A 57671-nucleotide genomic window follows, 5' to 3' on the forward strand; every position below is an offset into this window, starting at 1 on the left:
TCGCAGCGGCAATCGCCGCTCCGACATCAATCCCCCACGACATCCAATAGGAAACGCCAAATCGGAAACGGATTTGTTGGTTTTTCAGCGGACTGCTAGGATTGACCGGGTGCCGTGCGAAGCCGATGACTGTTGCCGGGCACTCACACGAAACGAACTTATTTGGAGCAGCACTTTGAACCGGATCGTTCTTGCCTTCGCTGCAACAATTTGCGTCGCCTCGATGAGCCACGCGCAATCCGGACAATCGAAGGGCACTGCGGCAATTTTGCCAGATGTTGCCATGCTCATTCATGGACCTGGCGGTGAATCCTCATACAGATTGACGAGTAGCTGACCAATCTCGGCATGTTGCGTGATGGCAGCTTCTGACCCACAGCCGACCTTGTCGCTCGAACTGTTCACGTCACAATCGAGGGGGTCGCAAGATCGTTGTAATCGATTACAATCGTGGCCTTCGCTTCGGGCTGGCAGCTTCGAAGATAGAGCCGCTGTCCCTCAACGTACCGTCGGTTCGATGGAGCCGCAGGGTCGGGCGACAAACCATCGCGCGAAGCGCACCGCGCAACGGATACAGTAAAGTCTGTTCGGAGGAAGATTGAAGCGTCCCAGCACGTGAGCAATTCGGGTCGATGCAGAAACATGCCATCTATCAGCAAAATGGAAGACGGCGGTGCCTCCAGATCATTGGCAGGTACAATGTCATCGGTCACATGATCGAAGATTGCTCGGCGATACCTGCGAGAACCGCCGGGACTTAACGGGTCCATCAGGTATTGCTTCAATGCCGAGTAATTGTACGAGTCCTCGAAAACGCCTTCCGGTGAATGACGTCCCCGCCGATATCTGACCGCCTTGGGATTATGAAATCCGTCTACCGATGCTCGAATAACGGGCCGCCCCTTAGTCGCAATGAGGCTTCCGAGTTCATCAGCGAATGTGGTCTTTCCTGCCCCGTCGATGCCGTCAATAGCGACGCGGGCCGTCTGATCTGGCGAGGTTACGACAAAGCGATCAGCCAAGTCGGATAGAAGTCTATTTCTCTTTTCCATCTGGATAGAAAATGCGCTGAGCGAAAGGCACTCAAACCTACAATGGAGCTGGTCACTTCCGCAATTGGCCCATCGCTTCCGTTGGCGCCTCACACGAGCTGTCCGATGCCGGAGGTAAACCGGAAGCGCCTCGGCGGTCGTCGAAACGGCGCTTTTCACCGTTGCGGAAATTCTGGAGTTGGCAGCCACTTAGTCCAAGGTGCCTGCATTTCTTCCAAGGCCTTGATTCTATTGCGTAGGTCGGGACAAACTTGGCCGCGCTTGGTCTCACGCGGCCGCTAGTGCTACCTTTGCTTCAATGGAGGAAAATTCCCTGAACTTCAGGGGGCTACAAAATGTCACTCGAAAGGCTCATCGGCCGCTTGCAAGCTGTTAATGGCCTGTCCCCAATGGAGCGCGACCAACTGTTGAGACTACCCGTTAAGTTGAAGCAGTTCGCTGACGGCGATTACATATTACGCGAGGGCGATACAGCGACTCACTGTGGCGCGGTCGTTAACGGGTATGTTTTTCGCCAAAAGATTGTTGGCAGCCGATCGCAAATTCTCGCATTGTACGTTCCAGGCGATATTCCCGATTTGCATACCCTGCATCTCCCGCGCATGGATCATGATCTTTGCAGCGTGGGTCCCTCGACAGTGGCGTTTATTCCGCACTCGCATCTGCAAAACTTACTGGCATCATCCGCGCCGCTAACTCATGTTTTTTGGCGCGAAACGTTGACCGATGGCGCTGTATTCCGGGAGTGGGTTGCAGCCCTTGGAGCGCGTTCAGCCTTGTCGAGGATCGCGCACCTTCTCTGTGAGCTTGCAGCCCGCCTCGAAGTCGTCGGGCTCATGCGCAACAACAGTTTCGAGTTCCCATTCACACAGCAGAACATGGCGGACGCCTGCGGCCTATCGGTTGTGCATGTCAACCGGATGATCCAGGAACTTCGATCTCGTGATTTGATCGAGTGGGAAAAGCGCGAGGTAATGCTTCTGAATCGTGGAGAACTCGAAGCCCTTGCCGAGTTCAATGCAGATTATTTGCACATCGATGATGGCAAACGCGGAATTTGATCCGTCTCTGGCAGGTACTAATTAGGCCCAGCCGTGGCGACTTCGCACAAAACATAGCGACCTCTAGCTCACTCGCATTGCCCGCCGAAGCGCGCGACGAGGCTAAGAGGCCGACGCGCCGCAAGGCCGACTTGATCACTGACCTCTTTGACGAGGCAGGAATGTCGCCTTCTGGCCCGCAGTGATCGAAGTCAATGTGCCGGATATAGTGACGGAACCATCATTCCAAGTCGGATGGCCCAGAGCAGCCCTTGATCAGATCCGCAGCGTGGAAAGGGCGGGGGCTCCGGATGGTGGAGAAAAGCCAAGTGCATACGTGCTGGTGACTAACCACTCGTTCTACAACAACCTGGACGCAATCGGCAGCAACACTCAGGTGATCGCAGCAGGTTGCCGCATTCCAGACTTTGGACCTGACGTCGGCTTCAACCGCTTAAAGGACGTTCTCGAGTCCCATGAAAGGCATAAGGAAATGCTCGCTCTTCTTGATTCGATGAAAGAGCATTACGAAATCCCTTCCACATTCAATTGCGAAAATCCGGAGTTCGCCTTCGCACCCGAAGATTCGCCGCCACGGCTGCGTTTCGGCGAAGTCTATTCAGTCCCAGATGCGAGAGGAAAAGAAGTCCCGGCTCGGCTCTATGAGGCGATCGTTTTGGAGCACGAGAAGGCTATCATGGGGTGCTATCAGTCTCTCGATGGGGGCCAGAACATTATGGTGCGCACGCCAATTACGGATGTAGAACTGGCTGCGTGGAAACGTCATCCCGACACTTTCTTTCGAGAGCGGCGACAGATTCCGAGGCAAGCGACAAACTGGTTAGAGCTGGCATTGTCCTTTTACGAGACCTACAAGTCCACGTCTCGCGAGAAGTTGCTTGAGTGGATGGTAACGGCCGACGACATCGATTATCTCAAGACTCTCTCACAAGCGGACCTTGCAATCCTCTACTGCGAACGCCTCGGCTGGGGGGCGGCAAATAAGCGGTAGACGTTCGGCGGGCCATCGAGTGATGTCATCGCTGCCGTTTTTTCGATCTGAGCTGAAGCAGGGTAACAGTCATCGTATCGTGTTTTGCCCGGTGTGTGGCGCGAGGTGCTGGCGCTGCACCTTGGCGCGACGCTACCAATGATGCCGGGGCCGATCACCTCGTGCTTGGCCAGCTCGCCGAACACTTCGCGAAGGCATCTCGCGCATCGGGAGCAACGCCAAGGCGTTCATCCCCAACGGGTCTCCAGCGTGAGTTATCACCGCGCGCCAGCTTCGCGACAGCTCGACGCAGCTTGATCTCGATGCACCGAGCGCAGATCAGCTCGCCGTCCCCGGCCGGTGGCGCAAGAACGGTCAGCTCTTCGGGCGCGAACTCTTCGTTGCAGTGATCGCATCGGGTGGCTTGGGGCATGCGTGCATTTGTTCATTCAGTTGTGGCGGAGTTCGGTCGGTTCTTACTCCCTGCGCTAAGGCGCGCGCCTCAGTTTGACGATGGTCTGGGCTTTGCATCAGTTCGTTCCAATACCGGAGCGCGGCGAAGCAAAAGTCTCGGGCGTTGCAGATTTACAACCCGCACAGACATTCCAGATACTAAACTCGTCCATTGATACGGCCGAAACATATTTCATGTTTACTTCATACGAACAGCGGGGGCGCAAAGTGTTTGATGTCTATCGCAATGGCAAGCGGGACTTACTCGTTCTAGGCACAGGAGCCGCGATACCCGGCGCTTACTCAGCAAATAGTTGGCGTAAGAGCAGGAAAAGAATTCGCAAAGTAAGCGACGAAATTAGGTCAGCCGTTCAGCGACAAGGATGTTATGTTCGTAGCTTCCGTGTCGCGAAGGAGGGCACGATTAAGTGAGCGCCGTCGGCGACGCTGATGAGCCCATTGCAATGCCTAGAAGATCAGCAGCCACTACCGTCCGCGTCGCCTTCCGCGCAGAGCCGCGAGCCTGGATTATTTGGCAACCCATTGTTCGCCGAATTTCGATACGTTCCCGACGCAACTTGCGTACTACAATACCGGTTGCTTGCAACCTGCTAACTCTTTTTCAACTGCTTTAACTTAAATTCTGTACACGGACAGTTTACAGCCCGGTCGGCGCTGCCATCTTTGCAATGGCAATGCTTGCCCGAGTGTCCCGTTGTACTCGCTTTTTTCATCATCGCTTTTTTGGTTCTTTCGGCACGACAGCGCCGAACCGCATTACAGAGAGATTTGCGACAGATGTCGTCAGTGCTGGAATTTCGACGGCCATACAAGAAAACTGCAACAAGCCCCTCGTGCTATGGACTGCCCGATGTTTTGAGGAACGTCGTCGCTTGGTTGGCGCAGGTTCAAGCTTTCGAAATTCAGACATTAGATGACGCTCGTCAGGCCATCTTCATTCTTGAACTCGCGAATGGCTGCATCCAGTTGATCGTCGGACAGACCCGACTGAATGAGACAACCAGAACGACTTTACTGGCTCAGTCGGCGCGGATCGATCTGCTGATTGCAGAGACGCGCAGAGAGGCAACCTGTTTATTTGAACCAACTGATTTAAAATCGTGGATTGCAGATGACAGAGAACAATCGAAAGGCGCACCGCGTTCGATTTGAACACAAGCACATCGTGAGCATCATGCGTGTTGATGGCACGTGGCGAAGAAGCTGCATTCTCATCGACGCCTCTGCAAGCGGTGCCAAGCTTGAGGTCGAGGGGTCAACGGACCCCCTGAAGGCACAGGAATTCTTCTTGGTTCTGTCGTCCACTGGACTGGCATTTCGGCGCTGCGAGCTGATTTGGGTGGACGGGTCTCACGTCGGAATTCAATTCGTCACAGCAAAGACAAAGGCCAAGGCAAGCCCACAGAAACGTCTTGTCGGCTCACAATGAGACGGGTTGGGATTTACCAAATGACCGCTGAGCAGGATAACAGGCTTGTTGTCGGCAGTCGTTTCAAGATGAGCGACCTGGGGATCGTTCAGTTCCCAAGCTTGGCCCACAAGACCGGCACCATTGTCGAAATAAGTATTCGCACCCCCGGCGTTACGGTGCTGTTCGACGGCGCGGTCAGACCGACCGTCTTAGACCGAAGCTACATATCTGCTCTCTCGAAGTGACGATCTTTATCGACCTATCATGAGCCTCACTGTCCTAATCGAGGTTGCGCTTTTCGCCTCGATCGGAATGTTCTAATAGACGCGCGCGGCGGTTTGGCCGGGAGGACGCCTCAATCCCGGCCAATATTTTCGCAACGTTCGCAACCACGAACTGCCGGTAAATGAGAAGACCCGCGCAGGTCGAGTACAGGATGCCGATAGTCGAGACCTCCGTTGCCGTCGCAACGCCCTCGACGACGGCAGTCCGGATAACGAACGGCAGCGCGATGGATGGCTGGCATCGGCCGCGGTGATGACCAGCACATCGGCATTCGCTAGACGCGGGATGAAGACCCCGGAATGACGGTCGCGGTGCGATTGAAATTAAGCGGATCGTCAAGCCGCTAAGCGATCAAATCCTGACTTTAGATCCCCGTGATAGTGCTCGGGCGACGTCGTATGCAGGATGGCGTTCGACAACGTGCCGACATCGCGCGTGAACAGTCGCTGCCGCCTGCCGTGACGTTCGTACCACGCCCCATCAGTGTCGGCCCAGAAACGCTCGCCCGTGAAGGGCTGGCTCATCAGCCCTAGCTCGGCCCGCCCGTTGACGGTCAGGCCAATCAGCGTGCCCCAAACAGGAAGGCCACAAATGAAGGGACGCGTCCCATCTACCGGATCCAACACCCAGCGGAAAGGACCCGTCCCGATTAGACCGGTTTCTTCACCTAAAATGGCGTGATCCGGATATTTTGCGCCAGTTGCGGCTCGAACGGCAATTTCAGCTTGCCGATCAGCCTCTGTCACCGGGTCGAACGTGTAACCCTCCTTGAACTTTGTATCGATAGCGAGTTCGGTTCGAAAGCGTGGCAGGGTTTCGCGATCGGCGACGTCTGCCAGATGGTGAAGGAAATCGGCACTCGGCAATTGCGGCACAGGATCTCTCCATATCGTGCATTAGTGCGCCCGGGCCACCCGAACGTCGCGATGACTTCTTTCGCTGAAATGCAGCAGAACGCCGGAGTGGCAACCTGACCGGATCAGTTACGGCGCAATGTCGTATCTCACCGGTTCGCCGAGCCAACCGGCAGCCCGCCTCGACCAGTAGGCCCTGTGGAGCTGAACCGTCTTCGGACCGGGTCGACCATCTCCAACAGTCCGTTCGCCGATGGACGTGATCGGGATAATCCCACCAGCGGTGCTGGTGAGGAAGATTTCATTTGATTGCAGGAGCTGCGTCTCGGAGATCGAACCAGCGGCGGCAGCGATTCCCATCTCCTCGCACAACTCCAACGTGGTCCGACGAGTCATGCCATCCAGCACGCCGGTCGATGGCGTCACGAGCCGGCCATCGATATCGGCGAATAAATTGAACCCCGGGCCCTCCGTGATCTTACCGTTCAGATCGACCAGAACGACAGTGTCAGCTCCGGCATCAAACCCGTCGAACAAGCTCATCTCGAAGTCGAGCCAGTGGTAGTGCTTGATGAATGGATCGACTGAGACGGAGGGAACACGCACACGTCTGCTGATGAACAGTGAAAGACCCTTCTGCTGCACTTCGGGCTTCGCAAGCCACATGTACGGTATGCAGAAGGCCTGAAAGCGGTTCTTGCACAGCCTGATATCGCGGCTACCTATCGGCGGCCGCCCGCGCGTCATGATAATCTGAACGTAGGCATCCGAATAGCCACAAATGGCTACGAGCCTGTGGGCGATTTCACGGATGCGTCCGATCGTCTCCGGCGATTCCATTCGCAGTCGCTTCAGAGAGCGCTCAAAACGATCGAGATGATCCTGCAGCCGGAAGAACTGGCCGTTCCACGTCGAGATGGTCTCCTGGCAAGCATCCGATCGCAGAAAGCCCCAGTCGAGCAGCGGCAACGTTGCTTCCTCGATCGGGCAGAACTCGCCGGCAACATAAGCCGCTCCCTTTTCAAAGCGGCTATCGATCGGCCGGCGGTTGGAATGCGGAAGCTGCGGCCAAACCAGCGTTCTCTGATTCGCTTCTTCGGTGGCCATTCACTGTCTCCCTCGGTTTGAATTCCATCGCTGCGAACTTCTTCGATCAGGCAAAGCGTGCCGGCGCATATGGCGTCGGATCGATCGCGGGCTTTTCGCCTGTCATGAGCTGCGCAAGCAGTCGCCCGCTCATGGGCGCACCGGTCAAACCCGAATGTCCGTGCCCGAAGCAAACGTGCAGTCCCTGCTGACCGGTGATCGGGCCGATCACCGGAAGACCGTCCGGCGTTGAGGGACGGTGCCCCATCCAATAGGCTGTCTCGTCATACGTCAGCTGCGGAAACAGGCGCGTGGCAAGCTTGATGAGATTTTCCGCCCGCGGCAACGATGGCGGCGCGTCCAATCCTCCGATCTCGACTGTTCCTGATACGCGCAGACCTTCCGACATCGAGCTGACGCCGAAATAGCTGGTCTTGTTGAGGATCGGCATCCCGAGGCGGACCGAGGGATTGCGCAGCATAACATGATAGCCACGCTCGCTCTCCAATGGAATTCTCACGCCAAGCGGTTCGAGCAATCGCGCGGACCAGGCGCCGGCCGCCACCACGACCAGATCCGCCTGATAGTTGTTGAGATTGGTCATGATGACCCAGCGGCCGGTCTCGTTGCGCCAAAGCTTGACGACGCGCTCCTGCACGAAGTCGCCGCCCTCACCGAGGAATTGGGTCGCCAGGGCACGGATGAGAGCTCCCGGATCCACCGTGTGACCGTTGCCCCGGATGAGCAATCCGTACGACACATCGGACGAGATTCCCGGAAAGAATTGCCGGATCTGATCGATTCCCAGTGTTTCTGCTTCGATTCCCAAATGGGATCGCACATCATCTTCAAGGCTGCGGGGAGGCGCCTCGGTCAGGCCTTCCCAAAGGTAGACTTGGCCATCGCGGCGCGTCAGGCGATTCATCGCATTCGCCCCGACGTTTTCCCGCCAACCCTCAAAAGTCGATTGATGAAGCGCGCGCAAAGCCATCGAAGCATGAAATACGTGGCTACGCGTGCCTGAGAGGAGGTAGCGCAATAGCCACGGCAGAGCCCTTGGGAAGTAGCGTGCCTTCACCGTCAACGGCCCCAGAGGATCGGCGAGCCACCCAGGCACCTTCCAGATCATCCCGGGCTGAGATGTCGGCATTGCGGTGTCGGCCACAAGCATGCCGGAATTCCCGTAAGATGCGCCGGCCGCGGGCTGCCCCTCCTCAACTACGGTGACGGCCAATCCACGTCGCCTGAGCTGAATGGCAGCACTTAACCCGACTGCTCCAGCTCCAATGACGAAAACCGTTCGTTCCGCATGTCGACTTTCTTGCACAGACATTGCTCTAAGCGCTGCGGGCGCGCGAGAGGCGCTCGGCTATCATGACGAATGCCGTGATCAGGACTAGAAGAACGACCGAAACGGCAGCGAGCGTGGGACTCACCTTCAGAAGGGCGTCGTCCCACATTTGCTTTGGAAGCGTTCCGAACAGACCGCCGGTGACGAAGAGAGCCACCGTCAATTCGTCGAAGGAGGTGACGAATGCAAAGAGATAAGCTGCGACCAGCCCATTCCGGATGAGAGGAAGCGTGACGCGGCGAAGCGTGGCGACCCGCCGAGCTCCCATCGTCGACGCAGCTTGCTCGAGGCGCCAGTCATGATGCCGGAGCACGGCCATCACGGTGATCGTCACATAGGGGACCGAGAGGACCGCGTGCCCAAGGATCAAGCCGAAGGTACTTCCGATGAGACCCAGCTGTGCGAAGAGATAGAAGAGCCCGACCGCGGTGACGATACGGGGCACAATCAACGGCGCCAAAATCATCGCGAGCACAGCTGACTTGCCCGGCAGATTGAAGCGATTGAGCGCGAACGCCGCAGGTGTCCCGATCAGGAGCGCCAGCAATGCAGACAGTCCCGCGACCAAAATGGACCGCGTTGCCGCCTGCAGCCATTGCGAAGACTCGGCGATGCCGGCGTACCATTGGAGCGAGAACAATGCCGGCGGCCATTCGATGAAAGCCCCCTTTGAGAATGACACCGGTATCAGAAAGAGTGCGGGTACTGAAAGAAACAGCAGAACAAGAACTCGCGTTCCCTGCCCCAGTGTGGCTGGTCCGCCCTTAATGCCGAGCGCGCCGAGCCATGAGGCCATACCGTCTGAGCAACGCCCAGCCAGCCCGAGGCAGACCTTGCTGATCTTGCTCGAGCCGGTCGAGGAGCGGGAGCTGTCATTCGATTCGCCCGCCAGCGTCGACATGCCGAGTAGGCGGTCATACAGCAAGAAGATTATCAGGGTGGCGATGATTAGCAGTGCCGAGATGGCGCCAGCAAAAGGCCAATTCATCATTTCCTGGATTTGCTGGATGATGAGTTGCCCGATCATCGTCTGCTTTGGCGACCCGAGCAGGGCAGGCGTGATGAAGAAGCCGAGGGCCGAGATAAAGACGAGCAGTCCCGCCGCGGCGACACCTGGGAAGGACAGCGGAAAGTAGATCCGCCAGAACGTCGCTCCTCCGCGCGCTCCCATGATCGAGGCCGCTCGCTCGAGGTCGCGGTTGATCTTCTCCATCACCGGGACGAGCGTCAGGATCGCAAGTGGCATCAAGGCGTGAACCATGCCGACCAGCACGCCCGCCATATTGTAGATCAGGTCCAACGGCGCTTGCGTCAGTCCGAGCCTCAGGAGCGTATCGTTGACCACGCCGGTTCGCCCCAGCAGTACAATCCATGCGAATGTGCGAACGAGGAAGCTGGTCCAAAACGGCAGCAGGACCCAAAGCATCAGACGCGCGCGACCTTGCCCGTCCGCTCGCGCGATCGCGTAGGCGACTGGATAACCCGCAATCAGCGAGACGACGGTCGTCCAGAACGCGATCTGCAGCGTCGTCCAGAGGACGGACACGTACACCGGGCTTCCGAACAGGCGGCTGTACTGGAGGAGAGTGAAGTGGCCTGAACCATCAAACAGGCTGAGTCCCAGGAGCCTGACGACCGGATAAAGGAAGAAACCGCCCAGCAGAACCGCAATTGGGATCAGAAGCACCCAACCGCCGGCGTTCTCGCGACGCGGCGAAATTGTAAGGGGCTCCGATGGGGTTGTTTCGGATAGAATGGTCACAGGCTTCCTCGACTCACGCAGCTTTTGGAAGCACAATTCCTGCGCCGGTTTCCCAGCCGACGCGCACCACTTCGCCCGGCTTGAGCCGGCTGTTCCCAGCCGTCAGGAGGAGAGCTGTCAATCGACCGCCATCTTCGGCGTCGATCGTGACGCGCGTCAGCGCGCCCAGCATCACGCTCTCGCGAATCTTGCCCGTCAACTCGTTGTCCGCGACTTCGGCGCTGGCGAGCAGCCTCAGCCGCTCCGGTCGAATCCCGAGAAGCGCCTCGCCCTGGACCGGACTTCCGTCGACTGCGCATCCATGGAAGGTCGTTCCGACCTTGCTCTTGAGTTCGCGCTCGTGGCCCGCGGAGCTCGTTATCGAGACCGGCAGCAGGTTGGACTCACCGATGAAGTTTGCCGCAAATGCCGTCTGCGGGCGGAAATACAACTCGTCAGGCGAACCGATTTGCTCGATCTGCGCATTGTTCATGAGGCAAATCCGGTCCGAAAGGCCCATGGCCTCATCCTGGTCGTGCGTCACATAAAGAACGGTGATGCCGAGCTCTCGGTGGAGACGACGAATCTCTTCCTGCATCTGCTCGCGCAGCTTCTTGTCGAGCGCACCCAAAGGCTCATCCATCAATATGATCGAGGGCCGATAGACCATCGCACGGGCGAGCGCCACGCGCTGTTGCTGGCCGCCGGACAGACGCGCTGGCAATCGGTCCGCGAGATGACCGAGGCGGACAAGGTCCAGCGTCGCGCGCACGCGTTCCTCGATCTCGGCCTTTCGCAGCTTTCTCATCTCGAGTGGAAACGCCACGTTCTCCGCAACAGACAGATGCGGAAACAGCGCGTAGCTCTGGAACACCATGCCGATGTCCCGATCGTAACTCGGCGCATTTGTGGCTGGCCGACCGTCGATCATCACCTGCCCCGAGGTTGGCATGACCAGCCCTGCTACGATCATGAGCAGGGTGGTCTTTCCCGAGCCGGACGGTCCCAGCAGCGTCAGGAACTCGCCTTCCGCTAGATCGAAAGACGCACCCTGGAGCGCAACGACTGAACCATACGTTTTGCCGACATTGCGCGTCGCGAGCTTGATAGATTTCGCCAAATTGGCTCCCCTCATCCCAGCAGCCAGGCGTTGAAGCGCTCTTGAACCGCGCTTTGCACTCCAGCCCAATACTTCGTGTTGATCTGGACGGCTGTCTTTAAGTTCTCAGGCGAGGTCGGAAGCACCTTGGCGCGCTCGGCGCCGATATACTTGTAGGCGTCGGGGTGGACTGGCCCATAGGAAAGGTCCTTGGTGAACGCCGCCTGGCGTTGGGGATCTCGCGTGAAAGCAATGAATTCGCGGACGAGATCAGCCTTTGGTCCGCCCTTGATGACACAGAATCCCTCCGTCCCAAGAAGACCCTGGTTGAACACCAGTTTCGCCGGCGCTCCCTCATCGACCGCCGCCTGAGCGCGCGCGTTCCACGTTGGGCAGAGATCCACTTCGCGAGTTTTCAGCATCTGCGAGGTCTGAGCGCCGCCAGTCCACCAGATCTGCACGTCCTTCTTCAGGAGATCGAGGCTTTTGAAGGCGCGATCGAGGTCCAGAGGGTAGAGCTGATCGGCAGGAACGCCGTCCGCAAGAAGCGCTTGCTCGAGAGTATCCTGAGGCGCCTTCCGCAACGCGCGGCGGCCCGGAAAGTCCTTCACGTTCCAGAAATCAGCCCACGAGCCAGGAGCCGTCTTTCCAACGAAGGCATCGCCGCGATAAGCGAACACGGTCTGGAGCGCCAGGACCGGCATAAAGCTCGGGGTAACATAGCGCTCCGGAATGCCGCCGGCCGAGGCCCGATGCTCATCGAGAAACATACCGGACTTCGAGTCCATGAGCACATCGTGAGACATGTTGTTCAGAAGAGCGCCGTCCCAGACGTAACTCTTAGTCTCGACCATGCTTTTTATATAGGCAATCGGATCATGCTGGCCGACCACGCCAGCCACTTCGATGCCGGTGGCCTTCTTGAAGGGTTCGTAGAACGCCACGGTGAAGCCGGGAGTGTAAGGGCCACCGGGATCGCGTAGCACGATGCGTCGGTTTTCTTGTGCCCGCAGCCCCCAGATCGAAGGCGCGAACACCGCTCCACCGGCAACAGCCGCCGTTCCCAGAAATGCGCGACGCGACAGAGCGGTCGTAGGCTTAATCCTGCTCATGGGGCCTCCCTCGTCTCGACTCAAAACACCAGTTGGGACATCATTGACATGTCAGTTCTGACATGTCAATGGGCGCGCGGTTTGATTGGCAATCGAAGGAGAATGCCCCATGACGATCCACCGCAGCGGAACCAACAAGCGGCTGAGCAAACTCGTCGTTCACCGTGGAATTGCATATCTGGCGGGACAGGTCGCCGACGACCTGAACGCTCCGGTCGAGGGACAGACCAGGGAGACGCTTGCGAAAATTGACGCGCTGCTCAAGGAAGCGGGCAGCGACAAAACAAAGATCCTGTCGGCGCAGATCTGGCTCGCATCGATGGAAGACGCGCCGAAGATGAATGCGATATGGGAAGAGTGGATGCCGGAAGGCCAGGCGCCGGCGCGTGCCACAGTCGGCGCGTCGCTCGCCTCTCAGCGTCACTTCGTCGAGATCAAGGTGACCGCCGCCATAGATTGAAAGCCATCAAGATCTCGCCGCCGCCAGACGCGCCGGGATCCTGAGCGTCCGTCGACCTGTAATCAGTTCGGGCGCAGCCGCGAAGACTGCCATGACGCGGTCCTGGCTGCGCCTGATCCCGTCGAGCGTGGTTCTATGCGCCGCAGCCCGATCGCCTGCGACAATAGCCTCGATCATCGGACCATGACCGCGCGACCAGTCGTCCGACAACTCCGATTCGCTGGCGGTTAGATATAGAATGCGCAGGGATTCGTCGTGCAGCTTTGCCACGGATTTCGCCAGCCGGGAGCTTCCGCTGGCGTTGGCGATCGCGACATGAAAGTCGCGGTTGGCGAGCAGAAACCGTCGTTTGGCGGAGATGTCGCTCACGCGATAGGGATTGGCGCATGCCTTGTTCAGACGCCTCAGTTTCGCTTCTGAAATGTTACCCGCCGCACGCGCGGCAGACTCCGGCTCGACGATCTCGCGCATGGCGAAGATATCCACCACATCTTCCATCGTCATCGGCGCCACGACATGCCCACTACGCGGCCTGCTCGTAACCCAGCCGTCCTGGCCGAGACGGGACAGCGCGTGCCGCACTGACGCCTTGCCGACACCATAGTGGGCAGCGAGATAGCCCTCGGACAACTCCTCCCCCGGCGGCAGCTCGCAGGAAATGATTGCAAGTTTCAACGTCTCGTAGAACTGGTCCTTGATCTGACCTTCGATCGCCTCGTCCAAGACACGCCCTCGCACCTATTGACATGTCAGATGTGACATGTCAGACAACTGGCCGGAGGATAACCTATATGCCGAAGATTGTGAAGTCAGGACGGGATGCCGGCGCTCAGGCGATCGAGGATGCGAGCATCCGGGCAACGGTTGAAACGCTGTTGGCGGACATTGCTTCGCGAGGGGATGCCGCCGTGCGCGATGCATCGCGCAAGTTCGACGGTTGGGACCGCGCCGATTTCAGGCTTACCGAGAAAGAAATTGCAGACTGCATCAGCCAGTTGTCGCGTCAGGACCTCGATGACATCCGGTTTGCGCAGGAGCAAGTCCGCAACTTCGCCGAAATTCAACGTTCCGCCCTTAAGGATGTCGAGGCGGAGACACTTCCGGGGGTCATCCTTGGTCACAAGAATATCCCGGTCGACGCTGTCGGTTGCTACGTTCCGGGTGGCAAGTACCCCCTGCTCGCTTCGGCCCACATGTCCGTCATTACCGCCAAAGTTGCAGGGGTGAAGCGTGTCCTGACGTGCGCTCCGCCCTATCAAGGTCGTCCAGCCCCAGCGATCGTGGCAGCTCAGAAGCTTGCAGGCGCCGATGAAGTATATTGTCTTGGTGGCGTTCAGGCAGTCGGCGCAATGGCACTCGGCACTGAATCCATTCCGGCCGCCGACATGCTGGTTGGACCGGGCAACGCATACGTTGCGGAAGCGAAACGGCAGCTGTTTGGTCGCGTCGGCATCGATTTGTTCGCCGGACCGACTGAAACCCTGGTAATTGCCGACGATTCAATCGATGGTGAATTGTGCGCCACCGACCTGCTGGGCCAGGCCGAACATGGACCCGATTCCCCGGCAATTCTTCTGACAACTTCTGAGAAGTTGGCAAAGGACACGATCTCAGAGATCGAGAGACTGCTCGGCATTCTGCCGACGGCGACTATCGCCCGGAAAGCTTGGGAGGCACATGGGGAGGTGATCGTTTGCGCAGATGACGCCGAGATGGTGCGAGAAGCCAATCGTATCGCATCTGAGCACGTCCAGGTCATGACGCGCGATCCCGATTACTTCCTGGAGCACCTCACCAATTACGGCTCACTCTTCCTCGGGCCGCGCACGAACGTCGCGTTTGGCGACAAGGTCATCGGGACAAACCACACGCTGCCGACAAGGACCGCCGCTCGCTACACCGGTGGTCTTTGGGTAGGGAAGTTCCTGAAGACCGTGACGTATCAGCGCGTCATTACTGACAAGGCCGCGGCAGAGGTGGGCGCCTATTGCTCGCGGCTCTGCAATCTCGAAGGGTTTGTCGGTCACGCTGAGCAGGCCAATATCCGAGTGCGCCGTTATGGCGGAAAGAACGTGCCCTATGGCGCGTCCGTGGCTGCGTCATCATCGGTGGCACAATGATCAAGCGCACCCTGCCATACGAAGCACTGCTCCACGAAGTTGTTGAGCATAACGGCGTGCTCTACATCGGCGGAATCGTCGCGGAGGACACGACCCTGGAAATGGCCGGCCAGGCAGAAGACGTGCTGGGCCAACTGTCACGTCTACTCCAGAAAGTCGGATCTAACCTGTCCAACGTCTTGCAGGTGACTATCTATCTGACGGATCCCGGCGAGAAGGCTGCTCTCAACTCCGCCTGGACCGCGCATTTCGCACCCGCTCAGCTGCCTGCGCGCGCCGTGATCGGCGTCGCTGATCTTGGTGCTGGAGTCAAATTAGAACTGACGGCGATTGCGGCTGGTAAATCTTTCTCCTGAGAGCCGCTACGCGCTCGCATTGGCATCGCGACTTGCATTGGTCTCGTCAGACGGCACCGCGAATGTACTGGGCGAGGCTAATTAAGAGGCCTCGCCGTTTTAGCTAAATGCGCATTGCCACCGATAGCGGCGATTTTACTCACACACCGCTCTGCGTGATGAACTTAGTATTGAAATAGCCCTCCATCGCCTCGGTGCCGCCTTCCGAGCCGTAGCCGGAATCCTTAATGCCGCCGAACGGAACTTCCGGCAGCGCGAGACCGAAACTGTTGATCGACATCATGCCGGCTTCGACTGCAGAGCCGATCGCGGTCGCGGTCTTGGCCGATGAAGTAAAGGCGTAGGACGCGAGGCCAAACGGCAGGCGATTGGCTTCCTCAACCACCTCGTCGAAGGTCGAGAAGCGCGAGATCAGCGCCAGCGGGCCGAACGGCTCCTCGTTCATGGCGCGGGCGTCCTTCGGCACATCGCTGACGACGGTCGGCTCGAAGAAATAGCCTTTGTTGCCGACGCGCTTGCCGCCGGTCTCGAGCTTGGCGCCCCTGCCGACGGCGTCCTGCACCATGCCTTCGATCGCGGTGACCCGGCGCGGATTGGCGAGCGAGCCCATCTTGGACTCGGGGTCGAGGCCGTTGCCGACCTTGAATGCCCTGGCACCGTCCACGAACTTGTCGACGAACTCCTTGAAGACGTCGTCGTGCACCAGCATGCGGGTCGGCGAGATGCAGACCTGGCCCGCGTTGCGATATTTCGCGGCCGACAGTATCTTCGCAGCTGACGCGACGTCAGCGTCCTTGAACACGATCGCCGGCGCGTGGCCGCCAAGCTCCATGGTGGCGCGCTTCATGTGCAGGCCGGCGAGCGCGTTGAGCTGCTTGCCGACGCTGGTCGAGCCCGTGAACGAGATCTTGCGGATCACCGGATGCGGGATGAAATATTCGGAGATCTCTGCCGGCACGCCATAGACGAGGTTGATGACGCCGTCGGGCACGCCGGCATCCGCGAAGGCGCGGATCAGCTGCGCGGGCGAGGCCGGGGTCTCCTCCGGCGCCTTGACGATAATCGAGCAGCCGGCGGCAAGCGCGGCCGAGAGCTTGCGCACGACCTGGTTGATCGGGAAGTTCCAGGGCGTGAACGCCGCGACCGGCCCGACCGGCTCCTTGATCGCGAGCTGGTAGATGCCCGGTCCGCGCGCCGGGATCACGCGGCCATAGGCACGCTTGGCCTCTTCGGCAAACCACTCGATCACGTCGGCGGCGGCCATCGCTTCCATCCTGGCTTCGCCGAGCGTCTTGCCCTGCTCCATCGTCAGCAGCGGCGCGATCTCGTCGTTACGCTCGCGCATGATCGCCGCGGCCTTGCGCATGATGCGGCAGCGCTCGAAGGGGGCGACATTGCGCCAGACCTTGAAGCCGGCTGCGGCCGCAGCGAGTGCCTCGTCGAGGTCGGCCGTGTCGGCGTGGGCGACGGTGCCGATCACCTCTTCGGTCGCGGGGTTGACGACCTCGATGACCTTGCCCGACTGGGCCGGACGCCATTTGCCGCCGATGAAAAGCTGGGTGCTCGAGTAAGCCAAGTGTCTCTCCCCTTGATCGCTTCCATATTGCTTCAATGCGTGGACGGCCGGGCCGCCGCGACGATGGCATCGGCGGCACGGGTCATCTCTGGTCCGAGATAAGAGCGGAAGCGCGGCTCAGCGGCAAGGGCGCGGAAATCCGCCATGCGCCTCACCCCACCGTCGGCCACGAACAGGAATTGCTCCGCGATCTCGGCCAGGATGTCCAGGTGCCAGCTCGCCGTCGGGTGCATGCAGAGGATGACGAGCCTGCCCTCGTCACGCAGCTTGCGGAAGAAATCGAGCATGAAACCGATATAGCCGTCCTGCAGGTTGAATTGCGGCTCGTCGAACAGATGCACCAGGGGCGTCCGGGTCGGCGACGGCGCCAGCAAGGCCGACGGCACCCGCTTGCGAAAGCGCCGGACCTGGTAGGATTGGTGATAGTGGATCGCGAGCCGGTCGCGCTCCCGGTATTTGACGCCGTGGATATCGGTACCGGCAACCAGCACGCGGCCTGAGGTGGGCGCATTGGAGCCCGTCATCATCTCGAACAGCGTGGTCTTGCCGGCTCCGTTCGGCCCCACGACGCCGACGATGCCCGGCTCGTCCAGCGACAGATTTGCTTCGAGCGTGAAGGTGAGGCGTCGGATGACGCGGCCTCTGGTGTAGACCTTGCGGATATCATCGAGAACGAGCAGCGGCGCGGACACTCTATTGCACTCCCAGCAAGCGCTGACGAAGCCCGCGATCATCGCGGAGCGTGGCGGCCTCCCCGGTCCAGACGATCCGGCCGCGGTCGATCACCGCGGCATGGTCGGCGACCGACAGCGCGATCTCGGCATTCTGCTCGACGACCAGCGAGGCGATGCCCTCGTCCTTCATCCGCAGAATCGTCGCGAGCACGTCGCCAACGATCTTCGGCGCCAGCCCCTGGCTCGGCTCGTCAAACAGCACCAGCCCGGGCGAGCCGACCAGCGCGCGAGCGATCGCCACCATCTGCATCTCGCCGCCCGACAGATTCTCGCAGTCTCGCTCCATCAGATATTCGAGCGGCGAGAAGATTGCGGCGGCCTCCTTGACGGACCAGTTGCGGAAGCGCGTGCGCTTCTGCGCGATCGACAGATTGCGCGCCACTGACAGGGTTGGGCACAGCCGCCGGTCGTCGGGCACCCAGCCGATGCCGGCGCGCGCGATTTCATGAGTCGGGTTGCGCGTAACGTCGTACCCGTCGAAGCGCACCGCGCCACGGCGCGGCCGCGTCAGCCCGAGGATCGAGCGCAGCATGGTGGTCTTGCCGGCGCCGTTGGGCCCGAGCAGCGCAAAGACCTTTGCCTGCTCGATGGCGAGCGAGGCGCCGAACAGCGCCTGGGTCTCGCCGTAGAACGTATCGAGCCCGTCCACTTCGAGGATCATGCGAATTTCCCGAGATTGGAGCGCCGGACCCATTCGTTCTGCTGCAGTTCATGGGGCGTGCCGCGCGCCACCACCTGGCCCCAGTGGATGACGGAGATGCGGTCAGCGAGCGAGAACAGGAACTCCATGTCGTGCTCGATCGCAACGATAGTGAGCTTGCCCTTCAGACGTGCGACGAGGGCAGCCAGCCGCTGCACGCCGTCTGAGCCGAGGCCGGAGGTCGGCTCGTCCAGGCACAGCACCCGCGGCGCCTGTGCCAGCGCGACCGCTATCTCGAGCGCGCGGCGGTCGCCGTAGGAGAGATCCCTGGCGCGGACATCGCCCTTGTCCGCAAGCCCGACGGCGGCGAGCGCTTCGCTCGCTTGATCGGCGAAACTGCAATCGCCGGCCGCGGCGCGCGCGACGTCGAGCCCCCGCGCGCGAAACGCCGGCAGGCCGACCACGACGTTGTCGCGCGCGGAAAATTCGTCGAACAGCGTCATGATCTGGAACGAGCGGGCAATGCCCTTGGCCGCGATGCGATGCGGGCTCAGGCCCGTGACGTCCTCGCCGCCGAGCCGGATCGAGCCGCGACTCGGTTTCACCCGGCCGGTGAGGACGTTGAAGAATGTGGTCTTGCCAGCGCCATTCGGCCCCATCACGCCGTGGAATTCACCCTCCCCGACGTCGAGATCGATGCTCTCCAGCACCACGCGATCGCCGAAGCGGACATGCACGCCCGCGGCCTCGATCATGCTCATCGCCCGCCTCCGACCAGGAGCCGCATGGCCGACGTCCCCCGCCGCCTGAGAGCGTTGAGGGAATGCTGGCGCACGGCCGCCGAGAGCGCCCCGGCGATGCCCTCGGGGCGGAACAGCACTATCGCCATGAACAGAAGGCCGAAATAGAGCATCCAGGCATTGGTCAGCGCGCCAATGACGTCGCGGGCGGTGAGGAAAAGGAATACTCCGATCACTGGACCCCAGAAGCTGACTAGGCCACCGCCGACCAGCGTCATCATCACGACGTAGCCGGACTGATGCAGGCTCATGACATCAGGGAATGCGGCGAGCTGCGCCATCGCGAACAGGCCGCCGGCAAAGCCTGACAGCGCAGCCGACAGGGTGAAGACCGAAGCCTTGTAGAGCCACACATTGTAGCCGAGATGCGCGGCGCGAACCTCGCTCTGACGGATGGCCGCAACCACGCGGCCATAGGGCGAATGCACCAGGCGCCACATCACCGCGACGGCGACCGCGAACACCGCGAGCACGAAATAGAAGAATGCGACATTATCTGTGAGATCGAACGACAACAGGCCAAAATCCGCCGGCAGACGCTTGATCTTGAGCAGCCCGTCCTCGCCGCCGGTGACTCGGTGCGACTTGATCGCAAGCGTCCAGAAAATCTGGCCGAAGGCGATCGTCATGAAGGCGTAATAGATACCTCGCCGGTGCGAGATGAACAGCGCCACCAGCGCGCCGGCGAGCCCCGCGACAACGGCCGCCGCGGCAAGACAAACCCAGAGATTCGCGACGACATCGAACTGGCAGAGCCCGAAGGCATAGGCACCGATGCCGAAATAGGCGCCGTGGCCGAACGACGGCAGCCCGGCCGTACCCAGCACCAGGTTGAAGGCCAGCGCATAGAGCGACCAGATCAGGATCTCAATGCCGAGATAGGGATAAAGCCCGATACGCGTGATCCAGAGCGGCACCGTCGCCAGCACCAGCCAGAGCACCAGCATCGTCGGCGTGAGCAGACGCGCAGCGTCGGATGAGGTCGTCGAGCCCACAATCATTCCCTAGACCTCGAGCACGCTCTGCTTGCCCCAGAGGCCGCGCGCGCGGAACGTCACGACGGCAACGAGCAGGATGTACATGGATAGCAGCGACCATTCGGACGCATAGGCGCCGGCGAGGCCGACGCAGAGCCCGACCAGGAGACCGGCGACGACAGCGCCCCAAAAGCTTCCAACGCCGCCGAGTACGATGACGAGGAAGGCGGGGATGACGGCGTCGACGCCCATATGCGGGCGGATGCCCCAGATCGGCGCGACGATGATGCCGGCGATCGCCGCCAGCATGGTGCCGAACACGAACACCAGCAGCCGCAGCCGCGACAGATTGATGCCGAGCGCGCGCACGATCTCGCTATCATGGGCGCCCGCTTTCACAGTCGCGCCGAACGAGGTCTTTTCGATCAGGACCCAGACCAGAGCGATGATCCCGACCGCGATGCCGGCTGCGTAGAAGCGATAGCTCGACCAGATCAGGTCGCCGAACAGGAAGCCGCCATTGATGGCCGACGGCACCTGCAGCACATAGTCGCGCGTGCCCCAGACCAGGCGGATCAGTTCCTCGATCACCATCGCCGCGCCGAAGGTCAGCAACAGGCCGTACAGCGGGTCCTTGCCATAGGTCCGCCGCATGCAGACCTCGATCAGCATGCCGACGAGGCTCACAATGACGGGCGCAATGACGAGCGTTGCGGCATAGCGCCAGCCGAGCGGCAGCGCGAGCCACAATTTCGCAAGATCGGGCGGCAAAGGCGGGCGCGGCCCGGTGAGCTGCATCGCGACATAGGCGCCGAGCGCGAACAACGAGCCGTGCGCCAGATTGATCTGCTCCATCAGCCCGACGATGAGCATGAAGCCGAGCGCGATCAGCGCGAACAACAGGCCGAGAGTCAGGCCGTTCACGAGATGCGGAAGGAGGTCGAGCAAGGTATTTGGTCTCGCAATTGTCATTCCAAGGCGGGCGCGGGTGACGCCGTGCTGGTGGCGCCACCGCTTCTATCGATATGACGACCCTTGTTCAGGAATCGACGGTCGGCACCTGTTCATAGGGCGTGAGCTTGCACTTGGTGGGCGCGGCGTCATCGGCGGCCGATTTCGGTTCGGTCCAGCTGATGATCTCGTAGAGATCGGTATTGTCCGACAGCTTGGCGTTGCGCCGCGCCAGATAGATCGTCTGCTGCATCTGATGCGTCACCGGATCCATGTAGGCATCGAAATGCTGCATGCGGTCGGTCGCCGAGACTTTCAGGTTCTCGAGCTCCTTGATGATCTTGACGTTGTTGGTCGACCCTGCCCGCTCGATCGCCCGGAGCAGCTCACGCGTCGACATGTATCCGTTGTAGGAGACATTGCCGGGCACCGGGATCGGTCCGTCCTTGTTGGCGGCCTGCTACTTCTTCACGAAGTCGGCGACGCCGGGCAGCTGCAGCTTGTGGTACCAGGTCGTGCCGAACACGCCGAACAGGCTATCGGGCGCGCCCCAGACGTCGGGCCAGTCCTGCTGGTTGTTGATCCAGGCCGGCTTGCCGTCGAGCTTGAGCTGCGCCACCTGCTCGCGCAGCGCCTTGATGTCGTCACCGCCGATCGCAGTCGCCACAACGTCGGGTTTGGCTTGCTGGATCTTCAGCAGATAGGCGGTGAAGTCGCGCGTGTTCTGCGGCACCAGGAGATTGTCGATGATCTTGCCGCCCGCAGCCTCGACCTGCGCCTTGGTCGCGGCGGAGGTCGTGTGGCCCCAGACATAGTCGTTGGTCAGCAGCATCCAGTTCTTGCCGATGGAATCGACCGCGTTCTTGACCGATGCCTTGGAGAAATTGGTGCCGTTGCCGTCCCAGACGAACTTGACGCGCGAGCAGTTCTCGCCGGCTTCGCTCGGCGCCGAGGAGTTCGTGTTCAGATAGATCACGCCGTATTTGCTGGCGACCTGGGTGATGGCGTTGGCGACGCCAGAATGCAGCGCGCCGATCAGGATGGTGCAGTCCTCGCGGGTGATGAAGCGTTCGGCGACGCGGCTGCCGGTGGCCGGCGTGGTTTCGGTGTCTGCGGCGACGAAACTGACCTGACGGCCGAGCACGCCGCCTTTGGCGTTGAACTCGTCGATCGCCATCTTGATGCCGCGCAAATCATCCTGGCCGCTGTTGCCGTATTGACCGCTGGCATCGCAGGTCAGGCCGAGCTTGATCGGCTTCGCGCCTTCCGCCCAGACGTGGTTCTCCCGCCATGGCCCGAAGAAGCCGCCGGTGCCGGCGAGGACACTGGCCATCAAGCTGCCTTTCAAAACGCTTCGCCGTGAGATCTGACGCACTCTCATCGCTTCCTCCCGTTTCGACGTTCTTGCTCTTTTTTGTGTGCTTAGAATATTCATTCCACTGGTGAAGTAAAGTAGAATATTTGATCCAAGCCGTGAAATGCCGTTAAACAGGTTTGCCGATCCGGAGACCCGACTCGATGAACAAGGCCCAGGGAGTGACGAGTTACGACGAGCTGCGCGGCGAGATTGCGCAGCGGCACCGCGCCTTGTCGGGCCGGCTGCAACAGATCGCGGAGTTCGTGCTCGATCACCCGACCGATGTCGCGCTCGGCACCGTGGCGGAGGTCGCGCAGCGCTCGGGCGTGCCGCCCTCGGCGATCGTGCGCTTTGCCCATGCGCTCGGATTCGGCGGCTTCACCGAGATGCAGCAGGTGTTCCGCTCCCGCCTCGTCGCCGGCGTTGCTCCCAGCTACAAGGCGCGGCTCGCGCGCATGAAGAGCGAGGAGAAATCAGTGCTCGGCCGCCAGCCCGCCGCGGTGCTGTCACGCTTCGTCTCAGAAGCGCAATCGGCGCTGATGACGCTCAGTCAGTCCGTGCACACGCGCGACCTCGAGGCAGCGACGGCGATCCTCGCGAAAGCCCGCGACATCTATCTGCTCGGCCTCGGCGGCTCGTTTCCGGTCGCGATCCACCTCGCCTATGTCTTGCGCAAGCTCGGACGGCGCGTCGTGCTGCTGGACGGCGTCGGCGGCAGCATTCATGAGCAGTCGCACGCGGCGACTGCGGACGATGCGCTGGTCGCCATCAGCTTCCGAAACTACTATCCCGACACGGCACGGCTGTTCCCGGAGCTCGTCGCGCGGGGCGTGCCTACAATCTCCATAACCGACAGCCTGCTGAGCCCGATCGTCGAGAGCGCCAGCGTGGTATTCGAGATCCAGGACATGCCCGAGCCGGCGCTGCGGACGCTGGTGGCGCCGATGTGCCTGGTGCAGGCGCTGGCGATCGGCCTTGATCTCGCGGGAGATTAGGCTTTCAAGACGGGAGAAGATCATGGTTGCACATGACGCGAAAGTATTGGCAGGCCAAGTAGCGCTGGTGACCGGCGCGGGGCGCGGACTCGGCCGCGCCTTTGCAGAGAAGCTCGCAGCCCTCGGCGCCGACGTCGCCATTCACGGCATGCGCGAGAACGGCCCGGCGGAATATGGCGAGGGCACCATCCTCACCGCCGTCGCCGCGGAAGTCAGCCGGCAATTCGGCGTACGCAGCCAGCGTATGCTGGGCGATCTCACCAAGGGCGAGGACATTGCGCGCGTGATCGCCGAGACAGAAAGCGCGCTCGGCCCGATCGATATCCTCGTGCACAATGCCGGCGGCGATATCGCGGCTGCCGGCGGCAAGCCCGATCCGAACGACGCCGTCAACATCAAAGAAGCCGACGTGCGCGCGGTGCTCGAGCGCAATTTGCTCTCGATCATCCTGACCTGCCAGGCGGTCGCAAAGGGCATGATGGAGCGGCGGCGCGGCCGCATTGTCACGCTCGGCTCGGTCGCCGCCTTCAAGGGGCGCACCAACGGCTCGATCTATGCGGTGGCGAAAGCGGGCGTCACCCATTACACGCGCTGCCTCGCCGACCAGCTCCGCGCCTACGACATCGCTGTCAACTGCATCGCGCCCGGCGACACCCGCACCGGCCGCTTCCTCGGCACGCGCGCAGTCGATCCTGACAGGATGGTCGAGACCGGCACGCTCGATCGTATCGCGACCGTCGACGAGGTCGCGCGCGTGGTCGAGTTGTTCGCCGGGCCGATGGGCGCCTTCATCTCTGGTCAGGTGCTGCGCATCGACGGTGGCGGGCAGGCGTGGCCGGCGTGAGCACGTGCAACCTCGATGCTCTCGGCGATTCGCCCACTGCGTGGCAGAGCATCAGCGTGTATGGCGCCAAGGCGCTGCCATCGAGCGTACCAGATCGATCTAAGTCGTAGTACTGGTCGGCTTCCTGCGGCGCGCCGGTTTCCGACGCCACCGCTCTTCGGACATCGCTTCGAATGAGGACTTGCCGGTGCTTGCCCCTGATGGATTTCTGCTTGATTTCCCGGTGAACACGCTGTGCACATGCGCTAACCGACTGAAAAATTTGAACTCTCGATCCAATCCATCATTGGAGAGTTCGAGCTGACTCCAGCAATCGATGTTCGATTGCAGCCAATTACCGGAAAGGTCGTCCACCACCTTCGGTGAAGAAGAAAGCTAGTGGTGCGTGTCCGGCATAGCCAAGGCCGGCGCATATTTTGCTTCGTTCAACGTTTTCAGACGCGCTCGAAGTGTGTGCTGGTGTTCCTTACAGGGGAATTTGACGTGGTGCCGCGAAGTTCGCAATGCACCTCCGCACAATGGGCTGCCACGCTGACGATGATTTAGCTCGACAGATGCGATGATAACACGAATATGATCCGTTCGACGTAGTAGCGGCGAGCCGTATCAGGATGACGTATCCATCGCGATCTAGGCGCACGGTGCAGCAAGTTTGCTTTCCTTGGTGTTGAGCCACCAACAGAAATAATGTTTGCAGTGCTTCATGGCCGTCAACCGCACTGTAGGCGAACCAAGCAGGCACCAGCGTTGGCAACATAGGTCGAAGCGTAAGCCGATTGGATCCGCCACACTGTCGTGACTCCGCAAAAGATCGAGCTTTGAGATGAACGAATTCGGACAGAAGGGTGAGGTACCGCTCTCGGAACGATTCGCGGTGTCACCTGAGGAGGCAAGCGCCCTCACCGGGATCGGATTGACTTCCATTCGCGAAGCGATCAGCGCCGGCAAACTTAGGGCTAAGAAGCACGGGAGGCGCACGATCATCTTGCCCGAAGATTTGAGAGTGTGGCTGGGAACACTGCCCGACGCCCGGAAGCCGATTGTAGAAAGCCCCGCTTAGGCGGGGCTTCTATTTTGAGCCAACGGCAAAAGGATTCGGTAAGAAATTGGCAATCAAGAACCAAGCCCACTGAAGAACTGCAGTAGGTACCGCATCTTATCTTATTCCGTCACGGATCATGTACCCGGCGCCGCGGATCGTGTGCAGCAGCGGCCGCTCGAAGCCCTTGTCGATCTTGGAGCGCAGCCGCGAAATGTGCACGTCGATCACGTTGGTCTGCGGATCGAAATGATAGTCCCAGACGTTCTCGAGCAGCATGGTGCGCGTCACCACCTGGCCGGCATGCTTCATCAGATATTCGAGCAGGCGGAATTCGCGCGGCTGCAGCGTCAGCTCGTCCTTGCCGCGGGCGACGCGATGGGAGAGCCGGTCGAGCTCGAGATCGCCGACGCGGTAGAGCGTGTCCTCGGCAGGTCCCCCGCGGCGGCGCGACAGCACCTCGACCCGGGCCAGCAGCTCGGCGAAGGAATAGGGTTTTGGCAGATAGTCGTCGCCGCCGGCGCGCAGGCCCTTGATGCGGTCGTCGACCTGTCCGAGCGCGGAGAGAATCAGCACCGGCGTCGTGTTGTCCTGGTCGCGCAGCGCACCGATCAGCGACAGGCCGTCGCGCTTGGGCAGCATGCGGTCGACCACCAGCACGTCGTAATCGCCGTTCTCAGCCATGGCGAGGCCTTCCTCGCCGTCGGCGGCGTGGTCGGCAATGTGTCCGACTTCGCGAAACGCCTTCACGAGGTAGTCGGCGGATTCGCGGTCGTCTTCAATGATGAGGAGGCGCATCGTGCGTTCGGCGGCGGTCAAGGAGGTCAACCTTCTCTAAACATGGCGCGAGCGGCAATCGCATGCAAGCCGAGGGGGAGACTCTGGCATCGAGAAAAAGGCGGGCGGTGAAGCTGGGGGGACTTCACCGCCCTAGGCCTTCCGACGGAGGGGGGCGTAATTCCACCGGAAGGTAGACAGGGGAAGCGAACGTTGCGCTGCTTCCCAGAAGGGCGCCGTCGGCGGGGGCGACTGATGCCGGCGACACCCTTCATCTCGTAGGCCTCCTGAAGCCTCAGCCCTTGGCGAGGGGCACCGCGACGAAGCGCGACTGGCCGCCGCTCTTCACGCGCATCAGGACGCTGTTCTTGTTGTCGGTCCGCGCCATGTTGATGGCATCGCGAACTTCGCCGGCGGTGGCCACGCTCTTGCCGCCGACTTCGAGAATCACGTCGCCTTCCTTGAAGCCGCGCTCGGCCGCGGCGCTCTTCGGATCGACTTCGGTGACCACGACGCCTTCCTTGCCGGCGCCGGCTACCGAATTGGCGGGCGCAACGGTCATGCCGAGCTTGGGCACGTCGGTGCCCTTGCTCGCACCCTTGCCGCTGTCATTGTCGTTATCGGCCTTGGCCTCGACCGTGTTCGGCAATTGGCCGAGCGTCATGTTCACGACCTTGTCCTGGCCCTTGTGCAGCACGTTGAGCTTCACGGTCGCACCGGGTGCCATGCCGCCGATGGTGCGGGCAAGCTCGCGGGCGTCCTTGACCGCCTCGCCATTGACCGCCGTGATCACGTCGCCGGACTCGATGCCGGCCTTCGCGGCCGGACCGTTCGCTTGCGGCTCCGCCACCAGCGCGCCTTCGGCCTTCTTCATGCCGAGGCTCTCGGCGATGTCGGAGGTGACAGGCTGAATCTGCACGCCGATCCAGCCGCGGCTGACCGAGCCCTTGTCCTTGAGCTGGGCGACCACGCTCTTCACGGTGCTCGCGGGAATCGAGAACGCGATGCCGACGCTGCCGCCCGAGGGCGAGTAGATGGCGGTGTTGACGCCCATCACTTCGCCGTTGGTGTCGAAAGCGGGACCGCCGGAATTGCCCTTGTTCACGGGCGCGTCGATCTGGATGAAATCGTCGTACGGACCGTTGCCGATGTCGCGGCCGCTCGCCGAGACGATGCCCGCGGTCACGGTGCCGCCGAGGCCGAACGGATTGCCGACCGCGAGCACCCAGTCGCCGATCCGCGGCTTGGCGTCGGCGAGCTTGGCGAACGGGAAGTTCGAGCTGCCCTCGACCTTGATCAAAGCGAGGTCGGTGCGCTGGTCGGTGCCGATCACCTTGGCGGTGTAGGTCTTGCCGTCATCGGTGGTGACCTCGACCTTGTCGGCGCCGTCGACCACGTGGTTGTTGGTCACGGCAAAGCCGTCAGCCGAGATGAAGAAGCCCGAGCCCTGACCCTGCACGACGCGGCCACGGCCGCCCTTCAGGCCCGGGAAACCATCCGGACCGCCAAAGCGGCGGAAGAAGCGCTCCATCGGCGAGCCCGGCTGGAACGGCGAGGAGGAATCATCGCCGTCGTCGTTGCTCGCGGTCTTCTCCTTGATGTTGACCTTCACCGAGATCACCGACGGCTTCACACGCTCGACGATGTCGGCGAAACCGACCGGGCGTTCGACCTTGCGGACCTCGTTGTTGACCTGCGCATGCGCCGGGGTCGAGAACAGGTCGGCCGGCGAGGTCGAGGGGCTGAAGCCATAGACGGCCGCGCCGAGACCGGCGACGACCGAGGCCATCAGCGCGAACTTGCGCGCGGAAAACACCGACCGGCGCGGCTGCCGGTAGGACGGAAGGTTCGAGAGGTCGGGACGGTCGGTCATGCGGAGATCTCCAGGGCCTTGAAATCCATTTGGTGCCCGATGGCGGCACCTTACGGTCCTGAAGATGGGGGCTCCCGCCTTACCGTGCGCTGGCGGCGGGGTTAAACTTTTGTAATGAAGGGCCAGGTCCGATGCGGCAGTTCAGCGCAGACCGAAAATTGTGGCCTCACAGGAACTTAACCGAGTTCCCGTGATGGCGTCGCAGGCGCGTTTTGGCGCGCTCAGCTTGCCCTGACGCTGACGATGAACTCGTCGACCTCGCGCTTCAGGGTCGCGGCCTGCTGCGACAGGTCGACCGCGGAATCCCGCGCCTCGGCGGCCATGCGACCGGTCTGTGCGGAGGTCGAGGTGATCTGGACGATATGGTTGGAGACGTCGAGCGTTCCGTGCGCGGCGTTCTGGGCGCTGCGCGTGATCTCCTGCGTGGCGTTGCGCTGCTGGGCGGTATCGACCTCGATGCCGGACATGATGGACGAGATCTCCGACAGCGTCTTGGAAATGCCGTCGATCGCGCCGCGCGTCTCCGCGGTGATGCCCTGAATGCTGGCGACATGAGAGGTGATCTCCTCCGTCGCCTTGCTGGTCTGGTGCGCCAGATTCTTCACCTCGGAGGCGACCACCGCAAACCCCTTGCCGGCCTCCCCTGCCCGCGCCGCCTCGATGGTGGCGTTCAGCGCCAGCAGATTGGTCTGCGATGCGATCGCCTGCACGAGCTGCACGACCTCGCCGATCTTGTCGGCGGCATCCGACAGCGTGTGGATGGTGTCGCGGCTCTTCTCCGCCTGGGACGCTGCGCCCTCGGCGCGCTGGGTCGCGTCGGTGACGCGGCGGCTGATCGTGCCGATCGAGTTCGTCATCTCCTCGGCAGAACCTGCGACCGTCTGCACGCTGGCGCTGGCCTGGCTCGCCGCGCTCGCGACTGCATTGGCCTTGGTGCTGGTGTCGTTGGCGGTCCGCGACAGCGTCTCGGCGTTGCTCTTCAGATGCACGGCCGATGAGGCCACGCTGTCGACGACGCTGGCGACGAGATCGTTGAAGCGCTTGATCCGGTCGTCCAGGAATTTCGATCGCTCGGCCTGGTGCTGGGCTTCGCGCAGCTGCTGCTCGGTGAGATGGCGCCGCTCGAGCCCGTTGGTCTTGAAGACCTCCAGCGCACCGGCGAGCAAGCCGATCTCGTTGGTGCGGCCAAGCCCCGGAACCGATGTCTGGAATTTCTGGTCGGCGACCTCGCGCATGGCGTGCACGATCGCGGCCAGCGGACTGAGGATGCCGTTGCGCACGGCGAACCAGGTGGTGAAGCAGATCGCGACGGCGACGACGGCGATCACGCCGCAGGCCATCAGGAAATAGGAGAACGCAGTCTGCGCCTGCTGGTAGATCTGCATGGCGTGGTCGCGCGCAGGGCCGCTCAGCGCGGCGAAGTCCGCCGACAGGCTGGTGATCTCGTTGTTGAGATAGAGCACCGCGATGAAGCCGGTACCGCCGCCGATGCCCAGCAGAAACAATAATGCAGTGACGACGGCGCCGACCAGGAAGCGGATCGTCAGATTGCTGTTCGCGAACATGGGGGGACTCAAAGGCTGGAATCGAATCTTGCGACAAGCTTCCAGACAAAGGTCAACAGAGCATGAAACAAGCTGCGCCAAACGGCCTAAGTATCATTACGTAGCCTAGGACGACTTCGCATCATCGGACATCAACGCGGCGAGCCGCGCCTGTTCGTCCGCAGTGAGCGGCGAAGCAGGTACGTCTGCACCACTGCGCGCACGACGCCGGATTTGCAGCCAAAGCGCCACGCCGCCGCCGATCAGCAGCAGCGGCCCGAGCAGCCACAGCAGCAGGGTCTGACGTTCGAAGCGTGGTTTCAGCAGCACGAACTCGCCATAGCGCGCGACCAGGAAGTCGAGCACCTGCGAGTTGCTGTCGCCGGCGCCGATGCGCTCGCGCACCAGGAGCCGCAGGTCGCGCGCCAGCGGCGCATCGGAATCATCGATCGACTGGTTCTGGCAGACCATGCAGCGCAGCTCGCGCGACAGTTCCCGCGCGCGGGCTTCCTTGGCGGGATCCGGCATGATCTCGTCGGGCTGCACGGCGTGGGCCGCCGGCAAGGCCAGCAGCATCAGCAGGACGAACGCGGCCATCATCCGGCGCATCGGATCACTCCGCCGGCTGGAGGCGCTGCTTGGCCCGCGCCGGCTTCGGCGCGCCGACCCGCAGGCGCCGGTCGGACAGCGACAGCACGCCACCGAACGCCATCAGCACCGGCCCCCACCAGATCAGCAGCACCAGCGGCTTGTGATAGATCCGCACGGCGATGGCGCCCTCGGCATTGGCCTCGCCGAGCGAAATGTAGAGCTGGCTCGCGCCGCGCGTCAGTAGCGCGGCCTCGGTGGTCGAGGAGCCGCGGGTGGTGAAGCTGCGCTTGGAGGGCGTCATGACGCTGAGCGGCTTGCCATCGAGGCCGACGTTGAACTCGGCGATCATCTCGCGGTAATTCGGGCCCTGACGCTGCAGCAACCCGTCGAGCTTCACGTCGAAGCCGGCGATGTGGGCGACGTCGTTCTGCTTCATGGTCGCGATATATTCGCTATTCCAGGTGGTTTCGCAGACGATCCCGATCAGCGCGACGCCGAGGCCGGCATGCGCGAACGCCGTGCCCCAGGCCGAGCGCGGCATGCCGCGCGCCCGGTGCAGCACCGTTGCGAACGGCAGCCGCACGAAGCCGGTCCGTTCGACGATGTCGGTGACCGCGCCGCCGATGACGAAGATGCCAAGCCCGATCGCGAGCGGCGCCAGCGTGCTGCCCCCGCTGGCCCAGCCCCAGGCGATGGCGACGGCGACGAGCCCGGCAACGCCCGCAGCTAACAGGCGCTGCGTCACGCCGAGCAGATCGCCGCGCTTCCACGCCAGCATCGGCCCGAACGGCACGGCAAGCAGCAACAGGGTAAACAGCGGCGCGAAGGTGAGATTGTAGAAGGGCGCACCGACCGACATCTTGAAGTCGGCGAGCATTTCCATCGCGAGCGGATAGAGCGTGCCGAACAGCACGACCGCGCAGGCGACCGTGAGCAGCAGATTGTTCAGCACCAGCGCACCCTCGCGCGAGATCGGCGCGAACAGGCCGCCCTGCTTCAACGACGTGGCGCGGCCCGCGAACAGGGCCAGGCTGCCGCCAATGAACAGGCAGAGGATCAGCAGGATGAACACGCCACGGGTGGGATCGGTGGCGAAGGCGTGCACCGAGGTGATGACGCCCGAGCGCACCAGGAAGGTGCCGAGCAGTGACAGCGAGAAGGTCAGGATCGAGAGCAGGATGGTCCAGACCTTCAGCGCGTTGCGCTTCTCCATCACCAGGGCCGAATGCAGCAGCGCGGTGCCGGAGAGCCACGGCATCAGCGAGGCGTTCTCGACCGGATCCCAGAACCACCAGCCGCCCCAGCCGAGCTCGTAATAGGCCCAGTACGAGCCCATGGCGATGCCGAGCGTCAGGAATATCCAGGCGACCAGCGTCCACGGACGCACCCAGCGCGCCCAGGCCGCATCGATCCGGCCCTCCATCAGCGCCGCGATCGCGAAGGAGAACGAGATCGAAAAGCCGACATAACCGAGATAGAGCATCGGCGGATGCACGGCGAGCCCGATGTCCTGGAGCACCGGATTGAGATCGCGGCCCTCGACCGGCGGGGTGGCGATGCGCAGGAACGGGTTCGATGTCACGAGGATGAAGAGGTAAAAGGCGCTGGCGACCCACGCCTGCACGGCGAGCACGTGCGCGCGCAGCGACAGCGGCAGATTGTTGCCGAACACGGCGACCAGTCCGCCGAACAGCGCGAGGATCGACACCCACAACAGCATCGAGCCTTCATGGTTTCCCCAGACGCCGGTGATCTTGTAGAGCAGCGGCTTCATCGAGTGGGAGTTCTCGTAGACGTTGGCGACGGAGAAGTCCGAGTTCACGTGCAGCATCACGAGAGCAACGAACGAGGCACCGACGAACAGCAGCTGCGCCAGCGCCGTGGAGCGCGCCACATTCATCAGCGCGGCATCGTTCAGGCGCGCGCCGATCAGGGGCACGATCGACTGGATTAGTGCGAGCCCAAGTGCCAGCACCAGCGCGTAATGTCCGGATTCTGCGATCACCGCATTGCTCCCTGCGGATTGCCCTGCGCGGTCGTCGCCGCGGGCTTGCCCGCGTCAGACGTCTTGCCGCTATCAGACGGCTTGCCGCCGTAATCGTCCTTCCAGTGCCCCTGCTTCTTCAGGGCGTCGGCGACGTCCTTGGGCATGTAGGTCTCGTCGTGCTTGGCAAGCACCGTATCGGCCTTGAACACGCCATGGGCGTCGAGCGCGCCTTCAGCGACGACGCCCTGCCCCTCGCGGAACAGGTCGGGCAGGATGCCCTTGTAGGCCACCGGCAGCTTGGCATTGCCGTCGGCAACCTCGAAGGTCACCGCGAGATTGTCGCCGCGCTGGAGCGAGCCGGGCTGCACCAGTCCACCGAGGCGAAACCGCTTGCCTGGCTCGACGTGCTTCTCGGCGACCATGGTCGGCGTCGAGAAGAACACGATGGAGTCGCGAAGTGCATTGAGCACCAGCGCGGCCGCGAGCGCGAGCACGGCGAGCGAGCCGCCGATGATGGTCATACGTCGCTGCTTGCGCGTCATGGCGTATCCGTTCTCCGCTTCGCTCGTTCCGACATCGTCATCCGCCGAGCCCGAGAGTCCTGAGGCCTTCGTTGAGCTGGCGCAGCCGCTCGGCGTCGCTGGCAACCGCCTGCCGGGCATCGGCCGATGCCCCCATGGCCTTGTCCCGCTCGCCCATCACGAGATAGGCGCGCACCAGGCGCAACCATCCATCGACGTCGTCGCCGTTCTGCTTCAACCGGGTGGCCAGACGATCGACCATGCCGCGCACCATCGCGTTGCGATCGCCTTCGGCCATATCCTTGGACGCAGCGATCGTCTCGTCCGACAACGCCGGCATCGTCCCGCCACCGACCCGCGCCAGCGAGGATTGCACCAGGGCACGCCACGGCGCATCCGCGGGCGCTTTCACAAGCAGCGCGCGCCAGATCGTGGCTGCATCGCCCTTGCGACCATCCTGCTCGGCGGCAAGGCCCAGGAAGTAGTTCGCCTTGGGATCGTCCGCGTTCAGGGCCTGCGCACGCTCGAACTCCGCCTTGGCCTCGACGGTCACCACACCGCCGGCGGCAGCCGAGATCGCTTCGCCGAGATCGGACCGGCGCTCCGCGCTCTCGCCATTGTAGGTGAGCGAGTTGCGATAGGCGCGCACCGCATCGTCGAAACGGCCGAGCCGCTCCAGCACCGGCGCGAGCACATTCCAGCCGCGCCCGTCGGTCGGATTCTTCTCCAGATGCTGCTGGACCTGCACGACGAGATTCTCGAGCGACTGCGCCACGCCGGACCCGGATCCGCGCTCGCGCTGCGCCAGGGGAAAGTCCTGAAGCCGGGGCGAGCCGAGTGGCATATAAATGCCGATCGCAACGAGCGGCAGGCCCGCGAGCGCCAGCACGGCCGCCGCGCGGCGCCATTTGAGATTCGATTTCGGCGCCATGGCTGGCTCGCTGGCGGCCGCAGCGAGCAGCCTGCGGCTGATCTCGACGCGCGCAGCCTCGGCGTCCGGCGCGGGAATCAAGCCTGCGGCGAGATCACGCTCGATCTCGGCCAATTGGTCCTTGTAAACCGCGACCTCGCTGCCCTGGTCTTGCGCGCGTCCATTGCGGCCAAGCGGCCAGAGCACGGCGAAAATCGCCGCGACCGTCATCAGCGCGAACACGAACCATAGCGTCATCTGGCAAGCTTCCGGCAGCGCACGAACCGCGCCCATAGGTGGCTTTACACCACGGCCGGACGATGCGGCAATTGACAATTGTCAATTTGGCGCGACCGCGCGCGGTCTCGAAACGGTGAAAATCCAACGGCTTAGCCGATCTCGAAGTCCGTACTTTGCGCGGCGTCCTCACCGTGGCCGTTGAAGGCCCTCAGGAAGTATGTTCCCGGCTTGACTGCGTCCGGCAATCTGATGCGCAGCGCTCCGACCGGAACCGGGGATGCAACCCTCGTGATTGTCTCGGAGAGTTGCCGACCGCTTGCCTTCTCGACCAGCACCACTTTGGCACCGACCATCAGTCTCTGATACTTGGCAACAATGATGCGGTTCTCGATTTCGATGGAGCTGATAACGGGTTTCATGCGCCCACAAATAGAAGTTCCCCGGACTTGCACGGGGACCGTACGGCGCACCACTGGCACCGTCAACCACAAATTGTGATCACGAAAATATGCGCTTAGGTTAGCTTGCGCGCGACGATTTGCGCTCGCCGGTCGCTGCGTTCTCCGCGGCCCGGCTCATCAACGAGGCGTAATCATCGCCAAACAGCACCTGGCAGAAGCGAATCGCGGCCTGCACCTGCTGCTGCCGATAGGTGCGCACCTTGTGATCGGCGGCGCGCAGCGACTGCACCAGCTGCTCGGTCGAACGTTCGACATATTGCTGGAGGTCGGAATAGGTGCGCAGCGTCACCTCGTTGATCGCAAGCTCGCTCGCATAATTGCGGCAGGTCGCGACGAAATCGATCAGCGCCGCCGTTTCCTCCACCTCGGTGCTGTCGATCCGCGCACCCGGCGGAATGTCTTTCTCGGGGCGCTGGCGCAGGATGCGGCGAACGCGGCCGGGAACGCTGTCGATCTCGGATTGCAGCGCATTGGAGATGTCGGCCCGGATCGAGGTCAGTTGCTTGCCCCAGGCGGAATCGTTGCGCAGGTCGAGCTCGGTGCGCAGGCCGCGCACGCCGTCGTGCAACGCCTTGAGGTTGCCGGCAACATTGTCGAAATGGCCGCGCTTGATGTCCATGCGCAGGGTGGCGGCAACACAGGACAGGTCGTGCAGCGCAATCGTGACGGCAACGCCGTAAGGCGTCGCCGCGACGCGGATCTCGTCGTCGGACGCGGCAATCTTGATGGCGAGGCGGATGATCTGCCACGGGGCCGTCATCCGCTGCACCACGATCGACAGCGCGAAGGGCAGCATCTGCGGGGTCTGCAGCACCGGAATGTTGAGCGCCGACGTCACCGAGGCGATCTGGGGATCGCCGAAAGCGCGCAAGGTGCGCGGCAGCTTCTCGTTCAAGCCGGCGATGGCCTCCCGGACCTGAAGCACCGCTCCGATCGAATAGAGGTCCTCGATCACGTTGGGCGCGCCGACCCGGGCCAGCGCGCGCGACTTGTCGCCGCCGCCGGGACCGGTCAGCTCGAAAATGGCATCCGCAGCCACCCCCTGGAGCTTCTGCGCGAGGGCCTCGACCTGCCCCGCACTATCGGGGGGCATCCGCGCCAGCGCTGCCTCGAATTCGTTCACCTTGCCCGGTGCGCCGTCGCGGCCGAGCCATTGCCAGATCGGCTGGAGCGAGGTGCGGCGGATCTGCCCGACCCGCAGCGGGACGCCAGCCTCGATCAGGAACGGTTCCAACGCCTGGAACAGCAGCCGCGACAGATCGTCCGTGCGCGGCGGCGGGGCTTCATCGGCTTCGGACTTGCGGACGATCTTGCGCAACTGCTCGAGCACCAGGGTCGCGACAGCCGTGTCCTGGCCGCGCTCCAGCGCGCGCTCGAACTCCCGCATCAGCAGCGCCTGCGCCTGCGGCGGGAGCTGCGCGAGATATTCCCTCAGCCGCTCGATCGATGTCTGGCTCATGCGCCCGGGTAATGCACGGTAAAATGGCGGACATGGGATGGGTCCGGCGCGATCATAGGAGGCCCCCACTTAAGAAGCCGTTTAGGACGTCGGACCGAATCCCGCCAGTTTGCTGCGGCCGGGCATCGACGAGGACGAATAACCTCGTCGGAACAATGGATTACATGCCGGGAAGGACCAGTTCGGCGCGCAGGCCGCCGGTCGGCGCACCACCGAGCGAGAGGCTGCCGCCATAGAGCGCGGCGAGGTCGGTCACGATCGACAGCCCCAGACCCGAGCCGGGCTTGGACTCGTCGAGCCGCTGGCCGCGCCGCGAGACCTGCGCACGCTCGGCTTCCGACAGGCCGCGGCCGTCGTCATCGACGATGATCCGCAGCCGCGGGCCCACCCCCGCCTGGTGCGGCGGCTCCACGAGGACCTCGATGAAGACGCGCAAGGCCGCCCATTTGCAGGCATTGTCGACGAGATTGCCGACCATCTCCTCCAGATCCTGCCGCTCGCCGCGAAATTTTGCCGACGGATCGGCCTTGGCTTCGACGACGATGCCGCGGTCGCGATGGATCTTCTCCATGGTCCGCCGCAATGCCTCGATGGCCGGCGCCACTTCCGTCACGGTCGCGACCACCGAGACTCGCGCCGCGATACGCGCGCGCTCCAGGTGATGAGCGACCTGGTCGCGCATCACATCGGCCTGCTCCATCACCTTGGCCGCGAAGGGATCGGTGATGTGGGCGCCGGCCTCGTTGACGATGACCGAGAGCGGCGTCTTGATCGCGTGGGCGAGATTGCCGACATGGGTGCGCGCGCGCTCGACGATCTCGCGATTGGCATCGATCAGCGCGTTGGTCTCGCGCGCCAGCGGCGCGATCTCGACCGGGAATTCGCCCTCGAGCCGCTCCGCCCGCCCGGAACGGATGTCGGCGATCGATTCCGAGATGCGCTTGAGCGGTGCGAGGCCGAAGCGGACCTGGAACACGGTCGTCAGCAGCAGCACGATGCCGAGCGCGGTGAAGGTGCCGCCGAGATAATAGTCGAAGCTGCGCGTCTCGTCGAAAATCTCGGTGTCGTCGCCGGCGACGCTGACCAGAAACTTGCCGTCGGCGCCGAGATCGACGGGACGCTCGACCATGCGCAGATTCTGCCCCTCGGGCCCGTCGACATAGGCCAGCCGGATGCCGGCGGCGGTGAGCTCGGCGCCCTGCTCTTCCAGCTTCGGCAGCTTCTTGTCCCAGAGCGAGCGCGAGGAGCGCACCTCCGGCTTTTCGGTGTCGGTCCGCGTGATCTGCCAGTACCAGCCGGACAGCGGCAGCTCGAACAGTGGCTCGCCCAGCGACTGGAACTGGCGGTCGGGCGGCTCGTCGGGAGTTGCGACCTCGGCGATGAGGGTGCGGAGATAGAGATTGAGCCGCCTGTCGAAGGCGCGCTCGGTGGCGTTCTTGTAGACCGACGACAGCACCACGCCGGTGATGGCCAGGATCACCACGAGCCAGGCGGTCGCCGACAGGAACAGGCGGGTCGCAAGCGAACTAGCGGCCATCGGAAGGATCCCGGGAGGCGCAGGATGGCGGGGCGTCAGAGCTCATGACCGGACCAAGGCCCCTGCCGGGCTGCCCGTCAAGCCCCGGAACGCGTCAGGCGGCCGGCGGGGTCAGGAGATAGCCGAGGCCGCGGACGGTCTGGATGATGTCGACGTCGAGCTTCTTGCGGATGCGGCCGACGAACACCTCGATCGTATTGGAGTCGCGGTCGAAATCCTGATCGTAGAGGTGCTCGACCAGCTCGGTGCGCGAGACCACGCGCCCGGAATGGTGCATCAGGTAGGCCAGAAGCCGATATTCGTGCGAGGTCATCTTGACCGGGTTGCCTGACACGCTGACGCGGCCGGTCCTGGTGTCTAGCGTGACGGGACCGCAGCTCAGCTCGCTCTGCGCATGGCCGGTCGAGCGGCGCAGCAGCGCGCGGATGCGCGCCAGCACCTCCTCCAGATGGAACGGCTTTGCGACATAGTCGTCGGCGCCGGCATCGAAGCCCTGCACCTTGTCGCTCCAGCGGTCTCGCGCGGTGAGGATCAGGACCGGCATGGTGCGGCCGTTGCGGCGCCAGGCCTCCAGCACCGAGATGCCGTCCTTCTTCGGCAGGCCGATGTCGAGCACGACGGCATCATACGGCTCGTTGTCGCCGAGATAGTGCCCCTCCTCTCCGTCGAAGGCGCGATCGACGACATAGCCGGCGTCGGTCAACGCCTTGGTGAGCTGGCGATTGAGATCGGGGTCGTCCTCAACAACGAGCAGGCGCACGCTTCTCTCCAGACATAGGCCGCATCAACACCACACCAGATGAGCAATTCCGGCGTGAACTGAATATGAACGCGGGGAACCGGGCGCGTTACTTTTTGGTCATATACGATAGGTCAGCAGCCGATGCGACTGCGCCCGCCATGCGACCGGACGAGCCGGCAACATGGCGGGCGCAGTGTGCCGCGTGCCGCGGCAGGTCGGAAGGTCCGCCCTTCCCGTGAATTCGGCCGTCAGGTCCGGAAGAACACGAACCAGATGACGGCGAGGATCAGGATCGCAAGCCCGGTCGAGATGGCGAGCAATGCGGCAACTGACGGCCCAGGTTCGCCCTGACGCGCCTCGGTTGGTGTTTCGACGATCTGACGCTGCTCTCGCGTGGTTGCCATGATGCCCTCAATCTCTGCGTGTCGCCTCCGATGACCGCGACCTCCTCGCAGCCGTGTATGCGGAGCCAACGCCCGATCCGATGTGATGTTCCGGCTTTTGCCACCCGATCGGGACAGCAACCCCACGCCCTACGGCCGGTTAACGCAGTTGGAAGATTCAACGCCCGGCCTTGCTATGATTCGCTGTTTCCCGATGGTATCCTCGTAAGTCTGTCCTTGTTGCGTTTGGAGTAGCCCATGGCCCCCCGCGCCAATTGGAAGGGTTTTCTGCGTCTGTCGCTCGTGACCTGCCCGGTCGCGCTCTATCCGGCCACTTCGGATACGGAGAAGGTCTCTTTCAACCAGATCAACCGCAAGACCGGCCACCGGATCAAGTACCTCAAGGTCGATGCCGAGACCGGTGACGAGGTCACCTCCGAGGACATCGTCAAGGGCTACAAGGTCGACACCGACACCTATATCGAGGTCACCAAGGACGAGCTCGACGACATCGCGCTCGACTCGACCCACACGATCGATATCGACGAGTTCGTGCCGAAGGCCGACATCGACAACCGCTATCTGATCCGCCCCTATTATCTCGTGCCCGACGGCAAGGTCGGCCATGACGCCTATGCAGTGATCCGCGAGACCATCCGCAGCATGGACAAGGTCGCGATCGGCCGCGTGGTGCTGACCAACCGCGAGCACATCATCGCGCTGGAGCCGCTCGAAAGCGGGCTGATGGGCACGCTGCTGCGCTATCCCTACGAGGTCCGCAGCGAGACTGAATATTTCGACGACATCCAGGACGTGAAGCTGACCAGGGACATGCTCGACCTCGCCAAGCACATCGTCGAGAAGAAGTCCGGAGCATTCGAGCCCGAGCTGTTCGAGGACCATTACGAGACCGCGCTGATCGATCTCATCAACAAGAAGCGCAGTGGCGCCCCGATCACCGTCAAGGCCGCGCCGAAGAGCGGCGGCAACATCATCAACCTGATGGACGCGCTGAAGAAGAGCATCGCGAACGAGAAGGACGCCGCGCCTGCGGCGAAGGTCGCCAAGGAAGCAGCCAAAGCCAAGAAGCCCAAGAAGCGCGTCGCGGGCCAGCGCGAGATGCTGCTGCCGATCGCCGGCAAAGGCGGCAAGGACGCTGCTGCGAAGACGGCGACCAGGGAAGCGACCAGGGAAACTTCGAAGAAGGCCGACAAGCCGGTGCGCGCGCCTGCTCGGGCGAAGAAGGCCGGCTAGCCGCATCCCCCCGCGATTGCGCCGTGATGCCACCCCTCGCCGATCAGGCGGCCTGACATGCCCTGGTCGACGGCGTTCGACGACCCCGTTCGCGTGAGCAACAAGCGCCAGCTGCTGACGCTTCAGGAGGCGGCCGACTACATCATGCGGCTGCCCGAGGACGTCCAGCACGAGCCGCGCTGGCAGACCGCCATCGAGACCTTGATCAATGCGGCCGAGACGGGCGGCGGCTGGGTGATGTTCGCCCGCATCGCCATGTTGCGGGCGTTGAAGGCGGAGGACCGGCGCGGATGAGCGCGATGGTGTCCTTGCCGGCCCGTTGGCGAACAGGCTCAACAATCGGTTAAGCGGCCGCACGATCGCGCCCTGACGGGCGCTGCGCCCGCGCAGCCCGGCGGAGCCCTGCCGGTATGAATCCATTTGGACGGATCGATAGAACCTTAATTTAATGAATGCCGTCGTATGAGCAGGAACGCGTTCGCCGGGGCTTAATTCTTTTGGCGCGCATAAATACTTATTCGATCCTTTTGCAAGTCCGATAACGACGCGACCATACGTTGGATCGGATGAACGGGAGTTGGCAATGCGTTTGCTTAGGTCCTTCCTTGCCGATGAGAATGGTGCAACCGCGATCGAGTACGGCCTCATTGCCGCAGGCATCGCGCTGGCAATCATAACGGCCGTGAACACCATGGGCGGCGCCCTCCTCAACAACAAGTTTGTCGCGATCAGCACCGGGATAAAGTAGCCCGATCCACGATTTGGCCGGCCAACATCGGCGATATCGCCACGGCATGCGGCTTCCCCTGTCATTTCCAGACCGACGCGCCTGCAGCAGCGCGCCTGCGTGACGGCCCGCAGCAGCCCACCCATGTCCCGCGCGCGGGCCATGATCTGGGTCAACAGCATCAGAACGGCGATGTCTAAGCATGGAGGCCGTGTTTCCTCCCTGCCGGCCTGTTCATGCATCCAGACCTTCCGCACTCCCAACTGAAGATCCGCCGCGTCCGGCTCGATACCGGCCGCGAGAACGTGGTCGTCGTCTCCAGGCAGTCGAAGGCGCTGCGCGCCGAGATCTTCCGCGGCTTCAGCCGCGTCGAGCTGCGTCAGGGCAGCAAGGTCTTGCTCGCGACGTTGCTGATCACGGACGACGATACGCTGGTGGCCCCGGACGAGATCGGACTCTCTGAACCCGCGTTGCGGCGCTTCGCGCAAGGCGCCGGCACGCTGGTCACGGTCAGGCCCGCCGCGCCGCCGGAGAGCCTGGAAGCGGTGCGCGCGAAGATCCGCGGGCGAACCCTGAGCCAGGCCGAAATCGGCGCGATCATCAACGACCTCGCGCATTATCGCTACTCGGACATGGAGATCGCCGCCTTCCTGATCGGTTCGGCAAGCTTCATCACCAGCGACGAGCTGCTCGCCCTCACCGGGGCGATGGCCCAGGCCGGCACGCAGTTGGTGTGGCCGACGCCTGTCGTCGTCGACAAGCATTGCATCGGCGGCATTCCCGGCAATCGCACCTCGATGGTCGTGGTGCCGATCGTCGCCGCCCATGGCCTGCCGATGCCGAAGACTTCGTCGCGCGCCATCACTTCGCCTGCCGGCACCGCCGACACCATGGAGGTCCTGGCGCGGGTGAATGTCGGCGTCGAGGAGATGAAGGCGATCGTCTCGGCCTGCAACGGCTGCCTGATCTGGGGCGGGCACGTGAACCTGTCGCCGGCCGACGACGTCCTGATCTCGGTCGAGCGTCCGCTGTGCCTCGATACCCGCGAGCAGATGGTCGCCTCCATCATGTCCAAGAAGATCGCGGCAGGCTCGACGCATCTGTTGATCGACATTCCGGTCGGCCCGACCGCGAAGGTCACCAATGGCGTCGAGGCGATGAGGCTGCGCAAGCTGTTCGAATTCGTCGGCGACCGTTTCGGCCGCACGGTCGAGGTGATCACGACCGACGGACGCCAGCCGATCGGCAACGGCATCGGGCCGGTGCTCGAGGCCAATGACGTCATGGCCGTGCTCGGCAACGACAAGGACGCGCCGCGCGACCTGCGCGAGAAATCGCTCCGGCTCGCCGCCCATCTGCTGGAATACGATCCGAAGCTGCGCGGCGGCGCCGGCTATGCGAGGGCGCGCGAACTGCTCGACAGCGGCGCGGCGCTGAAGCAGATGCAGAAGATCATCGACGCCCAGGGTCCGTCGACATGCAGCAGCGAGCTCGGATCGCTCAGCTTCGACGTCAAGGCGGCGCATGACGGCACCGTGTCCGCGATCGACTGCCTGCGTCTGAACCGCCTCGCCCGCACCGCCGGCGCGCCGCTCGACAAGGGCGCCGGCATCCGCCTGTTCAAGAAGATCGGCGATCGCGTCGAGCAGGGCGAGCCACTCTATCGCGTCTACACGTTCGACCGCCCTGAGCACGATCTGGCCGCCGATGCCGCCACTGAGGAGACCGGGTTCGTCGTCAACGGTCATGACGCCCTGCAAGGCAAGTCAGCGTCGTGAGCACGATCGCGCTCCAGACACTGCCCGGCGGCAGCGATGCGGCGAAGCACCTCGCGGCGCGGCTTGGGCTTTCCTGCGGCGAGATCGCCGTGCATCGTTTTCCGGACGGCGAGCTGCGCGTTGCCGTCGCGCCGGCGACCGACACCACAATCCTCCATGCCCCGCTAGACCAACCCAACGACAAGCTGATCGCCCTGCTCTTCGCCGCGGAGGCGCTGCGACGCAACGGTGCGAAGCGGCTGGTCCTGGTCGCGCCCTATCTCTGCTACATGCGGCAGGATGCTGCATTTCATGCGGGCGAGGCCATCAGCCAGCGTGCCATGGGCAGTCTGCTTGCAACGACCGTGGATCGCATCGTCACCGTGGATGCGCACCTGCACCGCACCCCCGACATCAGGTCCGTCTTTCCAGGCATCGAAGCGGAGAACCTATCCGCCATGCCAGCGATCGCGAACGCGCTGGCCACAAGCGGCATCGACCCCGCGACTATCGTGATCGGGCCCGACATGGAGTCCGAGCCCTGGGTAAGCGACATCGCGAGCCGGCTGCGACTGCAGCACACGGTGGCGCGAAAGACGCGGCACGGCGATCGTTCCGTGGCCATCAGCTTTGCCGATCCCGGCCTGCTCTCGGGACGGCCGGCGCTCCTGGTGGACGACATCGTCTCGTCCGGGACCACGCTGATGGCCGCGGCGAAGGCCCTGACGGCGATGGGCGCCACCTCCGTCGATGCGGTCATCACGCACGCGCTGTTTCCGCCTGCGATGATCGGTGCATTCACCGAAGCCGGCATCCGCTCGATCCGCTCGACCGACAGCGTGCCGCATCCGACCAACGCGATTGCGCTCGACGAGAGTCTCGCGGCCGCCTTGCGGTCCGAGCTGACCACGATACATCTTCCGGAGACGACGCCATGAGCATCACCGTTCGATTTTGCGGCGCCGCCCGCACCGTGACCGGTTCGAGCTATCTGTTCCAGACCGCGACCGGCCGCTTCCTGGTCGATTGCGGCCTGTTCCAGGGCCAGAAGACGCTGAAGGAGCTCAACTACGGTGCCTTTCCGTTCCGCCCCGCCGATATCGATGCCGTGCTGCTCACGCACGCCCATATCGACCATAGCGGCCTGTTGCCGAAGCTCGTGCGCGCAGGATTCGACGGACCGATCCTGGCAACGCGCGGCACGATCGATCTTTGCTCCTATATGCTGCCCGACGCCGGCAGCATCCAGGAATCGGAAGTCACGCAGCTCAACCGTCGCAACGCCTCGCGCGGGCGCAAGGAGGTTCAGCCGATCTACACGCAGGCCGACGCCATCGCATCGCTGCAATCGTTTCGCGCCGTCGACTATGAACGCTGGACCGACGTGATCCCGGGCGTCCGCGCGCGCTACTGGAACGCCGGCCATCTGCTCGGCTCGGCCTCGATCGAGCTCGAAATCGCCGAACGGGGCGCGCCACGCCCGCTGCGCGTGCTGCTGTCCGGCGATGTCGGGCCGGAGGCCAAGCTGCTGCAGCCCGATCCCGAAGCGCCGGCCGATTTCGACTACGTCATCTCGGAAGCAACCTACGGCGACCGGCTGCGCGAGGCCACCACACCTGATCTCCGCCGCAAGCACCTCGCGGCCGAGGTGCGCGATGCCGCGACGGCCGGCGGCGCGCTGTTGATGCCTGCCTTCGCGGTCGAGCGCACCCAGGAACTGATCGTCGACCTCGTCGACCTGATGGAGCACGGCGAGATTCCGACCGCACCGATCTTCCTCGACTCTCCGCTCGCGATCCGCGCCACCGAAGTGTTCCGCCGCCATGCCGAGAGCCTCGACCCATCCGTCGACGCTGCGCGCCTGCTCAACTCGCCGCATCTCAAATTCACCGAGACCGCGGACGAGAGCAAGGCGATCATGCGCCTGTCCGGATTCCATATCATCATCGCCGCGAGCGGCATGTGCGATGCCGGCCGCATTCGCCATCATCTGAAGCGCTGGCTGTGGAACGAGCGCGCGACCGTGCTGCTCGCCGGCTTCCAGGCCAACGGCACGCTCGGCCGCTTTCTCCAGAACGGAGCCAAGGCCGTGCGGATCCAGGGCGAGGAGATCAAGGTCGCGGCCCGCATCCGCATGATCGACGAATATTCGGGCCATGCCGACGGCGCCGGCATCGCCAGCTGGATCGCGGCGCGCCGGCCCATCGCCCGCGGGCTGTTCCTGGTCCATGGTGAGGAAGGCGCGATCGCGGGCCTCGCCGAACGCGTCGCCGAGCGCATCGTTCCGGCGGCCAGGGTCTACCAGCCGATGCTCGACGATATCTACGAGCTCGCCGCTGCCGAACCGCGCGTGCTCGACGTCGATCACCGCCGGCGGCTCGCACCGGAGGCCGTGACCCGTCTCGACTGGCACAACGAGATGTCGGAGCTCATGCTCGACATCAACGACAGGGTTGGGGCAGCCGCCGACGACCGCGCCCGCGGCGTCATCATCCGAAGGCTGCGCCGCGCGCTGGAGGAGAAGGCGTAGCGGGAGGCTGAATGACGTTTGACCGCAAAGCGTCGCACACTCGTCGTTGCGGAGTGCGGAAGCGAGCGTGCGGCCATAGTGCGTCTGTCTCGTGTCCCGGACGCGCTGCAGCGTTCTTTGATGCATGGGCCCCGGCTCTGCAGCGCACCACGCCGCGAAGACGCGGCGCGTTGCGCTGCGTCCGGGGCACGAGACCGTTTTTTTTGCGAGAGACGATAGACATGGCTGCTCATCCTCGCGGCTGGTTTCGCCCGAGCTTTGCTGTCTTCTTCCGCCCTCGTCAAAAGCAAGGGCGCAGGGAAGGCCGGGCGCCGGCTGGCACCCGAAGTCCCGCGTGTGCTCAAGAAGCGCGCACGGGGTGGACGACAGGTGTGCCGGTCGCCCGGCCTTCCCTGCGCGATGGTTTTCACGGTGTCCTTCGTGCTCTCCTCGGGGAGCGATGCACTATTGCCCCCGTCGCCTTGCGGGAATGATCGATGCGCGCCGGTTGGCGCGACATCACCGCAGGACTTGACGCACAGACCCCGGGCGTCAGGACCACACGACTTCTCCGTCCGCGCACATCCCCATTCGCATTCCCGATTGCTGGCGTGCGCTCGCCATCGAGACTGGACAGAGACGCTGTCAGCGCCGTGTCGTATCGCGCCTGTCGCCGCTCACGGGTTTCCCCGCCCTGCAACCAACATGACGCGCCGACGCCGTCGCGGCCACCGCATCCCGGCCCGCGTCCCGTGACGATCGCGAAACGCCCCTTGTGGCGGGCGGGATGTTTCGGCTTGTACGGGAAAACGGAATTTCTGTAAATACGAATATTTTGACGCGAGGGGGTGGACCCACCGCTGGTGTGTTTTGCCCGTCGGGCAACACAACGAATGGTGGTTGGGGTGGTGGAGCGCCCCGAAACCCGCGCTCCTTCCGAAAATCAAGCTGTTCTCAAGAAAAACAGGAGGCCCTCGGAAGAGCTTCGTCAAGCCGGAACCGGCATCCCGGCCTACAGATGAGATCGTCTGCCGTTCGCCCCGGCAATACCGCCGCACGGCCCATTTCGATCACGCAAAGCGAGTGCACATGGCTGTCACAGCAAATTTTTCTGCCGGAATCCTCAGCGTCGTTGGCAACGGCCACAACAACACGGTCTTGTTGGGCCGCAACGCAGCCGGGACGATCGTTGTCAACCATGGCACGGTCGCAATCAAGGGTGGCCCCGCGACGGTCGCCAACACCAAATTGATCCAGGCCTTCGGCCTCGACGGCAACGACATCATCACGATAGACGAGAGCAACGGCGCGATGCCTGCGGCGAACCTGTTCGGCGGCGCGGGCAACGATACGCTGACCGGCGGATCCGCTGGCGACATGCTGTTCGGCCAGTCCGGTCACGACACGCTGTTCGGCAAGGGCGGCAACGATTTGCTGTTCGGCGGCTCCGGCAATGACGTGCTGATCGGCGGCGACGGTAACGACCAGATGTTCGGCGAAGCGGGCAACGACCGCATGATCTGGAACCCCGGCGACGACAGCGACCTGATGGAAGGCGGCGAAGGCATCGACACCGCCGAGGTGAACGGCGGCAACGGCGGCGAGACCTTCGCCATCACGGCCAACGGCACACGCGTGCGCTTCGACCGGGTCGATGTGGCCCCGTTCTCGCTGGACATCGGCACCACCGAGAACCTCGTGCTCAAGGCCGGCGGCGGCGACGACGTCGTCACCGCAACTGGCAATCTCGCCGCACTGATCAATCTGACGATCGACGGCGGGGCCGGCAACGACACGATCCTCGGCGGCAACGGCGCGGACCGCCTGCTGGGCGGCGATGGCAACGACTTCATCGACGGCAATCAAGGCAACGACACCGCCCTGCTCGGCGCCGGCAACGACACCTTCCAGTGGGATCCCGGCGACGGCAGCGACAAGGTCGAAGGACAGGCCGGCACCGACACCCTGTTGTTCAACGGCTCGAACATCGGTGAGGAGATCACCCTGTCCGCTGCCCATGACGGACGCACGCTGCTGACCCGCAATGTCGGCAACATCACGATGGACCTCGACGGCATCGAAACCGTCACCATCAACGCGCAGGGCGGCAGCGACAACATCGTCGTCAGCGACCTGACGAGAACCGACGTCAGGCAGGTCAATATCGATCTCGGATCAGGCGGCACCGGAGACGGGGCGGCCGATACCGTGACGCTCGAAGGCGCCCGCAGCGCCGATACCATCGAGGTGTCCGGCTCCGGCAATTCGGTTGCGATCACGGGATTGCCGGCCGATGTCGCCATCACCAGTGCGGAAGGCGCGAACGATGCGCTTCTCATCCAAGGCCTCGGCGGCAACGACACGATCTCGGCGGCGGCATTGGTCGCAGGGATCGTGCACCTGACGATCGATAGCGGCGCCGGCAACGATACGATCCTCGGCAGCGCCGGCAACGACACGCTGATCGGCGGCGACGGCAATGATTTCATCGACGGCAACCAGGGCAACGACGTCGCCCTGCTGGGCGCCGGCAACGATATCGTCCAGTGGAATCCGGGCGACGGCAGCGACACCGTCGAGGGCGGCACCGGCGTCGACGCGCTGCGGTTCTTCGGCGCCAACATTGCCGAGAACATCGCCATTGCCGCCAACGGCGATCGCGCGCTGCTGACGCGCGATGTCGCAAACATCACGATGGACCTGCACGGGGTCGAGCAGGTCGATATCCACGCGCTGGGCGGGAGCGATCATGTCACGGTCGGTGATCTGACCGGCACCGACGTGACGCGGGTGAACATCGACCTCGGCGGTTCGGCCGGAACGCCCGACGGCGCCGTCGATACCGTCGCGGTCGATGCGACCCAGGGGGCCGATACGTTCGGCGTCAGCGGCAATGCCGCCGGCGTCACGGTGTTCGGCCTGCACGCGGCCAGCCACCTGACCGCAATGGACGCAACCGATCAGCTGACGCTCAATGGCCTTGCCGGCGACGACACCATCGACGCCAGCGGGCTCGCCGCCGGCGTGCTGCAGCTGACGATCAACGGCGGCATCGGTAACGACACCATCATTGGCAGCCAGGGCGACGACCTGATCAACGGCGGCGACGGCAACGATGTCGCGCTGATGGGCGCGGGCAATGACACCTTCGTCTGGAATCCGGGCGACGACAACGACACGATCGAGGGCCAGGCCGGCAGCGACACCCTGCTGTTCAACGGCGCCAACATCGCGGAAACCATCAACATCTTCGCCAACGGCGCCCGCGCCGAGCTGACGCGCGACGTCGCCTCAATCACGATGGACACGGGCGGCGTCGAGACGATCGCGTTCAATGCCCGCGGCGGCGCCGACAAGATCATTGTCGGCGACATGAGCGGCACCGACGTGACGCAGGTGAAGATCGACCTTGGCGGCGTCCCCGGCACTCCCGGCGGCGACGGCGCGGCCGACAACATCGTGATCAACGGCACCACCGGCGACGACGTCATCACGCTGTCGCTCAACAGCAACGGCGCGCTGGTGATCGACGGCCTGGCAAGCCAAATGGTGATCGAGAATTTCGACTTCAACGACACCATCACCATCAACGGCCTCAGCGGCGACGACGTGATCGAGGCGTCGGGCGTCGGCCCCGGCGGGCCGCATCTGGTCTTCGACGGCGGTGGCGGCGACGACGTGCTCATCGGCAGCGCCGGCAACGACACGCTGCTCGGCGGGGTCGGCGACGATGTGCTGATCGGCGGCGGCGGCCTCGACGTGCTGGATGGCGGTCCCGGCGACAATGTCGTGATTCAATCGCTGCTCGCCCAAGCAAGCTTCCATGCGGGCACGCTGGTCTGAGCCGACGAGGCGCGCTTCGCCCGGCGCCGGCAGGTCTTGCCTGTCGGGCCACGCAGCCGAATACCGCCCGGATGGCGCAGCGCGCTGTCCGGACCATGACGCTTTGACGGCAAGGCTGGTCCTGATACTCTGTCCGCGTCGTGGTTCGGCGGGCCATGCCATCGATCGTTGAACCTGAGCCGCCGAAAGGATGCGGATGAGACGCGTGACGCTCCTGGCTCTCGGCCTCATGTTTGTCGTCGCATGGCCGCACCAGAACGCGAGAAGCCAGACTTCGGTCGCCCCGCCGGTTTCGCTTGCTGCGCCCGATGCGTCGCCGCGTCCGGGTGCCACCAAGCCGGCACGCGTGACGACAAACAGGGCTCCGCCGGCGGCCGGCAGAGAGACTTCGAGACCCACGATAGGCCGGCCTCAAGCGATACCGAATCCGGCCGTCGACTACGACGGCTTCAGCATCGGCACCGTCGATGACAATGACGCCCCGCACCAGGCGACGCCGCCAATGAGGTCACGCGCCGCAAAGAACACCGGGTCCCATGCGGATGCGGACGGCCCCGATCAGGAAGATGGGGCGTTAAAGCGAAAGCTGATGATCTGCCAGGGCTGCAGATAGGACGTCACCGATCCTTAAGGGCGGACAGCAACTCTTTTCCCAACGGTCCGGCCGAAGCGGGGTTCTGCCCCGTGATGAGCCGGCCATCGACGACGACGTGAGGTTGCCAATTGGCGGCCGACGAGTAGTCGGCGCCCTCGGCCCTCAACGCGTCCTCGAGCTCGTAAGGCACATCATCGCGGGCGTAGTCGTATTCTTCCTTCCTCGAGAAGGACGTGAGCTTCTTGCCGCGCACGAACGGGGTGCCATCACCGAGGTTGACGCCGAGCAGCGCGCATGGCCCGTGACAAACAGCGGCGACGAGCTTGCCGGTGGTCCAGGCGCGCACGACGGCACTCTGGACCGTTGCATTGCGCTGGATGTCCACCATGGGCCCAAGACCGCCGGGCACCAGGATGGCGTCGTAGTCGGCAGCGTCCACCTCGGACAGTCTGCGACTGTGATTCAGGCGACGAAAGGCCTTGCTCGCGAGAAAATCTCTCTGGGCGGGATCTTTCTCGTCATACGCATCGTAGGGCGTCCATCCCCCGGCCGGGGATGCGAACTCGACCGCGACCCCGGCCTTGTCAAGCACTTCGAAAGGATGGGCGATCTCGGCGAAAAAGAATCCGGTCTTGCGGCTATGCGGACCGATCACGGCTGCGTTGGTGACGATGAAGAGGACATGCTGGGTCACGTTTTCTTCCTTTCGATGACGCCGTGTGGGGTCGCGCTGGTGCGACGCGGGGAACGCATCAGTTCGGACAGGGCTGCCCGACTATCTCGGGAACAACGTCGACGCTCCGGTTGATCCCGTTCACCCTGAGCTCGACCATGTCGATATGCCCCCCTTCGCAATGTCGACGCCAGCGTGCTTCGAGCATCCGTGACTGTCAAACCGAATCCCCTTTGCATCGGTGCGCGGTTTCAAATTCGCACGGCAACGATGACAGATGCCAATTCGGAAGCAAGCCGGATGCGGTGAGTTCCCTATTGCGACAGCAGCGCAGCGCATGAGTACGTCTCGTCGCGACATTCTGATCAATGGTGAGACGGCGCGGCGAATCTCAACGTCACGATGGCGCCCCGTCCTGCGCGCGCGTTCTGCATGGCTGACCTACCCGCCGGTGTGATCCACCGCGCTTTACGCCTCCTGAATTTCCTGATCCTCTCCCCGTAATCGCCGGATCAACCGGTCAAGCCTCAAGGGAGAGAGACGCCATGAAGCTCGGCACCGCCATTGCGGAAATCATGAGGCGCGAGGGGATCGAGATCCTCTGCGGCTATCCGGTCAATCATCTGATCGAGCATGCGGCGAAAGCCGAGATCCGCCCGGTGATGGTGCGGCAGGAGCGCGTCGGCATCCACATGGCGGATGCGATCTCGCGCGTGACCTCGGGACGCAGCATCGGCGCGTTCTGCATGCAGCATGGGCCCGGTGCGGAGAACGCGATGGGCGGCGTCGCGCAGTGTTTTGGCGAATCCGTTCCCGTGCTGGTGCTGCCGATGGGCTATCAGCGCCGGCTGGCGCATATCGAGCCGAACTTCAATTCCAGCGAGGCGATGAAGCCGTTCGCGAAATCGTCGGAGCCGATCATTCTGGCCGCCGAGGTCGCCAACATCTTCCGCCGCGCCTTCACCAAGCTGAAGAACGGCCGCGGCGGTCCCGTGATCGTCGAAATCCCCTCGGACATGTGGAACGAGGAGGTGCCGGAGCCGCTCGACTACACGCCGGTGCTGCGCACCCGCTACGGCGCCGACCCCGTGCATGTAAAGGAGGCGGCAGCCCTGCTCGTCAACGCCAAGCGTGCGGTGATCTATGCCGGCCAGGGCGTGCATTACGCGCAGGCCTGGCCGCAGTTGAAGCGGCTCGCGGAGCGGCTGGCGACCCCCGTCACCACCAGCCTAGGCGGAAAATCGTCGTTCCCGGAAACGCATCCGCTCTCGCTCGGCTCCGGCGGACTTGCGGTGCCGCGCGCGGTGCCAAAATTCCTCGCCGAGGCCGACATCATCTTCGGCATCGGCTGCTCCTTCACGGAAACGAACTTCGGCATCGCGATGCCGAAGGGCAAGACCATCATCCATTCCACGCTCGATCCCAACCATCTCAACAAGGATGTAGAGGCGAAGATCGGCCTGGTCGGCGACGCCGGCCTCGTGCTCGACGCGCTGCTGGAGGAGATCAGCAAGACCGTCACTGCTGATCGCGATGCGTCAGCGGTCGCGGCCGAGATCGCGGCCTCGCACAAGGAGTGGCTGGCGAAATGGATGCCGAAGCTCACCAGCAATGACGCGCCGCTCAGCCCGTATCGCGTGCTGTGGGATCTCCAGCACACCGTCGACATCGAGAACACTGTCATCACGCATGATGCCGGCAGTCCGCGCGACCAGCTCTCGCCGTTCTGGAAATCGGTAAAACCCCTCACCTATCTCGGCTGGGGAAAGACGACGCAGCTCGGCTACGGCCTCGGCCTGGCGATGGGGGCGAAACTGGCAAAGCCCGACAAGCTCTGCATCAACGTCTGGGGCGATGCGGCGATCGGCTTCACCGGCATGGATTTCGAGACCGCGGTGCGCGAGCGCATCCCGATCATGTCGATCCTGCTCAACAATTTCTCCATGGCGATCGAATTGAAGGTGATGCCGGTCTCGACCGAAAAATATCGCTCGACCGACATTTCTGGCGACTACGCCGCAATGGCGCGCGCCTTCGGCGGCTATGGCGAGCGGGTGACGAGGCCTGAGGACATCATCCCCGCGATCAAGCGCGGCATCGAGAAGACGAAAGAAGGCATCCCGGTGCTGCTGGAGTTCATCACCAGCAAGGAGACGGAGGTGTCGCGGCCGGGCACGTGAGGCAAGCCAGACGCTGGCTCCGGCCGCAGGGAATGTGATAATCCGCCTCGGTGCCGCGCCTGTCGCGGCATCAAGCCGGATTGCAAATGACCAACCTTTCCCATGACATCGCCGATGAGCTCGCAGCCGAGAATGCGCAGCTGCGCAACGCGCTGGCAACTGCGCGGGATCGCCAAAGCGCCAGCGCGGAGATCCTGCGGACCATCGCGGCCTCGCCCTCCGATGCCCGGCCGGTGTTCGAGGCGATCGCGTCGAGTTCCAAGCGCTTGCTGGACGGTTTCTCCGCAACCGTGCTTCAATTCATCGGCGACGAGCTGCACCTCGTGGCCTACACGCCGACCAGCCCGGAGGCCGACGAAGGGCTCAAGGCGTCGTTTCCGCGCAAGATCACGGAGTTTCCGACCTTTGCGCTGGTACGCGGCGGCGCGACGATCCAGTTTCCCGACAGCGAAGCCGCCGACGTGCCGCAGCTGAACCGCGATCTGGCGCGGCTGCGCGGCTTCCGCAGCGTGCTGTTCATGCCGCTGATGAACCGGGGCACGCCGGTCGGCATGATCAGCGTCACCCGCGCCGAGCCGGGCGCATTCGCACCCGACCTCGTGCAGCTGCTCCAGACCCTTGCCGACCAGGCCGTGATCGCGATCGAGAATGCACGGCTGTTCAACACGACGCGCGAGGCACTGGAGCGCCAGACCGCCACCGCCGATATTTTGAAGGTGATGGCGGCCTCGCCCTCGGACGTGCAGCCGGTGTTCGAGGCCATTGCGGCCAATGCCAACCGGCTGATCGGCGGCTTCTCCACGGCCGTGCTGCGCTATGTCGATGGCGCCGCCCACCTTGCCGCGTTCACGCCGACCGATCCGGCCGGCGATCGCGTGCTGCAGGCCTCGTTCCCGGTGCCGTTCGCGCAGTTCCCGCCCTACCAGCTCGTGGCCAAGGGTACGGCGGCGCAACTGCCCGACACCGAGCTCGAGCCGGCCGCCCGCGACATCGCGCGCGCCCGCGGATATCGCAGCATGCTGTTCGCGCCGCTGATGAGCGAGGGCGAAGCGATCGGCATCATCATCGCGACGCGCCGTGCGACCGGCGCCTTCACTGAGCATCATGTGCGGCTGCTGCAGACCTTCGCCGACCAGGCTGTGATCGCCATCAAGAATGTCAGCCTGTTCAATGCGACGCGGGAGGCGCTGGAGCGTCAGACCGCGACCGCCGACATCCTCAAGGTGATCGCGGCTTCGCCTGCCGACGTCACGCCGGTGTTCCAGGCCATCTCCGACAGCGCCAAGGCACTGATCGGCGGACATTCGTCCACCGTCACCCGCGTGGTCGACGGCAAGCTGCATCTGGCCGCCTTCACCACGGATAATGCAGCCGGCAATGCCGATCTGCTCAGCTCGTTCCCCGCACCGCTGTCGTCGCCAGGCATCCACAGCCGGGTCGCTCGAAGCGGAGAGTATGCCTTCCGCAGCGACATGCAGAACGAGCCTGATCTCACCGACGCCATGAAGGAGCTGGCGCGGACGCGGGGCTATCGCAGCATCCTCGCGGTGCCGATGCTGCGCGACGGCGTCGCAATCGGCACCATCGCCGTGACGCGGCCGCAAGCCGGCCAATTCCCGGACAAGGCCATCAACCTGCTCAAGACCTTTGCCGACCAGGCCGTGATCGCGATCGAGAACACGCGCCTGTTCAACGAGGTGCAGGCGCGGACGCACGAACTCGCAGAGTCACTGGAGCAGCAGACTGCAACATCGGAGGTGCTCAGCGTCATCAGCCGATCGGCCGGGGATCTCGCGCCGGTATTCGAGGCGATGCTCAGCAAGGCAATGCAGCTCTGCGGCGCCAGCTTCGGCGTGCTCAATACCTACGACGGCACGCAGTTCCGCACAGCCGCCACTTACGGACTGCCCCCCGCTTACGATGAATACCGGCGCAAGGCGCCCCTCAACTATGGTTCGGCCACCGCGCCCGCGCGGCTTTTGAAGGGCGAACCGTTCGTCGAAATTGTCGACCTGCTGGAGTCAGACGTCTATCGCAGCGGCGAGCCGAATGGTCGGGCGCTGGTCGATCTCGGCGGCGCCCGCTGCCTGCTCGCGGTGCCGTTGCTTCAGGATGAGCGTGTGGTCGGCAACGTCATGATCTTCAGGCAGGAGAGCCGACCGTTCTCGGAGAAGCAGATCACCCTGCTGAACCAGTTCGCAGCGCAAGCCGTGATCGCCATCGAGAACGCGCGGCTGCTCAGTGAATTGCGTCAGCGCACCGAGAATTTGACCGAGTCGCTGCAACAACAGACGGCGACTGCCGACGTGCTCAAGGTTATCAGCCGCTCGGCGTTCGACTTGCAGGCCGTGCTCGATACGCTGGTCGAATCGGCGGCGCGACTATGCGAAGCCGATATGGCGGCGATTACCCGCAAATCCGGCAGCTCCTATTTCCGGGCGGGCTCCTACGGCTTTCCAGCCAAATTCGTCGAATATGTAAGAGACCTTCCGGTCCGGCCGGATAGGCGCACCATCACGGGCAGGACTCTGCTCGGCGACAAGGTTGTTCATGTCACCGATGTGCTCGAGGACCCCGATTACTCATTTGAAGGCCAGGAATTGAGCGGCAATCCGCGTAGCTTCCTGGGTGTGCCCCTACTGCGCGAAGGCAGCACCGTTGGCGCTATTGTTCTCGCACGTCGCGCGATCCGGCCGTTTAGCGAAAAGCAAATCGAACTCGTTACCAGTTTCGCCGACCAAGCCGTCATCGCGATCGAGAATGTGCGCCTCTTCGACGAAGTGCAGGACCGCACCCGGGAGCTTGCGAAGTCGCTCGACGATTTGCGCGCGGCGCAGGATCGCCTGATCCAGACCGAGAAGCTCGCTTCCCTCGGCCAGCTCACCGCCGGCATCGCGCACGAGATCAAGAACCCGCTCAACTTCGTCAACAATTTTGCCTCGCTGTCCGCCGAATTGACCGACGAGCTGAACGAGGTGCTCGCGCCCGTGACACTCGCGGACGATATCCGCGGCGAAGTCGACGAGCTCACCGGGCTTCTCAAGGACAATCTCGGGAAAATCGTCCAGCACGGACGGCGCGCCGATTCCATCGTCAAGAACATGCTGCTGCATTCGCGCGAGGGCGGCGGCGAGCATCGGTTGAGCGACGTCAACGCCGTGGTCGAGGAGAGCCTCAACCTTGCCTATCACGGCGCACGGGCCGAGAAGCCGCAGTTCGACGTGACGCTCAAACGCGAGCTCGATCCGGCCGCAGGCTCGGCCGACGTGTTCCCGCAGGAGATCACGAGGGTGCTGCTGAACCTGATCGGAAACGGATTCCATGCGGTCGCCAAGCGCAAGGCGGAGACCGAGGCGGCCGGTTACGAGCCGGTCGTGACCGCCGCGACCCGCGACCGCGGCGATCACGTCGAGATCCGCATCCGCGACAACGGCACCGGCATCCCGGACGAGGTGAAGGAGAAGATGTTCAATCCGTTCTTCACCACCAAGCCGGCCGGTGAAGGCACCGGCCTCGGGCTGTCGATGAGCCACGACATCGTGGTGAAACAGCACGGCGGCACGATCGACGTCGCGACCGCGCCCGGCGAGTTCACCGAATTCACGATCGTGCTGCCGCGCAAGAGCAGCTTTTCAGACAAGCCCTGAGGACAATTTCGCCCGGGAGGCGTTTTGATGAATCTGGCGCGGTTCATTCGGCGACAACTCCTCTCGCTATCCGGCGTCGGCCTCATGCTTGGCGCGCTGTTCTTCGCGGCTGCACTGACGCCGACGCTGATCCCCAGGAGCTATCTCACCCAAGGCGTCCTCGCCGGCGGCTGCTTTGCGATCGGCTATTTCGCCGGCGTGCTGTGGCGGCGGCTGTGGCACTATCTCGAGCTGCCTGAGCCGTCGGCGCGCGCCAGATCGATTGCGAATGCGCTGGCGGCAGCCGCCTGCCTACTCGTCGTCATCGTCTTTCTGTGGCGAGCAGCCGAATGGCAGAACTCGATCCGCGCCGTGATGAAGATGGCGCCGGTCGAGACCGCGCATCCGCTCAAGGTCTGCATCATCGCCCTGATAACCTTCGTCGTGCTGCTGGTGCTGGGGCGGCTGTTCACGCTCCTCGCCCGCTTCCTCGCCGAGCATACGAGGCGCGTCATTCCGCGGAAGCTCGCCAACGTCATCGGCGTGCTCGCCGCGGGCCTGCTGTTCTGGTCGATCGCCAGCAATGTCCTGATCAACGCGGCGTTTCGCGCACTCGACTCCTCCTTCCGCGAACTCGACGTCCTGCTCGAGCCCGAGCGGCCGCAGCCGACTGATCCCGGTCGGACCGGAAGCCTGGCATCACTGGTGAAGTGGCAAGAGCTCGGGCGCATGGGGCGCCGCTTCATTGCCTCGGGTCCGAACGCAACCGAGATCAGCGCCGTCAGCGGAAGGCCGGCGCAGGACCCGATCCGGGTCTATGTGGGCCTCGCCGGCGGCGCCACCGCGCAGGCGCGTGCCAGGCTTGCACTCGAGGAGCTCAAGCGCCAGCACGGTTTTGATCGCAAGATCCTGATCGTCGTCACGCCGACCGGCACCGGCTGGATCGACCCTGCTGCGATGGACACCGTCGAATATCTCCACCATGGCGACGTCGCCAGCGTCGCAATGCAGTACTCCTATCTCAACAGCCCGATGTCGCTGTTGTTTCAGCCCGAATACGGCGCGGAGGCGGCGCGCGCGCTGTTCGCGGAGATCTACGGCTACTGGACGACGCTGCCGAAGGACAGGCGGCCGAAACTGTATCTGCACGGGCTCAGCCTTGGGGCCATGAATTCGGAGAAATCCGCGGAGCTGTTCGAGATGATCGGCGATCCCATCGCCGGCGCGCTATGGAGCGGGGCGCCGTTCGAGAGCCGCTTCTGGCGCTCGATCACTGCGAACCGCAATCCGGGATCGCCGGCGTGGCTGCCGGAATTCCGCGACAACCGCTTCGTGCGCTTCATGAACCAGAACGGACCGACGGTCCCCGCAGACGCGCCGTGGGGTCCGATGCGCGTCGTCTACCTGCAATATGCCAGCGACGCGATCACGTTCTTCGCTTATCGCGATGCCTACCAGGCCCCGGCCTGGATGAGCGCGCCGCGCGGGCCGGACGTGTCACCGGAGCTGCGTTGGTATCCGATCGTGACGATGCTCCAGCTCGCCCTCGACATGGCGGTTGCGACCAACACGCCGATGGGCTTTGGCCATGTCTACGCGCCCGAGCATTATGTCGATGCCTGGATCGCAGTGACCGATGTCCATGACTGGTCCGCCGGCGCGCTGGCGCAGCTCAAAGAGCAGCTTGCGGCGAAAGCGCGGAAGACGGGCGCGGGCAATGCCGACGACGATCCCGATCGCGGCGGCTAGAGCATGATCCGGAAAAGTGCGCAGCGGTTTTCCGAAGAGATCATGCTTAAACAACAACCTAAAGCGCGATGACGATTCATCCTCATCGCATCGCGCTTTAGGCGCCTACTCCGCCATCTCCACCGGCTGCGCCGTGGCGGGACCGGCCAGCGGCCGCTCCTCCATCGCGATCAGGCACAGCGCGGCGATGGTCATCAACGCCGTGGCGGCGCCGAACACGTAGCGGAAGGCGTGGCGCATGTCGTCAGCGGGGATAGCGACGGCGCCTGCGGCGTGGTGCTCGCCGGCGAGCGGCACGTCGATGCCGAGCGCGATCAGCAGGATCGCGGCGAACGCGGCGACCGTGAACGAGGACATCAGCGAGCGGAAGAAGTTCATCGCGCCGGTG

51 protein-coding genes and 2 pseudogenes (1 of these 53 running past the window's edge) are annotated in these 57671 nt (G+C 63.3%); 22 read left to right on the top strand and 31 right to left on the bottom strand.

From position 1 onward, the window contains the following. Together GGD62_RS40595 and GGD62_RS18310 are read right to left on the bottom strand one after the other, a co-directional pair. Window positions 1-295 (bottom strand): hypothetical protein (locus tag GGD62_RS40595; protein ID WP_210317871.1); only part of this gene is annotated, 295 nt, incomplete at its 3' end. A 106-nt stretch (window positions 296-401) separates the two neighbouring features. After that, window positions 402-1052, bottom strand: coding sequence for a uridine kinase (locus tag GGD62_RS18310; RefSeq protein ID WP_183234893.1), 651 nt, complete (start codon window positions 1050-1052; stop codon window positions 402-404). Between the two features lie 335 nt (window positions 1053-1387). On the opposite strand from GGD62_RS18310, the gene GGD62_RS18315 reads away from it, so the two are divergent. From GGD62_RS18315 to GGD62_RS18335, 6 genes are all read left to right on the top strand, one after another. Then, window positions 1388-2113, top strand: a complete 726-nt coding sequence (locus GGD62_RS18315; RefSeq protein ID WP_183237441.1) for a Crp/Fnr family transcriptional regulator — start codon at window positions 1388-1390, stop codon at window positions 2111-2113. 181 nt (window positions 2114-2294) lie between these two features. Further along, window positions 2295-3104: a hypothetical protein gene (locus GGD62_RS18320; RefSeq protein ID WP_183709362.1), complete on the top strand. Its 810-nt coding sequence runs from the start codon at window positions 2295-2297 to the stop codon at window positions 3102-3104. Between the two features lie 660 nt (window positions 3105-3764). Beyond that, a complete protein-coding gene (locus GGD62_RS40820; protein WP_312014147.1) occupies window positions 3765-3968 on the top strand; it encodes a hypothetical protein in 204 nt (67 codons plus the stop codon). 366 nt (window positions 3969-4334) lie between these two features. Next, window positions 4335-4709: a hypothetical protein gene (locus GGD62_RS18325; protein ID WP_183237439.1), complete on the top strand. Its 375-nt coding sequence runs from the start codon at window positions 4335-4337 to the stop codon at window positions 4707-4709. Window positions 4710-4731: 22 nt separating this feature from the next. Then, window positions 4732-4986, top strand: a complete 255-nt coding sequence (locus tag GGD62_RS18330; protein ID WP_409333954.1) for a PilZ domain-containing protein — start codon at window positions 4732-4734, stop codon at window positions 4984-4986. A gap of 20 nt (window positions 4987-5006) precedes the next feature. Further along, the gene (locus tag GGD62_RS18335) at window positions 5007-5213 is read left to right on the top strand and encodes a hypothetical protein (protein ID WP_183237437.1); all 207 of its coding nucleotides are present in this window, start codon (window positions 5007-5009) and stop codon (window positions 5211-5213) included. 148 nt (window positions 5214-5361) lie between these two features. On the opposite strand, the pseudogene GGD62_RS18340 reads toward GGD62_RS18335, so the two are convergent. The 7 genes and pseudogenes from GGD62_RS18340 to GGD62_RS18370 all read right to left on the bottom strand — a co-directional run. Then, a pseudogene (locus GGD62_RS18340) lies at window positions 5362-5487 on the bottom strand (hypothetical protein); the annotation flags it as partial. Between the two features lie 101 nt (window positions 5488-5588). Next, a complete protein-coding gene (locus tag GGD62_RS18345) occupies window positions 5589-6128 on the bottom strand; it encodes an inositol monophosphatase family protein (protein WP_312014142.1) in 540 nt (179 codons plus the stop codon). Between the two features lie 108 nt (window positions 6129-6236). After that, on the bottom strand, window positions 6237-7214 hold the full coding sequence (locus tag GGD62_RS18350) for an aminotransferase class IV (RefSeq protein ID WP_183237436.1): 978 nt from the start codon (window positions 7212-7214) through the stop codon (window positions 6237-6239). A 46-nt stretch (window positions 7215-7260) separates the two neighbouring features. After that, window positions 7261-8526: an FAD-binding oxidoreductase gene (locus GGD62_RS18355; RefSeq protein WP_183237435.1), complete on the bottom strand. Its 1266-nt coding sequence runs from the start codon at window positions 8524-8526 to the stop codon at window positions 7261-7263. Window positions 8527-8530: 4 nt separating this feature from the next. Further along, complete coding sequence (locus GGD62_RS18360) at window positions 8531-10306, bottom strand: ABC transporter permease subunit (RefSeq protein ID WP_312014268.1); 1776 nt, start codon at window positions 10304-10306, stop codon at window positions 8531-8533. A 13-nt stretch (window positions 10307-10319) separates the two neighbouring features. Beyond that, window positions 10320-11474, bottom strand: coding sequence for an ABC transporter ATP-binding protein (locus GGD62_RS18365; RefSeq protein WP_246783427.1), 1155 nt, complete (start codon window positions 11472-11474; stop codon window positions 10320-10322). Next, entirely contained in the window at window positions 11417-12496 is a 1080-nt protein-coding gene (locus GGD62_RS18370; RefSeq protein WP_183237434.1) for an ABC transporter substrate-binding protein, read from the bottom strand. The genes GGD62_RS18365 and GGD62_RS18370 overlap by 58 nt, the downstream gene beginning before the upstream one ends. A gap of 109 nt (window positions 12497-12605) precedes the next feature. On the opposite strand from GGD62_RS18370, the gene GGD62_RS18375 reads away from it, so the two are divergent. Continuing rightward, entirely contained in the window at window positions 12606-12956 is a 351-nt protein-coding gene (locus GGD62_RS18375; RefSeq protein WP_183237433.1) for a RidA family protein, read from the top strand. A gap of 6 nt (window positions 12957-12962) precedes the next feature. On the opposite strand, the gene GGD62_RS18380 is transcribed toward GGD62_RS18375, so the two are convergent. Beyond that, window positions 12963-13679 (bottom strand): GntR family transcriptional regulator, encoded by a 717-nt coding sequence (locus tag GGD62_RS18380; RefSeq protein WP_183258386.1) that lies wholly within the window; start codon window positions 13677-13679, stop codon window positions 12963-12965. A gap of 68 nt (window positions 13680-13747) precedes the next feature. Between GGD62_RS18380 and hisD the strand changes: the two genes are divergently transcribed. Then, window positions 13748-15076: a histidinol dehydrogenase gene (gene hisD / locus GGD62_RS18385; protein ID WP_183237431.1), complete on the top strand. Its 1329-nt coding sequence runs from the start codon at window positions 13748-13750 to the stop codon at window positions 15074-15076. Continuing rightward, window positions 15073-15432 (top strand): RidA family protein, encoded by a 360-nt coding sequence (locus GGD62_RS18390; RefSeq protein WP_183237430.1) that lies wholly within the window; start codon window positions 15073-15075, stop codon window positions 15430-15432. The genes hisD and GGD62_RS18390 overlap by 4 nt, the downstream gene beginning before the upstream one ends. 139 nt (window positions 15433-15571) lie before the next feature. Here the strand turns inward: GGD62_RS18390 and GGD62_RS18395 are convergent, their stop codons facing one another. The 7 genes and pseudogenes from GGD62_RS18395 to GGD62_RS41855 all read right to left on the bottom strand — a co-directional run bounded on the left by GGD62_RS18395 (window position 15572) and on the right by GGD62_RS41855 (window position 22545). Then, complete coding sequence (locus GGD62_RS18395) at window positions 15572-17008, bottom strand: NAD-dependent succinate-semialdehyde dehydrogenase (RefSeq protein WP_183237429.1); 1437 nt, start codon at window positions 17006-17008, stop codon at window positions 15572-15574. Window positions 17009-17040: 32 nt separating this feature from the next. Then, window positions 17041-17700 carry an ATP-binding cassette domain-containing protein gene (locus GGD62_RS18400; protein ID WP_183237428.1) on the bottom strand — a complete coding sequence of 220 codons (660 nt, stop codon included), beginning with the start codon at window positions 17698-17700 and terminating at the stop codon, window positions 17041-17043. A 1-nt stretch (window position 17701) separates the two neighbouring features. Further along, the gene (locus GGD62_RS18405; RefSeq protein ID WP_183237427.1) at window positions 17702-18403 is read right to left on the bottom strand and encodes an ABC transporter ATP-binding protein; all 702 of its coding nucleotides are present in this window, start codon (window positions 18401-18403) and stop codon (window positions 17702-17704) included. Beyond that, complete coding sequence (locus GGD62_RS18410; RefSeq protein WP_183237426.1) at window positions 18400-19143, bottom strand: ABC transporter ATP-binding protein; 744 nt, start codon at window positions 19141-19143, stop codon at window positions 18400-18402. Before GGD62_RS18410 ends, GGD62_RS18405 begins: the two co-directional genes overlap by 4 nt. Continuing rightward, on the bottom strand, window positions 19140-20183 hold the full coding sequence (locus GGD62_RS18415; RefSeq protein WP_183237425.1) for a branched-chain amino acid ABC transporter permease: 1044 nt from the start codon (window positions 20181-20183) through the stop codon (window positions 19140-19142). The genes GGD62_RS18410 and GGD62_RS18415 overlap by 4 nt, the downstream gene beginning before the upstream one ends. Before the next feature lie 3 nt (window positions 20184-20186). Continuing rightward, on the bottom strand, window positions 20187-21107 hold the full coding sequence (locus GGD62_RS18420; protein ID WP_183237424.1) for a branched-chain amino acid ABC transporter permease: 921 nt from the start codon (window positions 21105-21107) through the stop codon (window positions 20187-20189). Between the two features lie 91 nt (window positions 21108-21198). Then, window positions 21199-22545 (bottom strand): annotated as a pseudogene (locus GGD62_RS41855) (ABC transporter substrate-binding protein). An 83-nt stretch (window positions 22546-22628) separates the two neighbouring features. On the opposite strand from GGD62_RS41855, the gene GGD62_RS18430 reads away from it, so the two are divergent. The 3 genes from GGD62_RS18430 (at window position 22629) to GGD62_RS18440 (ending at window position 25366) form a co-directional block, all read left to right on the top strand. Then, window positions 22629-23462 carry a MurR/RpiR family transcriptional regulator gene (locus GGD62_RS18430; protein WP_183237423.1) on the top strand — a complete coding sequence of 278 codons (834 nt, stop codon included), beginning with the start codon at window positions 22629-22631 and terminating at the stop codon, window positions 23460-23462. 22 nt (window positions 23463-23484) lie between these two features. Then, window positions 23485-24306, top strand: coding sequence for an SDR family NAD(P)-dependent oxidoreductase (locus GGD62_RS18435; RefSeq protein WP_183709364.1), 822 nt, complete (start codon window positions 23485-23487; stop codon window positions 24304-24306). 823 nt (window positions 24307-25129) lie between these two features. Continuing rightward, on the top strand, window positions 25130-25366 hold the full coding sequence (locus tag GGD62_RS18440) for a helix-turn-helix domain-containing protein (RefSeq protein WP_179734115.1): 237 nt from the start codon (window positions 25130-25132) through the stop codon (window positions 25364-25366). A 96-nt stretch (window positions 25367-25462) separates the two neighbouring features. Here GGD62_RS18440 and GGD62_RS18445 read toward each other — a convergent pair whose 3' ends face one another. The 12 genes from GGD62_RS18445 to GGD62_RS18500 all read right to left on the bottom strand — a co-directional run bounded on the left by GGD62_RS18445 (window position 25463) and on the right by GGD62_RS18500 (window position 38391). Continuing rightward, window positions 25463-26143: a response regulator transcription factor gene (locus GGD62_RS18445; RefSeq protein WP_038947105.1), complete on the bottom strand. Its 681-nt coding sequence runs from the start codon at window positions 26141-26143 to the stop codon at window positions 25463-25465. Between the two features lie 274 nt (window positions 26144-26417). Continuing rightward, the gene (locus GGD62_RS18450) at window positions 26418-27995 is read right to left on the bottom strand and encodes a Do family serine endopeptidase (RefSeq protein WP_183709366.1); all 1578 of its coding nucleotides are present in this window, start codon (window positions 27993-27995) and stop codon (window positions 26418-26420) included. 221 nt (window positions 27996-28216) lie between these two features. Beyond that, window positions 28217-29560 carry a methyl-accepting chemotaxis protein gene (locus GGD62_RS18455; RefSeq protein WP_183237420.1) on the bottom strand — a complete coding sequence of 448 codons (1344 nt, stop codon included), beginning with the start codon at window positions 29558-29560 and terminating at the stop codon, window positions 28217-28219. A 105-nt stretch (window positions 29561-29665) separates the two neighbouring features. Continuing rightward, window positions 29666-30148, bottom strand: coding sequence for a cytochrome c-type biogenesis protein (locus tag GGD62_RS18460; RefSeq protein WP_183709368.1), 483 nt, complete (start codon window positions 30146-30148; stop codon window positions 29666-29668). 4 nt (window positions 30149-30152) lie between these two features. Next, window positions 30153-32135: a heme lyase CcmF/NrfE family subunit gene (locus GGD62_RS18465; RefSeq protein WP_183709370.1), complete on the bottom strand. Its 1983-nt coding sequence runs from the start codon at window positions 32133-32135 to the stop codon at window positions 30153-30155. Next, window positions 32132-32659 (bottom strand): cytochrome c maturation protein CcmE, encoded by a 528-nt coding sequence (gene ccmE / locus GGD62_RS18470; protein ID WP_028143008.1) that lies wholly within the window; start codon window positions 32657-32659, stop codon window positions 32132-32134. The genes GGD62_RS18465 and ccmE overlap by 4 nt, the downstream gene beginning before the upstream one ends. 37 nt (window positions 32660-32696) lie before the next feature. Continuing rightward, a complete protein-coding gene (ccmI, locus tag GGD62_RS18475) occupies window positions 32697-33806 on the bottom strand; it encodes a c-type cytochrome biogenesis protein CcmI (RefSeq protein WP_092256895.1) in 1110 nt (369 codons plus the stop codon). A 131-nt stretch (window positions 33807-33937) separates the two neighbouring features. Beyond that, window positions 33938-34207 (bottom strand): hypothetical protein, encoded by a 270-nt coding sequence (locus GGD62_RS18480; protein WP_028143006.1) that lies wholly within the window; start codon window positions 34205-34207, stop codon window positions 33938-33940. Between the two features lie 100 nt (window positions 34208-34307). Then, window positions 34308-35708 carry a hypothetical protein gene (locus GGD62_RS18485; protein WP_179734108.1) on the bottom strand — a complete coding sequence of 467 codons (1401 nt, stop codon included), beginning with the start codon at window positions 35706-35708 and terminating at the stop codon, window positions 34308-34310. Between the two features lie 160 nt (window positions 35709-35868). After that, window positions 35869-37245: a sensor histidine kinase gene (locus tag GGD62_RS18490; protein WP_018315822.1), complete on the bottom strand. Its 1377-nt coding sequence runs from the start codon at window positions 37243-37245 to the stop codon at window positions 35869-35871. A gap of 94 nt (window positions 37246-37339) precedes the next feature. After that, window positions 37340-38005, bottom strand: coding sequence for a response regulator transcription factor (locus tag GGD62_RS18495; RefSeq protein ID WP_018315821.1), 666 nt, complete (start codon window positions 38003-38005; stop codon window positions 37340-37342). Between the two features lie 230 nt (window positions 38006-38235). After that, window positions 38236-38391 carry a hypothetical protein gene (locus GGD62_RS18500; RefSeq protein WP_018315820.1) on the bottom strand — a complete coding sequence of 52 codons (156 nt, stop codon included), beginning with the start codon at window positions 38389-38391 and terminating at the stop codon, window positions 38236-38238. A gap of 237 nt (window positions 38392-38628) precedes the next feature. On the opposite strand from GGD62_RS18500, the gene GGD62_RS18505 reads away from it, so the two are divergent. The 7 genes from GGD62_RS18505 to GGD62_RS18535 all read left to right on the top strand — a co-directional run bounded on the left by GGD62_RS18505 (window position 38629) and on the right by GGD62_RS18535 (window position 48460). Beyond that, the gene (locus GGD62_RS18505) at window positions 38629-39624 is read left to right on the top strand and encodes a Ku protein (RefSeq protein WP_183709372.1); all 996 of its coding nucleotides are present in this window, start codon (window positions 38629-38631) and stop codon (window positions 39622-39624) included. Between the two features lie 57 nt (window positions 39625-39681). Beyond that, window positions 39682-39918 carry a hypothetical protein gene (locus GGD62_RS18510; RefSeq protein ID WP_183709374.1) on the top strand — a complete coding sequence of 79 codons (237 nt, stop codon included), beginning with the start codon at window positions 39682-39684 and terminating at the stop codon, window positions 39916-39918. Window positions 39919-40207: 289 nt separating this feature from the next. Then, entirely contained in the window at window positions 40208-40372 is a 165-nt protein-coding gene (locus GGD62_RS18515; protein WP_018315817.1) for a Flp family type IVb pilin, read from the top strand. A 215-nt stretch (window positions 40373-40587) separates the two neighbouring features. Further along, on the top strand, window positions 40588-42129 hold the full coding sequence (locus tag GGD62_RS18520) for a thymidine phosphorylase family protein (RefSeq protein WP_183709376.1): 1542 nt from the start codon (window positions 40588-40590) through the stop codon (window positions 42127-42129). Beyond that, entirely contained in the window at window positions 42126-43046 is a 921-nt protein-coding gene (locus GGD62_RS18525) for a ribose-phosphate pyrophosphokinase (protein WP_183709378.1), read from the top strand. The genes GGD62_RS18520 and GGD62_RS18525 overlap by 4 nt, the downstream gene beginning before the upstream one ends. After that, on the top strand, window positions 43043-44638 hold the full coding sequence (locus tag GGD62_RS18530) for an MBL fold metallo-hydrolase (protein WP_183709380.1): 1596 nt from the start codon (window positions 43043-43045) through the stop codon (window positions 44636-44638). The genes GGD62_RS18525 and GGD62_RS18530 overlap by 4 nt, the downstream gene beginning before the upstream one ends. A 1068-nt stretch (window positions 44639-45706) precedes the next feature. Beyond that, window positions 45707-48460 (top strand): calcium-binding protein, encoded by a 2754-nt coding sequence (locus GGD62_RS18535; protein WP_183709382.1) that lies wholly within the window; start codon window positions 45707-45709, stop codon window positions 48458-48460. Window positions 48461-49077: 617 nt separating this feature from the next. On the opposite strand, the gene GGD62_RS18540 is transcribed toward GGD62_RS18535, so the two are convergent. After that, the gene (locus GGD62_RS18540; protein ID WP_092256502.1) at window positions 49078-49749 is read right to left on the bottom strand and encodes a type 1 glutamine amidotransferase domain-containing protein; all 672 of its coding nucleotides are present in this window, start codon (window positions 49747-49749) and stop codon (window positions 49078-49080) included. Window positions 49750-50231: 482 nt separating this feature from the next. Here GGD62_RS18540 and GGD62_RS18545 point away from each other — a divergent pair, with 482 nt between their 5' ends. The 3 genes from GGD62_RS18545 (at window position 50232) to GGD62_RS18555 (ending at window position 57283) form a co-directional block, all read left to right on the top strand. Next, on the top strand, window positions 50232-51908 hold the full coding sequence (locus GGD62_RS18545; protein ID WP_312014272.1) for a thiamine pyrophosphate-requiring protein: 1677 nt from the start codon (window positions 50232-50234) through the stop codon (window positions 51906-51908). A gap of 86 nt (window positions 51909-51994) precedes the next feature. Continuing rightward, the gene (locus GGD62_RS18550; RefSeq protein WP_183709386.1) at window positions 51995-55555 is read left to right on the top strand and encodes a GAF domain-containing protein; all 3561 of its coding nucleotides are present in this window, start codon (window positions 51995-51997) and stop codon (window positions 55553-55555) included. 27 nt (window positions 55556-55582) lie between these two features. After that, a complete protein-coding gene (locus tag GGD62_RS18555) occupies window positions 55583-57283 on the top strand; it encodes an alpha/beta-hydrolase family protein (RefSeq protein ID WP_183709389.1) in 1701 nt (566 codons plus the stop codon). A 105-nt stretch (window positions 57284-57388) separates the two neighbouring features. Here the strand turns inward: GGD62_RS18555 and GGD62_RS18560 are convergent, their stop codons facing one another. Beyond that, window positions 57389-57671, bottom strand: partial view of an MDR family MFS transporter gene (locus GGD62_RS18560; protein WP_092256511.1) — the end only. It continues 1301 nt past the right edge of the window; only the last 283 of its 1584 coding nucleotides appear in the window; the start codon falls outside the window, past its right edge; it ends in the stop codon at window positions 57389-57391.

This window comes from Bradyrhizobium sp. ERR14, from assembly GCF_014198235.1.
Lineage (GTDB): Bacteria > Pseudomonadota > Alphaproteobacteria > Rhizobiales > Xanthobacteraceae > Bradyrhizobium.

What these genes read in the sequence shown, in the direction of transcription:
- GGD62_RS18310 (WP_183234893.1), bottom strand. Translation starts at nt 1,052, where the DNA reads ATGGAAAAGAGAAATAGACTTCTATCCGACTTGGCTGATCGCTTTGTC.
- GGD62_RS18315 (WP_183237441.1), top strand. Translation starts at nt 1,388, where the DNA reads ATGTCACTCGAAAGGCTCATCGGCCGCTTGCAAGCTGTTAATGGCCTG.
- GGD62_RS18325 (WP_183237439.1), top strand. Translation starts at nt 4,335, where the DNA reads ATGTCGTCAGTGCTGGAATTTCGACGGCCATACAAGAAAACTGCAACA.
- GGD62_RS18330 (WP_409333954.1), top strand. Translation starts at nt 4,732, where the DNA reads ATGCGTGTTGATGGCACGTGGCGAAGAAGCTGCATTCTCATCGACGCC.
- GGD62_RS18335 (WP_183237437.1), top strand. Translation starts at nt 5,007, where the DNA reads ATGACCGCTGAGCAGGATAACAGGCTTGTTGTCGGCAGTCGTTTCAAG.
- GGD62_RS18350 (WP_183237436.1), bottom strand. Translation starts at nt 7,214, where the DNA reads ATGGCCACCGAAGAAGCGAATCAGAGAACGCTGGTTTGGCCGCAGCTT.
- GGD62_RS18355 (WP_183237435.1), bottom strand. Translation starts at nt 8,526, where the DNA reads ATGTCTGTGCAAGAAAGTCGACATGCGGAACGAACGGTTTTCGTCATT.
- GGD62_RS18370 (WP_183237434.1), bottom strand. Translation starts at nt 12,496, where the DNA reads ATGAGCAGGATTAAGCCTACGACCGCTCTGTCGCGTCGCGCATTTCTG.
- GGD62_RS18375 (WP_183237433.1), top strand. Translation starts at nt 12,606, where the DNA reads ATGACGATCCACCGCAGCGGAACCAACAAGCGGCTGAGCAAACTCGTC.
- hisD (WP_183237431.1), top strand. Translation starts at nt 13,748, where the DNA reads ATGCCGAAGATTGTGAAGTCAGGACGGGATGCCGGCGCTCAGGCGATC.
- GGD62_RS18390 (WP_183237430.1), top strand. Translation starts at nt 15,073, where the DNA reads ATGATCAAGCGCACCCTGCCATACGAAGCACTGCTCCACGAAGTTGTT.
- GGD62_RS18405 (WP_183237427.1), bottom strand. Translation starts at nt 18,403, where the DNA reads ATGATCCTCGAAGTGGACGGGCTCGATACGTTCTACGGCGAGACCCAG.
- GGD62_RS18410 (WP_183237426.1), bottom strand. Translation starts at nt 19,143, where the DNA reads ATGAGCATGATCGAGGCCGCGGGCGTGCATGTCCGCTTCGGCGATCGC.
- GGD62_RS18415 (WP_183237425.1), bottom strand. Translation starts at nt 20,183, where the DNA reads ATGATTGTGGGCTCGACGACCTCATCCGACGCTGCGCGTCTGCTCACG.
- GGD62_RS18430 (WP_183237423.1), top strand. Translation starts at nt 22,629, where the DNA reads ATGAACAAGGCCCAGGGAGTGACGAGTTACGACGAGCTGCGCGGCGAG.
- GGD62_RS18435 (WP_183709364.1), top strand. Translation starts at nt 23,485, where the DNA reads ATGGTTGCACATGACGCGAAAGTATTGGCAGGCCAAGTAGCGCTGGTG.
- GGD62_RS18440 (WP_179734115.1), top strand. Translation starts at nt 25,130, where the DNA reads ATGAACGAATTCGGACAGAAGGGTGAGGTACCGCTCTCGGAACGATTC.
- GGD62_RS18445 (WP_038947105.1), bottom strand. Translation starts at nt 26,143, where the DNA reads ATGCGCCTCCTCATCATTGAAGACGACCGCGAATCCGCCGACTACCTC.
- GGD62_RS18450 (WP_183709366.1), bottom strand. Translation starts at nt 27,995, where the DNA reads ATGACCGACCGTCCCGACCTCTCGAACCTTCCGTCCTACCGGCAGCCG.
- GGD62_RS18455 (WP_183237420.1), bottom strand. Translation starts at nt 29,560, where the DNA reads ATGTTCGCGAACAGCAATCTGACGATCCGCTTCCTGGTCGGCGCCGTC.
- GGD62_RS18460 (WP_183709368.1), bottom strand. Translation starts at nt 30,148, where the DNA reads ATGCGCCGGATGATGGCCGCGTTCGTCCTGCTGATGCTGCTGGCCTTG.
- ccmE (WP_028143008.1), bottom strand. Translation starts at nt 32,659, where the DNA reads ATGACGCGCAAGCAGCGACGTATGACCATCATCGGCGGCTCGCTCGCC.
- ccmI (WP_092256895.1), bottom strand. Translation starts at nt 33,806, where the DNA reads ATGACGCTATGGTTCGTGTTCGCGCTGATGACGGTCGCGGCGATTTTC.
- GGD62_RS18480 (WP_028143006.1), bottom strand. Translation starts at nt 34,207, where the DNA reads ATGAAACCCGTTATCAGCTCCATCGAAATCGAGAACCGCATCATTGTT.
- GGD62_RS18485 (WP_179734108.1), bottom strand. Translation starts at nt 35,708, where the DNA reads ATGAGCCAGACATCGATCGAGCGGCTGAGGGAATATCTCGCGCAGCTC.
- GGD62_RS18490 (WP_018315822.1), bottom strand. Translation starts at nt 37,245, where the DNA reads ATGGCCGCTAGTTCGCTTGCGACCCGCCTGTTCCTGTCGGCGACCGCC.
- GGD62_RS18500 (WP_018315820.1), bottom strand. Translation starts at nt 38,391, where the DNA reads ATGGCAACCACGCGAGAGCAGCGTCAGATCGTCGAAACACCAACCGAG.
- GGD62_RS18505 (WP_183709372.1), top strand. Translation starts at nt 38,629, where the DNA reads ATGGCCCCCCGCGCCAATTGGAAGGGTTTTCTGCGTCTGTCGCTCGTG.
- GGD62_RS18510 (WP_183709374.1), top strand. Translation starts at nt 39,682, where the DNA reads ATGCCCTGGTCGACGGCGTTCGACGACCCCGTTCGCGTGAGCAACAAG.
- GGD62_RS18515 (WP_018315817.1), top strand. Translation starts at nt 40,208, where the DNA reads ATGCGTTTGCTTAGGTCCTTCCTTGCCGATGAGAATGGTGCAACCGCG.
- GGD62_RS18520 (WP_183709376.1), top strand. Translation starts at nt 40,588, where the DNA reads ATGCATCCAGACCTTCCGCACTCCCAACTGAAGATCCGCCGCGTCCGG.
- GGD62_RS18530 (WP_183709380.1), top strand. Translation starts at nt 43,043, where the DNA reads ATGAGCATCACCGTTCGATTTTGCGGCGCCGCCCGCACCGTGACCGGT.
- GGD62_RS18535 (WP_183709382.1), top strand. Translation starts at nt 45,707, where the DNA reads ATGGCTGTCACAGCAAATTTTTCTGCCGGAATCCTCAGCGTCGTTGGC.
- GGD62_RS18550 (WP_183709386.1), top strand. Translation starts at nt 51,995, where the DNA reads ATGACCAACCTTTCCCATGACATCGCCGATGAGCTCGCAGCCGAGAAT.
- GGD62_RS18555 (WP_183709389.1), top strand. Translation starts at nt 55,583, where the DNA reads ATGAATCTGGCGCGGTTCATTCGGCGACAACTCCTCTCGCTATCCGGC.